We start from the raw sequence: 57,648 nt of genomic DNA, 5'->3' as shown, positions 1-57,648 counted from the left end.
ACAGCAGGGATTGAGAACCGAGTTCTCACTGAACAAAAGACAGAGAAAGAGGTCCTATCTTGTCGCACGGTTTTTTCGGTTATCATAATACATATATTTATTATGTAATATATATAAAATTTTATTATAAAAAAAATATAAAAGTAATAATAAATTTTATTATTACCTTTGACAATCAAAAATAGTTTCTGTTAAGAGCAATATCCTGGAGATATATTTTTTGAAGTCAATAGCTATTCTTCTTTATCCATTTGGTCGAGTTCTTTTTGAAGATCTGCAATCTGCATTTCTTTGTAGAATCTTTCGAACCTTCCGGTTTCAATGAGAAAAGCTGAAACTTCAAGAGCATCTCTATAGGTATAATTGGACTCTTTGATAATTTGCTTTTTATCTTCATCCATGTAGGATGATGTATTATTTATATTGGCCATAGCTATTACAACCTGTATATAATAATTAATATAATATTTTATTATTTTAATTATATAAAATTATCCTGTGCTATGTTTCCAACATGATATTGATGATAAACTGAATTTATTTGAATAGTTAAAATAAAAATAACTATTAATTAGTTGCTATAAATGATATTTTAAGTGATAGTATGGGAGCATTTGAAGATTATAAAAAACGAATAAGAAAAGAGATTCCTGACTCTACAGAATATTTCAATTATTTTTTTAATAATGATTATGACAATGCCATTAAAGTTGTTAAAAGAGATATGGACAAATACAATCAAAAATATGGTGTCATCCCATTGGAATTAGAAAGAAGATTGGAAGACGCAAAAATGATGAAATATAGTAATATTTATTATAAAAATAACGAAAAAGCTGAAGAATTAGAAAAAGAAGGAAAAATTGATGAAGCAATTGAAGTTTTAGAATCAAATATTCTTATTCATACGGACACACCATTCACATATTACCATCTATCCTCAATATATCAAGATAGAAATGAAATTGACAATAGTATCAGAGTATTGAAGCACGGAATTAAAAACTGTAGGAAGATACCTAATAAATCTCATGTTAATAGTCTTAAACGAGATTTAGAAAAAGCAAAAAAAATTAAAAAGGAAACAAAATCTCAAAGATTGCCTTCTGCAAATGAAGAACATAAACAACGTGATAAAGAAGCAGATAACTTATTAAAACAAGGAAAACAAGATGAAGCTATTAAATTATATGAAATAAATCTAAATGAAATGACAATCAGTAATAATTCCTATTCTAAACTGTTTAAAATATACTTTGATTCAGAGAAATATGATGATGCCCAACGAGTTTGTGAACAAGCTATTGAAATTTATAAACCAATAAATGCGGCAAAAGTAAGTCAATATCGACAAAACCTATCAAAAGTTTACAATAAAAAAGAAGATTTGTAATTGTTATAAAATCATACATGACTATTAAAAAAGAAAAAGAGTTAACATTAACGTTAACTGCTATATAAATCTGTGAATATCCAGGATGGATCATATGCTATAATGTTTCCATCTTCACACCAGATGGATCTAACATTTCCTGAAGTTGTATCTGCTACTGCTGCAGGGTCACGGTTGATCCAGTTTCCGGATGTATGTTTGGAATGTCTCAGCCTTAATCTGATATGGCCTGTTCCACTTACACGACATTTAACATGGACAAACTGTACATCATAGCCTAATGATTTTGCTATGCGGTAATATACTTGTCCCCAGTCCACGCAGTTGGAACCCTTGCCGGCTTTAGCGTCTGTTATTGTTTTCTTGTCAGTCTTTTGTGAATCGAAATATTTCAGGTATAACTTTACCTTGGAGATAATAGCTAAAGCCTCATCGATGGTGTTTCCCTTGAAGTTGAATGTTTTCACAAACAGCTTCATTGTGGAATCCTTATAGTCCGGCAGTGTTGATTTCCTGTAGACAATAGCTGGAAGCCTTCCGTTTGCCCTGATGTATGCCTCCACTCTTATGGCCATGTCCACATATTCTGCCTTATCTATTTTAGTTCCGTTCTTTAACATCACATAATTGGGAATGAAATCCAATGATGTATTGTCTTTGATTGCTGCCATTGTATACATTGCAACCAGCTTGTCTGAACCTAATTTCTTTGCTTTCTTTTCTACATCTGCACAGCTACCTTTCAATGTTAGTATCTGGTAGTAGTCACGCTTCTTATACTTCTTTTTATTCTGAACCAGCCAGTACGCAATTGAATTCATGGCCTGGCAAAAACTTGTCCAGCTAATATTATCTTCTATCATATATTATAATTTGTATTATCCTATTTATTATATTTTTTATATATTTTAGATAATAAAATAATGTGTTGCTAAAGTATTGGAATAACTCATGTTTTCCAAAAAGATTGTGTCGATAAAAATCAATAACTACTTTTTAGATTTAATATAATAGACTCACTTTGACATTAACGTTGAGGGTTGTGGATACAGGACTGGTTTTTAAACCCCGATATATATCAAAGCATTTTAAAAAATAAGTTTTCAGCAGGCAATAGTGGCCGTTAATGTTTGATGTTTCTGTTATGAATCCACTCACGGTGCTTTCCAATAGCTACTCTGACAATAACATCAATCAAACCAGTTTCATCTTCCTTTTTGAAATAGTAATAGGCTGGTCCTTCCAGCATCTGCCTTAAGTCATAGAATGGTCTTGGTTTGACTGCATCCAGATGCATCAGTCCGTAATTCTTGAGTAGCTTGACGTTTTCTGTTTCATATTTCTCCAGTTTGGATTTCTGGACTTTACCTGCTACTGTCTTTTCCTTTTTGTCAAAAATCTTGGCTATCTGGGATGAATCAATCAGTATACTGGATTCAATCAACAGCAATGTTATTTCCTTTCCTTTGACTGTTATTGTTGTCGGATGTGAATTTTCACTATCTAGAATCAATTTCATTTTTATAGCCTCTATTATATAATATGGCGATTATTCAATATAAAAAATATGAGCAGAAGAAATTAGTGAAGCTATTGAAACTTCACTAATTTCGGAGATAAAATATGGCTTTTATGCTCTGAAATTACCTTTGATTATCCTGTTAGGTGCATTCATTAATACTCCAACGCTTGACAGGATGAAGAGTTTGGTATACATTGGCAACTCATCCCTGATGTCCTTTCTCATGAATTCGATTAACGGATAAAAATCATACATCTCACCGTCAGGTCCTAACGGAGCAACGGTAGTTCCGGTAGTTCTGGAGTATAATAATTTCATTCCTGGGTTGATGTAGTCCATGCCGACATAGGTCTTGTCACCCATCTCGGAACCGCCATCGCATACTGCTGTTCCTAAAATATCGATGTTGTCAACACCGTAATAGCTTTTGATAAGTTCTACCGGTTCGACCTGTCTGTTGCTTGAAAAGATATCTGATTTCAGGGTTGTGAGTGACTTGTAGCTTACGGCCATACTGTTTAAGTTAGCATAGCTTCCTGCGGATTCCTTGAACTTTTCCTGAGCTTTTAAGATGGTCATTCCAGTATCATCACCACTTTCAAAGTTGTAGGTAGCTACTTTGGATGAATTCATTATCATGTCAATAGCTGCCTTTTCAATGCTTCTGCCGATGAGGATTCCTACATCCTGCAGCATGTCATTAACGGAGATTAAATTGGAATCAAGCATTTGAGCGGAAACGTTTAGGACTCCGCCTATAGTGTCAATAGAGATGGTTTCGCTGATTGGTTTTCTGACGTTTAATTCCTGAAGTGTTGCGCCAGGAGCAATATCTTTTGCCTCACCAAGAACGCCTGACTGAATGGCTTCCTCGATATTGACCCTTTGAGACATGTAAGTGTAATACTGTGAGTTCTCTTCAATTTCCTGCTTTGGCAATAATCTTGTGAATTTCATCCACTTTGCAGAAGTATCGGCCACAATCTGTGCCATCACTTCATTTTGTACTTTCGCATCATTTCCTTTGGTTAACATTAACAATCCTCCTTATGGCCTGCAAGTACCTTTCAGGGCAAGTCCCGGTTTATTTAACAATATTCCGACTTTACTTTGTATGAACAATTTTGTATATTGCGGTAACTCATCGTAAATGTCTTTACGCATGATTTCAATGATAGGATAGAAATCTGCAATGTTTTCATCTGATGTAATAGGTGCAACGGTAGTTCCGGAACTTTTGGAGTATAGGACGGTTAATGGAGCGTTTCTTAAATCGAAACCGATGTACTGTTTTTCACCTATTAATGATCCGCCGTCAGCTTGTGTAGTTCCTAACAAGTCAATGTTATCAATACCGTAGTATTCCTTAATGTCCTCTACAGGTTGAACTAACTTGTTAGATGAGTAAGCCAACTGTTTAACGTATGATAATGTTTTGTAAGACTCTGTCATTATTGTCAAGTCTGCTCCGGCTCCGGCATTGCCTTTGAATGCTTCCTGCGCTTTGATGACAAAGTTACCGAAGGCATCCATGGTATCATCGGTTTGGGTTGTGTTATATTGCGGAACGTTCGGTGAGCTTATCAAAGTATCGTAGATGTTGTATTCAATGCGGTTAGCAATAACGGTAGCTACATCACCTAATAAATCTTCAAATGAAACGATATCTGAGTCAAAAACATCCTTATTGACGTTGAGTACTCCACCAACAGTATCAATGCTGATGGTGTCGGTTACCGGTTTTCTGATGTTCAATTCCTGTAAAGAGGCACCAGGAGCAATGTCTTTAGCTTCTCCAAGCAAACCTTTTTTGATAGCTTCATCGAGATTGATGTTCTGTCTGAAATATGTGTAGTAATCGGAGTTCTCTTTGATTTCTTGTTTAGGAAACAATCTGGCTAACTTTAATCTTTTTGCAGTTTCATCAGTAATGGTTTGAGCTATTACCTCGTTTTGAACTTTGGTATCATTTCCTTTTGTAATCATTGATTATCACCTTAAGTTGAACCTGTGGTTCCGATGTCGTATGGTCTGAACACTTCGATGTATTTGTAATCGTCTGAGCTGGTTACCGGATGCATTGCAATATATTCTCCTTCGTCTGATTTGATGGCTCCGGTGCTTGTTAAAGCTATTCTGTTGTTAACAGCAATGTTTGATATTCCACTAGCTAATTTTAATCTGAACAAATGACCCAATACGAGAATAGCTGTTTTTCTTTTACCGCCGGTCATTGTAACTGGATCGTTAACTGCAATGCCTAAAATGATTTCTCCTTCCGCTCCGGTGAATTTCTTGACTGTTGGTTTTCCGATGTCTGAGTTGGCTGATAAAGTAACAGCATCATCGACTTTTATTTTTGTTCCTGCATATTCGTAACCTGGAGTTTCACCTGTAGGGGTTGTGACTGTGGTTGCGGTGATTGTACCTTCATCCAGAAGGAAGGTTGTGACTTCTTTTCTTTCTTCAAGTAATATAATTGAATCTGCCATAAATGTCCTCCACTTAATTTATTATATAATTTATTATTTTTAATATATAAATATTTATATATTATAGCTACTTTTTTTAAAATTTAGCAAAGATTGACATTAACGATTAATAATCCAAAATAAGGGATAGAATAGAAATAAGCCAAAATAGAGTTGTAATGGAATGTCCTTAAAATAAAGATGACTTACTTCTATTTTGAAAACAAATATAGGAGTGAAATTAATTGTCTTCAATATAATATTTGTTATTATATTATATAATATTGAAAGTAAAAATTAAGATTCACTTACAGTTTCTTCAACAATATTAATTTCATCATCTGATAATTCATATAACTCATAAACTAATTTGTCTATTATTTCATCAGTTTTATTTAATTGTGTTTCCAATATTCTTTTTTCTTTAGGAGTTTTACAAGCAGATAATTTTTTGTTTAATTCAATCATTTTATCCGCCAAATCAACAAATACTTTTTGTTCTTCAATTGGGATTACAGGAATTGGTAATTTGGAAATTCCATTAGGGAAATATTCATAAATACCATTTCCAGTTTGTTTACCTAAAGATCTATATCTAAATGTTAATAATTTTGAGTTTAATAATGCTAGAATATATTTTAAATCAAAATTTTCATTTGTATCGAAGATAACAGTCATATTTGAGAAACTCAGATATTTAAATTCACCATCATATGAAAATTCATTAATTGAATTTCTTCTACTACAAAATAGCTTAGGCTTATTATAAAATTCTTTATGCATAGGCCTACTATATTTCCACCAAGGCCTTCCTTCATTTTTAACTGTAGCACGCTTATTTAATGCAGCTCTATTAGATTTAAGATATTCTTTTATTTCATTAGGCAATTCTTTAAAATCATTAATAAATTCATAATATAACAATAAATCAGTATTTTCATTAATAAAATATCTTCCAGAATTTTTTCCAGTGACTCTTAATTTAATAAATTCTGGAGGGAATTGTTTCGGATATTCTTTAAATGAAAAAATTTTATCTGCTGCAGTTTCCATTCCTTTACCAACTAAACAGATATCACCTAATTTTTCATGAGTACTATCTATCTTGGAATTGAATTTTTTTATCTTATCATTAATCAATGGAAATATTTTATTTTTATCAAATTTTACTTTAAAAAATAATTCATCATCATTAATTATATTAATTAACTCTTTTTTATCTAAATCTTTTTCAGGTATAGTTAAAGCTTTAGTGGAAGAATATTTTTTGGTTTTGTCAAATATTGTTATAGCAGTTGTAATTCCAGCATTAAATACTAAATATTTTTCAAAATTAACAATCTTGACCAGAGGGACATCATCTAAGATATAATTTCTTAATTTTTTTGCTTTATCTGAAAACAGAAATGCATTGGATATGATAAATCCAATTTTACCTTTTGAAATTTTACTAGATTTAGAAATGAAATAAAATAATATGTCACTTTTATCCATATAGATCTCATAATTATTTTTCAAATAATTAAAGTAATTTGAATTGGCGCCCAGAGTTTGTATGTTGAAATATGGTGGATTTCCAATAACAGCATCAAATCCTCCAGTTTCAAATATATCAGAAAACTCTATTTCCCAATCAAAAGGATTAAGTTCAAATACTTCATCATCAGTTAAATCCTGTTGTTCTAAAATATCAGTGCCTATTAAACTATTTCCACAACGGATATTATCTCCAAGATAAGGCAATGCTCTTTCTTGTATTAATTTCTGCTGAGCTTCTAACACATCTTTGTTTTCATCTTCAAGTACTTTTAAAAGTAAACTTAATTTAGTTACTTCAACAGCTTGAGAATCAATATCCACACCATAAATATTGTTTAATAAAATTCTTTTCTTTTCCTGAATAGTTAATTTAGGAATTCCATCTTTACCTATGTAGATTACATTTTTTGGAGGTTGATCTAGATTAGAATAATAATCTACATGCCAATCCAATAGCTTTTGATAGGCACCCAATAAGAAACTACCTGAACCACATGCCGGATCAACAATTCTTAACTCAGAAACTTTATTTGGTGTTTTTCCTTTCAGAAGTTCACCGACAGTATTTTCAACAATGTAATTAACAATGTATTGCGGAGTATAGAATACTCCTCCTGCTTTTTTAACTTCAGGTTTATCTTCAACTTTAGCCTGATGGCCATCAGTTAATCTAATTACTTTTCCAAGGAACTGTTCATAAATATTTCCTAAAATTTCAGTTGAAATCATACTAAATTCATAAGGACAATCGGGATAGTATAATCCGTCAATAATCTTTTTTAATTTACCATCATCAACTTTTAGACTGGGAGTCAGTGTATCTGCACTTAAGCTAATGTCTTTTTCTTCTGTGAAATGAAACAATCCAGAATTATATTTAGCATCAGCTTTCCTACACAATTCTATGAAAGCTTCATAAACCGGATAGTTATCTTTTTCATATCTTGCTAGTTCAGTTAATTTCTTTAGCTGACCATATTTTTCTATTCCTCTGTCTTCAGCTATTCTTAAAAATATTATACGGTCGATTATTAGTTGAACTGCAAAGTTTAATTCATCCACTGTTAATTCTTTATTTCTGAGCGCAATATTTTTTGCAAGTTCCAATCTCCACTCTTCAATAGTCTTTAAGAATTCTGAATCTACAGTAGATGTTCCTTTTTTATCACCATGAATGTTTTTAACATATTGATCAAATTTACCAGTTAGTACAGCTTCTTTAGAGAAGATATTATATATCTCTTCCCAGTTGTCAACGTATTCACTGTAATGGTAATATTTGATTCTGTCAACGCTAGTGTTGTGAGTTTTTTTAGGTGCTGTTTTAGGTTCGTATATTGCAAGCTCTTCAAAGTCTGTGAGTAATCCTAAAGGCAAATGTGCACTCCAAGTATATCTTTTAAGCTGAAATGCATAGCGTCTGTCATGTTCAATATCTACACTAGGCTTTTTGGCCTCTACAAAAAATATTCTTGCCCCACCAATTCTAAAGCAGTAATCAGGAGCTTTAGGTTTTCCACCAACAATAACAGTATCTTCAAATTCAACATCCTTGAATTGTGGTGCAACACCTGCTTCATTTGTTACATCCCAACCTAGAGCTTGAAAGAATTTGTTGATGAAATTAATTTTTGTATTCTCCTCATCAAAAGCTACAGTTTTATAGATATGTTCGTTTGTCTTAAACTCTTCAACAAGACTTGTGATTTGTTTTTTACTGGTTTCAAAATCAATCATTAAAAACACCTTACTCACATATATATTAAATTATGTCCATCATGATTAATAAAAATAGATATTATATTATGGGAAATAAAGTATGAAAATTTTCTAAAAAAAAGTTTAAACAAATAATATACCCTATATATTCTTTATAACGATTATATACTATCATAAATTTTTAATTATGAAAATCTAATTAAAATGTATTATGAATAAAATTAGAAAAAATTTTGTCATTAACATTGATGACGAAGAAAAAATAGGTACAATTGAAAATAAAATTTCTGAATATGGAACTATAAATTTTAGGCATACTGGAGATTGGTACTCTGGTAAATATGAGTTAAAGATAGAAGATTGTATTTTTGATATAATTGGATTTAAATTTGAAGCAGATAGCCAAGATAAACTTGATGAAATGTTATCTAACTTTAGTAGAGATCTTGATGAATTAAATGTTAATTATAAATTAAAGGATTTTGATACTAATGAACTTATAGAATCTGTTTATTTTGAATGTAGAGAAGAAATAATAATTCATTTTACATCAACAAATGTATTTAATGAAAAAATACTACATAAAATCCATATAATCAAAAATCTTCCAAAAAATTATGAATTCATTGGTGCAAATAGAGAGTACGAAAAAATTACTATCAAAAATTCCACTGATAGTTCCAGAGGATTTATTTCAATAACTGTTAAACTATATAGCTTATTAGATGATGATTTGAAGAATTTAGAAAAACAAGTTATTAATGAGCTTGAAAAATTAAATGAAGATTTTGAGTTAGAGATTAATCATTTAGATTAATCTTTTTTTATTTTTCTAGATATGATACTCCACCATCTAGTTATATATCATATTAATAAAAAAACATAATTTATATTATGAAAACAATATTGTAATCGTTTAATAATATTTATCTCAACATATAATATTGTACTCACCAAATTAAGTAATTTAATTGATTAATATTACAAATAAAGAAAATATTTAAATACTTCATTAATTAAATTATAATCATGGAAGATTCTCTGAGAAACTTGTTGGATAAACTTGAATTAAATAAAGATAATGGATTATTTTTAAAAGGAGATGATTTAAAAATAAATTCACGTATCAAAAATTCTTTAAGATATATTGACTATGATGCAATCTATATCTTAGATGAAAATCCATTAATTATCTTCAAAGAATACGACGATACCTTTTCTACGGATGATATTAAAAAGTTTCGTAAAGGAATTTGGAATCTCAATGATGTTCCAATAATATTTATTATCCTTCCAGAGGAAATTCAAGTTTACAATTCCAATATTTTCGATGATGAGGATTCATTTTTAGGTAAATTTTCAAAAGATGATGATTTAGAAATTTTTAATATTTACAACTTAGCTAATGGAACTTTTTTTGATAAATACCACAATTCATTTAATAATTCAAAAAGAGTTCAAAATTACTTATTGGAAAATATTAAAATAACAATCAAATTATTAAAGAAAGACAAATTAGATTTAGAAATCATACATAGTTTAATTGGGAAATTAATCTTTTCAAAATATCTCATTGACAGAGGCATTTGTAAAGATGAATTTTTTATTAATAATTATGGTTGTAACTTTAATAATGTTATCCTAAAAAAAGAATGTTTATTTAAGTTTTTCAACACTCTTGAAGAAAAATTTAATCCAGATTTGTTTAAATTAACTGAAAATCAAAAAAATAAAATCACAGATAAACATTTAAAAAATTTACATAAATTATTCAGTGGTTTTGACATGAAAAATCCTGAGCAAACTGTTCTTGATTGCCCATATGATTTTGAAATAATTCCTATTGAGTTAATAAGCAATATCTATGAAGCATTTCTCCAGGATAATAATTCTAAAAAGGATCAAAAAGCCATATATACACCATTATTCTTAGTAGATTATATACTAAATAATACATTAGATAAAAAATTAAAAAATAATACTAGTTGTAAAATTTTAGACCCCTCATGCGGTTCTGGAGTATTTTTAGTTGAATCATTGAGAAGAATAATTGATAAAAATATAGAATTAAAATCTAAACTAACTCCTAACGAATTAAAAGATATTTTAACATCAAATATCTATGGAATTGATATTGATAATGATGCAATTCAAATGACTCTCCTTTCAATCCAGTTAACATTATTTGATTATTTGAATGTTGAAGAAATTAAACATTTTAAGATGCCAGAATTAATAAATAAAAACTTTTTTAATGATGACTTCTTCAATTTAAAGGGTTTATTTAACACTTTAGAGGGTTTTGATTTAATTGTAGGTAATCCTCCATGGGGATCAAAACAACAAAAAACCCATAGTGAATATTGTAAAGAAAAAAATTTACCTAATTCCAATAAACAGATAGCCAAATCATTTTTACTTAGAGTTAATGATTTTATGAATGAAACAACTAATGTTGCATTAATTGTTACAAGTAAAATTTTATATAACTTTAATGATTTACCATTTAGAAAATACTTCTTAAAAAATTTTAATTTAACTGAAGTATTGGAGTTTTCATCCCTAAGAAGAGAAATATTTAACAATGCAATTGGTCCGGGATCAATATTATTCTATAATTCCAATATGGTAAATTGTGGAAACATAAAACATATTTCCCTTAAACCAAATAAGTTATTTTATTTATTATCATCAGTTGTAATACAAAAATCAGATATTAAATATATATCGCAAAAAGATTTATACAATCATGATTGGGTTTGGAAAGTTTTAGTTTATGGAAATACTTTAGATTTTCAATTAATTAATAGATTACACTCTAAAAAGAATATAGGTTATTATATTAACAAATATGATTTAAATAGTTCATTTGGAATTATGGTTGGTAATAAAACTAAAGATGCGACTAAATATTTTGAATACGACTTTTTGGATGTAACCCATCAAATGCTTCAGAGATATCATATTGATGAAAGTCATGTTGAGAAATGGAGTATAGAAAAAGTCGAACGTCCTAGAAAAGAAGAAGTATTTACACCACCTTATGTTTTATTTAAACAGATACTTACACAGAATTTAGAGTGTGTTGCTACATACTCTGAAAAACAATGGGTGTTTACCAATAGTGTAATTTCAATTTATGGAAAAAATGCTGATGAAAAATTATTAAAGTCAATACTTGGATTTTTAAATTCAAAATTATTTTCATATTTATCTCTTTTAACTTTTTCAACAATAGGTATTGAAAGAGAAATAATGTTATTAAAAGAAATTGAAGAAATACCATTAGTTATTAATGATACTTTAGTTGAATATGTTGATAAAATGCTAAATTGTAATAATCCAGAATATTTAGAGATTATTCAACATGAAATCGATGAATTAATTTTCGATTTATTATCCTTTAATGAACTAGAAAAAGATTTAGTTAATTATTTCACTGATGTTACATTACCAATGCGTAAAAAAGAAAATGTATACCATAATGTTTCAAATGAAATTTTAGAAGATTATATCATGGTTTTTGTTAAATATTTCAAAAATTATTTCAAAGAAGAGAATAATGAATATTTCCATGCTGAATGCTATAAATCAGACCAATTTATTGGAATTAGATTTATTATAAGCGAAGAACCTCCAAAACATTTAATTGAATACAAAGACAAACCTGAAATATTAAATTTCTTTGGGGACATAAGTATTGAAGATAAACAAAACTTATTCGTTCAAAAAGACATTAAAGGTTTTGAAGAAACTTCTTTTTATGTAATTAAATCCAATGAATTTAAAAATTGGCACAGAGCTATTGCTAGAAGAGATTTGATAGAATTTACAAACTCATTAATGGGCGTGGAGGATGAATAATGTTAGATCCTTCCAATTTTAAATATTTTGAACGCTTTGATAATTTTGATAGTGAAGAATATTTTAATAAACTTATTAATTTAGCAATCCATACTTATTTTAAAATTTTAAATACTAAAACCTATTTCAAATCAGAAATGATTAGAAAACGAGAAAATGAATACAGAGATGATTTTGTAGACACAATGACTGCCCTTCAAGAGGATTATGGGTTTAATAATTTAATAATAAATAGTGAACCTCAAGAAAGAAGAGAAAATGTTAAGGAAAGAGGTTTATTAGATATTAAAATTCAATATCGCAATTTACGAGATATTAAAATTGTTAACAAATATTACCACACCATTGAATGTAAACGATTTGGTGATGATTTAGACATTAATAAGAATTATTATGAAAATGGTATTTTAGAATTTTTAGAGGGTAAATATTCAAGTAAGGCTAATTTTGCAGGCATGATATGTTTTATCGAAGAATACAAGAATAACTGGAGCATGGAAGATATCATATTAAAAATTAATGAAAAATTAAACGAAAATGATTTATCTTCCCTTAACAACACTCCACATGAAGATTATGAACAGGTTTATAAATTAACAGCATTACGAAATTACAATAACAAAAATATCCAAATAATTCATTTAATGCTTGATTATACATCAATATTCTCAAATAATTGATATTATAATTTCATTCCCTAATGTCATTTAAATCTTATTTTTATTTTATCTTTTTCAATTACAAACTTCTTACAAAATAAATTGTATCACTATCATAGCTACTTAATGCATCATATGCTGCTTGTGTCATAAATCTAAACTTGCCAAAGACCCCATATTCAACACCCATATAGACCGGACCTGTTGATTTTGCAAGATACATCTGTATACCTCCGGAATGCTTTAAAGGTATTACACTATATGCATCAAGAGATTCCGTATCCCAGGAACTTCCATTATACTCTTTAATGGCCATAACAGAACTGGTTACAATAGCTACACGATAACCTTTACTAACACCTGTCGGTAATGTTGTTGTAGTTAATATTTCATCGACTGGAAGTTTCCATCCAGCTTCCTCATCACTGCCCTGACCCGTTGCACCAGTAGCTCCGGTATCTCCCTTAACTCCTTGAGGTCCGGTATCACCAGTGTCACCTTTAACGCCCTGTGAACCAGTATCGCCCTTTTCACCTTTTATGCTTCCAACGTTTTCCCAGGCATTTGTGTTCCAGACATAAAGAGATCCGTTTACAAGATAGCAGTCACCAACATTACCTGTCGGATAATCATGCACTAATTCTTCATAAGTATCATATGAACCTTTAATAGTAATGCCAGTACCAGTAGCTCCAGTGTCCCCCTTTGCCCCGGCCGGTCCAGTATCACCAGTAGCTCCTGTATCTCCAGTATCTCCTTTAGGTCCTTGTTGTCCTTTTTCACCAGTTGCTCCAGTATCGCCTTTGTCTCCTTTACTACCTGTCGCACCAGTATCTCCCTTATCACCTTTATCACCTGTATCCCCTTTAGGCCCTGCAGGTCCGGTTTCACCTTTTATGCTTCCTGCGTTTTCCCATTGACTGCCGTTCCAGAAATAAAAGTTACCGTCCACTAAATACGCATCTGTATCACTACCTGTTGGATGTTCCTGAATCAGTTCCTCCAATGAGGTATAGCTTCCCTTGATTGTTGTTCCAACTCCAGTATCTCCTTTAGGTCCGGTATCTCCTGTTACTCTTCCGATTTCTATCCATTCTGTTTCTGCCATTCTTTTATTCCTCCTCATGTGTCCATGGCTCTACGTCCATGCTTTCCCACTGAATGTGTCCTCCTGCATCGTAAATCATTACTGCCGGATAGAATGTATCAAATGTTATCTTATCTGAGATATCTGCCTCATATGTGAAATCATTTGTAGTTCCATGTCTTATTGTAGCTTTAACATATCCGTTATCATAATACAAATCAAAATAATACAGCTGTGAGTCTAAAGTCAATTGTCCGGATGAAACATTAACATCCCTTACTACATGGTCGGATGTGGAATATTTAAGTCCTTTCTTAGCGGGATAAGCACCCAGTTCCAGAATTTTTGTATCTCTGTAATGGCTTAATGATTTTGAATTGACTAAAGCTATTGCATCTCCCCATCCCTGGTTGCTGTCCTTTTTCTGGCGCAAGGCCAGCTCGATATGAATTCCGTTTGTCCCGCCAATACCGTTTGAATATACTTTTGGTATTGCCATTACCACGCTTGCGGCTGTTGTCTGTTTTGATAAGTCATAATTTCCAGTATAACTTACTTCTACAATTTCAAATGAATGTGTAATGTCTGATGGATATTTTACTATATCATATAATCCTGTATCTCCGTAATCGGCGTAATCTGAAAATTCTGCAAATGCCGGAACTTCATAGCTCCAATCATCACTTCTTTTTCCTGCATATACTATGCCTGAAAATGTTGAACCTACTTCGCCAACTGTCAATGTTACTGAGGCTTCACCGTTACTGTCTGTTAGTATAGTATAGGTTTGGCCTCCTGAAATTACAGTTACTGGCATTCCTGAAATTGGATCGTCAGTTGATGAGTCGGTTACTGTTGCTCCCACTCTAATTTCTGCTCCTGCATAAATCTCACTTGAGTAAGGAGTGTTGAAACTGACATCAGCATATTTCAGGTTCCATCTTCTCACAAGCTGGAATATACTGTCCTGGTTGTTATAGTAAATTCCGTTGGCTGCAAGTTTCTCTCTCATTAATGTTCTGGCTGTTCCAAGTCTTGTATTTTCATCTATAACATTACTGGCTATGCTCATTATATCACTCCCATACCGTAGAATCTTAAACTTCTATAACAACTGCTGGCTGATTTGTTGAATATGATTGCAGGATAAGCTGTGCCTGAAGGCAGATTATCCGGATTAAAAGACCATGCACCGTGTCTGGTATAGCTGGAGGGATATTGAACTGTCGGGTCGTCAGCATATTCATCTACCACAGTTGCATAAGCATAACCACTTTCGATATTGGTATCATAGAATTTTTTGCCTGCACTTTCCGGAGATCCGTCGTCCTGTGAAGACATATATGATATATTGACATATTCCTGTCTGTATCCTGCACTTCCTGTTCCGTCACCATACCAATATTTGGCACCTGCACAGATTCCTAAATTAGCCCATGAATCAATATTGAAAGCTAATCCGAAAGCCATGAAATCTGTTTTTGTTCCATTTCCACGGTCTGACAATATGGCAATGAACCTGTGGTCTTTAACTGTTGTTTTATCGAAGCTGCCTAAATCTGTGAATTTGATTCCAAAGTAATTTCCACTGTATCCTGCATGAGAAGAAGTTACGACATCAACAAATCCCTCTCCCCAATTTTCAGCTTCCATTACTTCCACATCCCCTCCTGCACTTGTATCATAGAATATTGAAAATGTTGAATATGATGTGTCATCGGCATTTAGTGCGGTAGTGCAATATGCTCCAATATCTTTACCAATAATGTTTCCGGCTCTTGCCTGAACTGTGAAATATCCCTTATCATTCGGCATAGGAACACTAACAGTAGCAGTACCATCATTACCGGTTGTTACTGTTCCTAAAGAGGTTACTGCCACATCACCATATGAGCCTTCATCTATTCTATATACATTAACATTAACGTTTGCCATTTCATTTCCGTCAGTGTCTTTGGCAGTGATAACAGCAGGAAGATTTGCACCTGTTGAAAATTTATTATACATATTAACGCCGAGGCTTGCCAATTGTGGAACCGGCAGCTTACGGATTAATGGAATAACTCCATCTCCCTGAGTGTAACCTATTTCCTCTTTTGTCAATATACTTCTTAAATTGGTTTGACAGGTTGTCAGTCTTGAATTCATTGCCTGTTCTTTTGTTAGAACTTCTGAAAGGTCTGGCGGTGTAAAAGTCATTTTAATCTAGCTCCCCAATAAATTCAAATTTGCTGTTTGTGTGGATGTAATTGTTCCGATGGCAGTTTGTATATTCTCAATAGCTGTAGCTACCGGTGCGTTCTTAATGGCGTTGGTATTGTCTGTAGTGTCTAAAGAGCTTGCAAGATTAACTGGTCCTGCAGGTCCCGTATCACCAGTATCACCTTTAACACCACTGGCACCAGTATCTCCCTTATCTCCTTTAGATCCGGTATCACCAGTATCACCTTTAACACCACTAGCTCCAGTATCTCCTTTTGGCCCAGATATTTCATCAAATCCAATAACGGCAGCTGATTCACTTCCTGTGAAAGTTATTTGCCTATGTACAGAATCCTTATAAACCTCGATGCTTTCACCGTCTGCACCTGTATCTCCAGTATCGCCTTTAGGTCCTGCAGGTCCAGTATCTCCAGTATCTCCAGTATCTCCTTTTGAACCTGAACCCCCTGCACCTGCTAATTTAAAACAGTTAATGTAATTGTATTCATCAGAATCTTCCACAGGATGGAGTGCGAGAAATTCACCTGAGGAGTCTTTAACGGCTCCGTTCTCACCCAGCTTGATTTTATCTGCCGGCGAAATGTCAGTAACTCCGCTTGCCAGCTTGAGTCTGTATAGCTGACCTAACACTAACACACTGGCTTTGCGTTGTCCGTTGGTCATTACAACAGGGTCATTAACGATTATTCCAATTGGTGTTTCATCTGAGCCTGCAACATATTTTTTAACCATTTCTTTTCCGATTTCGGATTTGTCTGAAATGGTTACAGTATCTTCAGGGAAAAGCTTGTTTGTATATTCATAGCCGATGTTCTGGCCGGTTGTGGTAATTACTTCCTTTGATGATACATCTCCATCATCCAGTAAAAAAGTAGTGACCTCTTTACTTGATTCCAGTAAAACGATTTGGTCTGTCATTAAATACTCACCTCATATATGTGGTTTCCTTTAACATTAGGATTACATTTGATATATATCCCATTTTTTCTGGCCTCTGTGCAGAAATATAAATCTTCAGAAAGTACAGTGTCATCATCGTAGATTACATATCTGAAATACGGATATTCCATCTTCCTGAAGACATTAACATTAACGAGAGCTATTCCCAGTCCTCCGCCTTTAATGTCAAATGGATCAATAGCTTCCAGTAATGTTTTCCCATGGATCATGTTTTCATCGGTGTAATCTTTTCCGAAATTGAAAATAACCGTCTGATCATTAACGGTTCTTTTCTTGTAGTACCATCCAAGAGCAATATCTGCCTCACATTCCAATAGCTTAATTAATGTATCTTTTGGAACTTTAACGTCTGAGTCTATCATCAGCACGTAGTCAAAGTTATAGTTAAGTGATAGCTTTGCTATTTCGTTTCTTGCACGTGCACAGTCATAGCCCTTAACATAATCGAAATACAGATTGTAACCTGCAGGATTTGTTAAATCGAATATTGCCTTAAAGCATTCAGGTTTAATATTTTCGAATGTTGGAACTGCAATCAAGATTTTACCTTTCATCATCGGTATTGTCCTCCAACTTTCTGAGTCTTTCTTCTAAATCATCAATAGTTACCTTATCTGATTTCTCACATCTATACTGATACAAGTCAATTAATGCTACAATGATGATGGCTAAAGCAAATGGTAAAAGTCCTTCCATTAAAGCATACTTTGTTGCATTATCCATTATGATGTTGATAGCTATCGCTGTTAAAACTGCACTTGAAATTGTTTTGGTAAAGTTACAGATAACAATTTTCTTTTTTAAATCTCTCATACTTATCAGCTTAATATTATTCTCCATAAGAGTTTATTTTTCCTCAGGGTATCCCAATACTCTTTTAGCTTGTTTTTTTGCGTATTCAACATCACCTTCGCCTCTTACACGGCTTGCATAATGACTAGCTACACCTAACACAATCATGCAAATGCAGTATGGTATGGTATTTTCAGTAATTCCTAAAGCTTCAGAATATAACATTACGACAGGAATGACAGTGACCAGAAATGAGGTCAGTATGTCAATGTCCTTTCTGTTTCTTTCAATCCATTCATATATCATTTTTAGATTTCCTCCCTGTATGTGTGGCTGAGGATTACTCCGTCAACACAAATCTTTTCTTCTGAGTTGTAAACTTCTTCAGCATTTTCCTTGATGTTTATCCAGGATTCGTATTCTTCGAACGTTTCAAAGTATCTGATGTATTTCATTGTGCCTCCCAACTGATTGAATAGTACAGTATTCCGTCTTCGATTTTAAATTGAATAACTGGTTTTATGGCATAAGGATAACCGCTGTCAACGTATTTGGTTCCGTTCCAGTAGAACCAGTGGCCTGTTGACTGGTCAATGTATGGTCCTTTGTTTTCCAATGTTCCGACAAGTTTCCTTATAGTCATGTTAGCAACCTCATTATAATATTATCTTTTTTATTATATATTTTATTATATAATTTATTATTTATTTTATATAAAGTATACATTCTCGCCATCGTCGCATCCTTCCCATTCCATGTAGAGCTTGTTGTCTTCCCATATGAATCTGACGTTGTTGACAATAGCTACATCCGGAAGTTCACAATATGTAACGCCGTCTTTATCTTTAACATAGTTGGCCTGTGCCATAATGTTAGATTCATTTGGTACGATCATGTTTACCACGTGAGTTATCTCATCCTGTTCGAAGCTGCAGTCGGCAAGATCAATACAGTTCTGAGATTCAGGATACATTTCCACCTCAGACATCTGGCGGTAAACTCTAATGTATTCAGTATCTTCGTTTTGTGTTAGGTTAACGATTGAAAGAAGTCTTAAGTCGTGGCCTTCATGAGGATTGCACTCACCATCGCTGTCAATGTAGATTCTGGTGTTCGGCAATATATCTTCGGGAACTGGTCTTTTGAGTTTGAGCCTGAAGACATCACCCAGCACTGCCACAGTAACTAAAGTATGTCCTGATGATTTAACCTGAACCTTACCTAAAAGATATCCGAAAGCTAATTCGCCCTGTTTGGCTTTTCTGACTACGGTATGCTCCATTGTGGAGGAATTGTCCAAGGTTACCATTTCACCTACTGAACACTGGTCAGAACAAATCCAAGCAGTATGTTCATCATTAACATATGTCCTTTCGCCCTCATCCAATAGGCAAGCTATAACGTCCATTTTTTCTGAATGTTCTAGTCCTGTTGGATATCCACGTCCATGTCCTATTGTTGAATCTAAATCATAATCTATAATCATTTAAAACACCCAATCCCAATTGTGGTTTTTAATTTTATCTGGAATGTGAAGTCCGGTATCGCTCATTGTACTGTCATCAGCGTCCCACATTAACGTTGAGCCTTTGTAAGCTTTGGTATACTCATGACTTCCTTTATATAATCTGATACCTGTTTTGCTATCTTTTTCCGTTACTGTTATTTGTGGAATTCCATTAGCTGCAAATAGTGGTGACGGGAATATCAATAGCCATTTCAGGTCAACATAGTTGTAGTCATCAAGAGAACTTGTTGCAAACCATTCTGGAGCAATTTCGACTTCAGCATAATTCTGCTGATATATTTTTGTTGGATTGTTGCGTGAGAATCCTTCAATATAATCTGAAGAATTGGATGTTCCTGTACTGACACGGCCATGTAAATGGTATTGTTTGTAATCTCCCTCCTCATCACTTCCTGATGAATATGCATCCCATGAACTGGCCAGCACTAACGTTTTTGAACCTGTAAACATACAATATGATTTTTCACTTCCACTCCAGTTCAGCGATGTTGATTTGACATCAACCTGGTCAATGGTGAGATTGTAATCAAGCTGCATCATGACACTTCCACTGGTTGTTCCAGAATATGTTGCATTATCATTAACCGTAACGTTACCGTTAATGTATTTGAATCTGGCCACAACAACACGGCCGTTGCTTAAAGACTGACCAGAGGCAAATGTAGTGAACAATGATGTTGGGGAGTTGCCGGAGATGTTTGGAACGAATCTTGCGCGGAGATATCTTCCGTTATCTGTTGAGTCATTGTTGATGCTTAAACCTGAGTAGTTCATGAAAAAGTTTGAGTATGTATCAGAGTTTGCATCAAACATCAGCACATCATTACCTGTTGTTAAAGTGCTTGTGAATGTTGTGGAAGTATCATAAACTTCAAGGATCAGCTTTGTAGTTTCGGAAATTTTACTGACTGGAATTCTTGCAAGTATAGCTGCACTTTGAGATCCATAACCTGGAAGATAAAGTAGCTGACAGGATGTTCCATCAACAGTTTTGATCTTCAGGTTTTTCAAATCACTTCTGAATAAACTGGCATAGGAACTGCTGGCTAGTGAATCCAAATATATATAATCATAGTTGGATGAATAGCTACCGCTCCTTTGGTTGTAATTACTCATTGTGATATTAATCTGCAATTCTTTAACTAATGTCATGATTAATATTTTATTATCTTTTTTATATAAATAATATAATAAAAAAAGTAATAATTTACTTTAACATTAACATTTTGGAATTTGGAATTTGATTTTGAAATGGCTTTGATATATATGCACAGGTTGGAATTAACTTTAACATTAACAAACCCCTCCGTTAAAGTGAAAAGCTATTAAGAATATCAAAGATGGAGATTTACTTTTGATTTAATTAACTTTAACGTTAACAATAACAATAGCTGTACCAGTTCCGTTTTAACTTTAACATTAACGATTGCAATTTCTAAAGTGAAACCCATACACACTTTGATATATATGCAAGTGTTCAAAGAGAATCAGCATCTCCAATACCTACCGTTAAAGTAAAACCTGCACCACCAGAATGAAAGAAAATAAGAAGTATTGATTTAATCAACACTCCCCGTTAAAATAGTTAATGTAAAATATATAAATGAATATATAACATTATAAGAAGGTGTTTAAAATGAGATTTAAAAAATGGATAATATTGGGGTTATTACTTTTATTAACTGTTACAGCAGTTAATGCAGCAGAGACATTGAATGTACAAGATACAGATACCAATGAAAGTTTTTATTGGAGATTCACAGGTATGGAATCTGAAGCTTATAGCCATTTATATGATTATTGCTTAATCAGTACAACTGATGGAAATACATATTATTTAAACGCTGACCATGCAACTAGTATGTGGGAATCTGAACCAGCATTTTATGCCATTGATAAAGCAGTAATGGATGCAGAAGACAGTGGAAAATATTATATATACTCTACTCAAGGTATTGGTGTTATTGATACAGGTAATGACAATACTTCGCCCGATTTAAAATACGGATTTAGTTTTAAAAACACCAACAATATGACCATTGAATGGCAAAAAGGTAAAGACGTTGGAATGGACCATGACACAAGAGAAATAACTTCCATAACAATAGATGGTAAAAAAATATTTTAAGAATAAAATTTTCTTAAAATTCTTTTTCTTTTTTTATTCAATTATTTAATTTGTGTACCACATTCAGTACAAAATTTGGAATCCTGTGAAACTTCTGCTCCACAATTTCCACAATATTTATTAGATGACCTAACTTGAGTACCAATTAATTTTTGTTTCAATGAATTGAACTCCTCTTCTGTTAAAAGCCCCTTTTCATATAATTCAGCATATTTTAACAGTTCATCAGCATTACTCATAGAAGTTTCTATATTTTGAGCATTAGTTTCTTCTTGAATATTTTGAGACATATTTGGGTTTTGAATTTTATTCTGATTTTCTTTGTAATTTCTCCATTTCCCATTAAGTAAATTGAATTGTGGTTCATCAGCATATATTAATGTTACAGGCTCTCCACCCCTTAATATAATAGTTATAGAACTTGTTACATGCAATAATCCTGCTTTATCAAAATCAATACTACTTATATCAGAAAAATAGATTATTCGATTACCTAAATCACTTTTAATGACAACACCAGTTTTTTGAATTATTAATTTATCTTCTAAAACTCGAACATGACATTTTCTTCTATCAGTAATTTTTTCTCCAGACCATTTAGTTCTTATTTCATCAATACTACATGAAAAATCATAATCTTCTGAATCGTTTGAAATAAAAGAACCATCATTTTGTTTTAACAAATTTTCTTTCATTTCATCTAAATTATTATTAGCAGTTAATAGTTCGTGAGCCCGATCTTCAATATTCTCAACCAATAATTGATCATTATGACATTCTAATTCTAAAATTTTTTTTATTTTGTCTTTGTTATCTTCATCAAAATTCAGATATGCCATTTTATATTTAAAATAAAATCCATCAACAACTCTTCTGATTTCTTGATTAAAATCATTTTTAGAGATATTGGTATTTTTTTTATTATTTTGAAATTCTTTAAATTTTAATTGGGATTCTTTTATTTTATTCTGGTTTTCTAAAAATTTATCATAATTATAATCATTAAAATTATTTATTATATCTTCTTGTGTATGAAAAACACTAGTATCAAAACCATCATTGGATATTCTTCGTAGTTGTTCATAATCTAATTGAATCAGTTCAATTATTCTATTTTCAATGTTATCTTCAGTTAATTTATAATTAATCAATTCTTTTTTCAGAATATTTTTTACAGTATCAAATGGAGTGCCACAATATCCACTTTCTCCAATATTTGCATAGGGAAATACAATATACGAAAAAATAGGGCTTGTACTTAACCTTTTCCCACAAATAGTGTCAAGTAATTTATTAATTTCTGACTCTCTTTGTTCTTCTTCAGTTTTTGGTTTATTTCTTCCAAACAATCCCATAATATCCCAGTTCCATAATTACTAATTCAAGTTATTATAATGTATGTTTAAATTATTATTAATATTTTTATAATCTTTAATTACATTCAAAATAAAAGCCAAACAATGATATTTTGAATTGACACTAATCTTTGCCATGTTATAAGCGAGCCAATTCGCCAGGCCGGAACCACGCCGACCAGCGGGAGGCGTGTGTGTAGGCCTGGTGAATAGAATTGGCGAGCAGTACTATAGTAAGGAACCGGCCCTTGCCGGTCGGTTCCGTATATCCAATGAAGATATGAATGACTTTACATTACTTCCCAATGGCTGAAGTGCAGTCCGAGCAAAGCGAGGACTGGACGCCTTGAGCGTAAGCGAAAGGCAATACTATAGAACCCCACCATACTGGCAAGGTCAGATTCGAGGAACAGGGGCTTGTCCCCCTGTTCCGAGTTCATGGTTTTGGCATAGATGAATTTTGTCAAATTTAAGAACCGACCATTTATCGGTCGGTTCGGGGTTAAGTTTTGTAAACATTATTTTTTAGGAGAAGTGAGAAGAGATAAGACACTTCTCCTGTTCAAATAAATAACGAGCGACTAAATGAAAATCGTAGCTCCAGTGTATAAAGCAACTAAAAAACACCTTCATAGCTAGATTCTAGTTCGGTTGAATCCCATATCCTTTAGAATCTTATTATATTCCTCACGAGTAGTAAATGAAGGAGCATTCTCATCTTCACTACCTCCAGTTGATCCGGTATCTCCTGCTTCACCAGAGTTTTCAGGATTTCTCCCTCCAGGTGCTGAACCGTCACTTGCAGCTTCAATTTTAATTCTTCTCTCAGCAAGCTTTTCCATAAGTTCCATATCAACATCACCAGTCAATAGCTTATCTATTATTTCCTTATCCTGAGCATTCTCATTATAGTTGAAATTGTATTTAGCTTCGTATTCTTTTATTTTTCTTTCATTTTCAGCTTTTCTAAGTTCAGACAATTCTTTTAGGATATCATCTTTACTGTCAATGAATTCCTTATTTTCTTCAATAGCTTTTTTAATTTCATCGTATTTTTTGGATTCTTCTTTAAGATTGTTTATTTCATCCTGAAGCTTTCCAATCTCTGCATCCTTACCTTGCAATTTCTCTAGCAATAATGAAGTAGCTACATTAGTTTCTTTTGAAGGTGCAGGTTGTGGCTGTGGTTGAGGTTGAGGTGCAGGTTCCGGATTTCCAGCTGCACCAGTTTCGCCAGTTATTTCAGAATTCAACAGTCTAATCTTTCTTGGGTGTTTAGTAACTCCTACGTCTATTAAACTCATAGTATCAATTCCAAATGAATCTCCTTTATCCTTTAACAAGACATCAACTTTAGGAGATAGGCCTTTTCCTTCCATGTCCAGTTCATCCGGAATTTCAATGAATAGCTTACCTTCTTCGTATTCAATATTGTTTCCAATACCAACATAGATATTGTCATGTTCGGAAGTAAGTGGAATTCCTCCACGGTAGTTTTCAGCTATTAGTTTTAGATCATCTTCAGTCCAGTTCACCGGTTTGTCAAGTCTCACGTCCAGGTCGGAGTAGTCATATGATCCGACTTCAAAAAGTTCATGTCTCATCATTATCACTTTTTATTATATTAATTATTATATATTTTATTATTTATTTTATATAAACTTTTATTATACTTCGACACCGCTATCACTAATAATCCTTTCACCAACTGGCTGTTCCTCTTCAAAGTTACTGAGATAGTTTTTATAAATCTCATCACCCTCAGAAGACAATTCCATGATGTATCTTAAAACATCATCTCTTGAATAGCTGAAGTAAACATCCAAAGTTTCACTGATGCCCATTAACTCCAACTGCATATTCAATAATTGATTACAATACTTTAACACCCACTTCTGGTCATTGGCTACATTAACAATAAAACCGGTAATGGCTGAATCGTTAATGTATTCAGCAACGTTTTGGTTTGATTTCTCATTACCTGCCTGGGACTGAGGAGTAACAAAAGTTCTTAAAATATTATTCCTAAAGATTTCAGTCTGCCGAGTATAGTCTGACTGGTAGTTGTTACCCCCAAGTATTTTACTTTCAATTCCTGGAGGTACAATAGCTACGTTTGAGTTTGCAGTGGTTCCGTAATCTGCATAAAGATTTTCTTTTGCAGTAGATGAAAGTTCAGTAACAATAGGCTGGCCGTTAGAGTCAAGTGATGGTTTTACTTCAATGATATTATCTTTATTAATTCTCTCTACCTGATTTCTTTCAAGATTGCACTTGTGGTATATATCATCAAGACAATTCAAGATAATGCTTTGAGCTTCGCAATATATTTCATTGTACATGAAGTTAATGACCTCATCCGGTTCGTACTTTACCGTTAAGGTTCCTTCTTCCACACTAACATAATTGTTGAACTCTTCAGGAGATCCGTTTACAATATCTTTTGGCATCTCATGTAAGTATAGTTGAACTTCATTGTCATCGTTGAATTCTTTTTTAAGGCCGTAACCGTGAGCACCTATTTCTAAAAAGATTGGTTTAATATATTTGCCAATACTTTTATCCCAGCGTTGTACTGGTTTGATTAATCCTTCTCCGTCAACCATTCCTCCCTGAAGGATGTTTTTAGCAACCTGAGATATGTCAATCTTTCTTGCCCATAAGATTAAAGTTAGTTTCTGTTCAGCAGATAATTTATTTTCCTTATCCACAAGAACAATATTAACATTAGCTTTATCAATTCTGTTTTTCAAAACACCTGCAGTATAACCATCAAGCTTAACAGCATAACGTGCATTAGCTATTGTCTTATTGATTACTGGTGGAAGTGCATCAACAAGATCAAGACCTGTATTTATTCCGTCAGTACGAGGCTGTCTTTCATCCTCACCCCAATAGCTACGTTTAGTGTTATACTGTTCTACACGATTATTCAATAATCTAGTTTTAATAAAAGAAGTAATTCCCATATTAACCATTCCAAAATCTAATTTGATATATTATATAATTTATTATCTTATCTATTATATTATTTATATAAATATAATAATAAGCATTAGTGATTTTGGAAAAGTATAAATTGTTTTAAAATTAATATAGTAAACTGTAGAAGAGAGTATATAGTTTGTGATATTTTTAATAATATATGTTAAATATTTTGATTAATTTAACATTTTAAAAAAATGCGAACCGAAAAATTACTTTTCACTTGCTGACAACCCTGCAAGATAACCAGTTGAAAATGCAATTTTTAAGTTATATCCTCCGGTAGGACCATGCAAATCCATAACTTCACCAGCAAAATACAGGTTAGGTGTTAATGTGGATTCCATAGTTTTGGGATTTATATTGGCTAAATCAACACCACCAACAGTAACTTTTGAAAGTTTCCCATTAAAACCGGTTATTTCAAATGTAAATCTTTTGAGATTTTCAATTAAACGATTTTTGCTCTTTTTGTTGATGCGTGAGAGCTGAGTTTCACCGTCAAGATTAATCTCATCCAAAAAGAAATCTATAAAACTGTTAGTCAGATACATTTTGAGGTAATTTTTAATCATAGTTTTTCCTTTAGATTGAAAATCGCTGTTGAATTTCTCTAAAAGATCTTCACGAGAAAAATCAGGACAAAGGTCAATAGCTATATCAACATCAACATCAGGATTATCCTCTAATAAGTTATAACTTATACCTTCTGATATCTCATTGCTCAGGTTAATAATTCCAGGACCAGTCAATCCGACATGCGAAAAAAGAACGTTGCCATTTACCTTTGATTTCTTATAACTTATAACAACATCATAAAGAGTCACACCAGCAATGTCAGACAAATCTTTTTTGGTAATCAATGGACTCAAACCATATTTAATGTCTGTTACTGGCTGAGAAGTTAAGGCATAGTTTTTAGGACTGCATCCGGTTTGAGGATAGGTAACGCCTCCGGTTGCGATTATTATCTTTTTGGCTTTTAACTTATCATTTATAACAAAATCATCTGTTATTGTTTTAACTTCAAAGTTATAACTTATAATAACATCATCCAAATAATCAGTTAAAACTTCTAAGATATCACTTGCCTTTTCAGTTTCAGGAAAAATTCTATTGTCATCCTCTTCAATGAAATCCAATCCCTTATCCTGAAAAAGTGACAGCAGCATTTCATTTGTAAATGTAAAAAAAGAGTGTTTTAAAAAGTTTTTTTGAGGATAGAAATTCAATAGCTTTTTTATTGGCTTGAGGTTTGTGATATTGCATCTTCCTCCACCTGTCAACAATAATTTGCGACCCAGTGAGGAGTTCTTTTCAAGCAGTATTACACTGGAGGAACTTTGACTTGCAGCAATTGCAGCCATTATTCCGGCAGGTCCTCCGCCAACAATAGCTATATCATATTCTTCCATATTATCTTAAAAAAAAGAAAAAAGATTAAGGAGTTAATCTGTGTCTGTCTCTTGGGAAGAGTACACATTCACGGATGTTTTCAGCGCCTGTAAGTACCATGGTTAACCTGTCAGCACCTACACCCCAACCTGCATGAGGAGGCATACCGTATTCGAACGCTTTAAGATAGCTTCCAAATCCGTCTGGGTTTAAGCCTCTTTCTTCGATTTGTTTTACTAAAAGATCATGCTGGTGTACACGGGTAGCACCTGAAGATAACTCCAAGTTATTGTACATTAAATCGAATGCATGGGAGTATTTTTCGTCTCCTTCTTTAGGCATTACATAGAACGGTTTGATTTCAGATGGCCATTCTGTCAAGAAGTAGAATCCGCCCATAGCATCTCCCAATACTTTTTCAGCTTCACGGGATAAGTCTTCTCCCCATTGCATTTCGACATCTCCTGCATTAACAATTTCAAGAGCTTCATCGTAAGTTACAACTGGGAATCTTTTATCAGGAACTGGAATTTCATGGTCTAGGATTTCCAATTCGTTAGCACAGTTATCATTAACATCGGTAATGACTTTAACAAGCATGTCGTTTAAGATGTTCATTACATCGACATCATCCATGAAAGAAGCTTCTGCATCGATGGAAACTGCTTCGTTAAGGTGTCTTAAGGTATCGTGCTCTTCTGCTCTGAAAATCTGACCGATTTCAAATACCTTATCCATTCCACTGGCCATCATCATCTGTTTGTACAATTGTGGAGATTGGCCTAAAAATGCTTCTTTTTCAAAGTAAATAATCGGGAATAATTCTGTTCCTCCTTCAGTAGCGGATGCTACAAGTTTAGGAGTGTTGATTTCGTAAAATCCGTTGTCATAGAAGAAGTCCCTAATTGAATGGAACATTTGACCTTTGATTTTGAAGATAGCTGAAACGTTTTCTTTTCTGATATCCAGGAATCTTGAGTCTAATCTTGTATCGATTCCAGCTTTTACTTTTTCTGTCGGATCCATTGGTAAAGGTTGGTTGGCCAGGTTTAGGATTTTAACTTCTTTTGGTAAGATTTCAACACCGTTTGGTGCTTTAGGAGCTTCCTGAGCTAAACCTTTGATTGCAACAACTGATTCTTTTCTTAAACTTCTTAATTCTTCTAAAATTTCTGCTTCTACTTTTTTACTTGGAGCGGTTACTTGAACCCTTCCGGTTACATCACGTAAAATTACGAACATGATTCCACCGAAGTCACGGATTTCATGTACCCAACCCATGACGGTAACGTCATTACCTGCAATTTCGGCAGTGCATTCGTTAGCGTAATTTGTTCTTCTCCAATCATTTAATAAACCTTGCAAAATATTCACCTCGGTTATAAAAATAAAAATAATGATAAATTTTCATTATAATTTTAGTTTATATTTAATATTTAATAAAGATATGCAAAATTACAAAAAATATCTTAATCTGTAAAAAATAATTCAAAAATAGTGTTGTCTAAGTTTATAGGACAAAACCTATAAACTACCGTCAGATTAGACAATGTTTAATCAGTAGTTTTCTTTCTATTAATGAAAGTGCGAATATGAAAAATCATATTCTGTTAAATTATTAAATATATAAACTTAACTAAACTTAATAATTAATGCATATTTAAAAAACAATAATAAGGAAGCGAATTTAGAAAATTAAAGTAAATTTATTAAATTGTTTTAAAAAAAGAAAATTGTAAGGATTTAAAATTTATCCTTATCCAAAGTTTTTACAACTTTTGCAGGAACACCGACAGCAACCTCATAGTCGCCGACATCTTTAGTGACAATAGCTCCGGCACCGACAATTGCATATTTTCCAATGGTTACGCCCGGCAAAATACTTGCACCGGCACCAATCCACGCTCCTTTTTTGATGTGGATAGGTTTGCAGGTTAAAACCTGTCTGTCATATTCATCATGGTTGTTTGAGAGCAGCTGAACATTGGCAGCCATCATTACATCATCTTCGACAGTTATTCCGCCACGGGCCATTAAAAGTGAATTGGAATTAATGAAAACATTTTTACCAATTTTGATATGGTCAAATGCAGCACCGGCAATAGGAGCCATAACCATTGAATCTTCCCCTAAATTCTCACAAAACAACTCTTTTAAAACTTCATTGTACTCATCAGTCATTGGCATTGTATGATTAAGCTTAAAAACTAATTGAGCCTGTTTTGCACCAGTTTTTTGATCTTCCAAAGACATTTCCCTCATGTCAACTCTTTCAAAATCCATAATATCACTATAAAAAAATATTTAAAAAAAGCATTAAGTGTTGTCCAAGCTTATAAGCAATTAAAAAATACTTATAAGCTACTACCCGATTAGACAACTGTTTTTCCATTAAACTTGGTACGATTACATCATAATCAGAATATGAAAAAATCATATTCAATAATATTTTAAAAAAACTAATATATAAAAATAACTAAAATACCTAATTTAATTTAAAATAAGGAGATATTTTGAAATTAAAAAAGAATGGGGAGAGTTACGCAAAACTTCCAGCGGGTAGACCTTGAAAAATCACGAACCATTCTTTTCAAAATTCGACTGTCCTACTTAATTAAAATTCAATCATCTAACCTGTAAGAATAAGTCAATAATTGCAATAATAACTAAGACTATTGTGAGAAGAAGCATCATCTTCTCATACATTCTCTCCCCCCAATAATTATACTGGGAGGCGTATTTAACTACTTCAATAACCATCACCAAGTATAATGGATTAAGTTATTAATTTATCTATTGCTTTTTAATTAGATTTAAAAAATATATAAATAGCTTAGAAAGTCATTTCATAAAATTGTAATGAGAATATACAATTGTTTTTATTTTAAAAAAAATAAGAAAGGTTTATAAGAAAAATAAACTTATAAACATTATTTTAATCTTGTTTTAAAGGAATTTGCATGAGCAAAAAATCCTTCATATTCGGCTATAGGAACTGAAGTTTTTGAAAGCTCTTCAAGACCTTCCCTGGTCAATCTTTGAACAGTAGGCTTTTTGATAAATGCTTCAGTTGAAAGGCCTGAATACATTTTAGCTCCTCCTCCTGTAGGCAGCACATGGTTTGTTCCGGATCCGTAATCTCCCGCTGCTACAGGTGAGTATGAACCTAAGAATATAGATCCTGCATTGTTAATGTGTGATAATGTTTCATCATCATCTTTTGTGGTTATGATTAAATGTTCAGGAGCATATTCATTTGTAACATGAATAGCTTCCTCAAATGTGTCAGTGATAATGATTTTTCCACTTTTTGACAATGATTCTTCAATAATTTCACGCCTTGGTGCAATCTCAGTCAATTGGGTTACAAACTCATCTGTTTTAACTGCCAAGTCTTCACAATCAGTGACCAAAAAGCATGACGCATTAGGATCATGTTCTGCCTGTGCCAAAATGTCAGTTGCTAAAAATTCAGGGTTTGCAGTTTCATCAGCTAAAATCAATACTTCTGAGGGACCTGCCGGAAACTCTATATCTACTTGACCATATACTAATTTCTTTGCTGCAGTAACAAATATATTTCCCGGACCAACAATTTTTTCTACTCGAGGTATTGATTCGGTACCATAAGCAAGTCCGGCAATTGCCTGTGCTCCACCAACCTTATATATTTCATCTGCACCTGCAATATCAGCTGCAACCAAAATAGCGTCTAGAATTTTACCATCCTTTTGAGGTGGAGTTACACAAACGACCTTTTCAACACCAGCGATTTTTGCAGGAATTACTGTCATCAGTATTGATGAAGGATAAGCTGCGCGTCCTCCTGGAATGTAACATCCAGCAGAGTTGATTGGCCTTACAATTTGACCTGCAACAATACCAGGATTTACTTCCATTTCCCATTCAGATGGAATCTGTTTTTTATGAAATTTTTCAATGTTTGATGCTGCCTGTTTTAAAGCTGCAAGCAGTTCATCATCCAAAGTATCATAGGCCTCTTTAATTTCATCTTTGGATACTTTCAAATTTTCTATTGTAACGCCGTCAAACTTTTCAGTATATTCTCTAATAGCTTTATCTTTATTAACTTTAACATTGTTTAAAATATCAGATACTGTATCTAATACCTTATTTACATCTTCTTCTGATCTTTTAATGGTTTGGGCCAAATCAATTTCTGAATAATTGAGTATTTCCATTTTAACACTACCTTAAAATAGCTCCTGTATCAGCAGAGTGTACAAGTTTTTGATATAATGCCAGCCAACCGGATACATCGCTTTCAGGGTGTTTAACTTCTTTTAATCTGGTTTCGATTTCCTCATCACTCAACTCAACATTGATTAATCTGTTGTTAATGTCAATTTCGATAATGTCTCCATTCTGGATTGCTGCAATAGGACCGTTTTCCCTTGCTTCAGGAGATACATGGCCTATGCATGGTCCACGTGTTCCCCCGGAAAATCTTCCGTCTGTTATTAATCCTACATCCTTGATGTTCATTCCTGCAAGTGCAGATGTCGGATTCAACATTTCACGCATTCCAGGGCCTCCTTTTGGTCCTTCATATCTGATGACAACTATGTCGCCCTCTTCAATTTCATGGTCAAATATCGCTTTTGTGACATCCTCTTCTGAGTCATATACTTTTGCAGGCCCTTTAAGATGCATCAGGTTATCTGCAACAGCACCTTTCTTAACTACACTTCCGTTAGGGGCGAGGTTTCCTTTAAGAATAGCAATTCCACCATCTTCATGTACAGGATTGTCCAAAGTGTGGATGACATCTGTATTTTTGTTCTCGACTGTTTCAAGGTTTTCCTTAATTGTTTTTCCGGTTACTGTCAGCTGGTCAGTGTTAATCTTGTCGCCCAATGTTTTTAAAACAGCCTGTATTCCTCCGGCCAGGTGGAGATCCATCATTGAGTCTTCACCAGCAGGAGAGATGAGTGCAATATGTGGAACTTCCCTTGAAATCTTATCAAATAGTTCCAAATCAACTTCAACACCTTCAACCTCGCTTGCAATTGCAGGAATATGAAGGGCAGTGTTGGATGATCCTCCCAGTGCCATGTCAACAGCAATAGCATTGTTGAATGATTCCTGTGTCATGATATCTGACGGTTTTATATCCTCTTCAACAAGTTTAATGATTTGACGGCCGGACTCGTATGCAATCTGATTGTTTTCTTCAGTCCTTGCGTGAGTGGTTGCACATGTTGGAAGAGATAAACCAAATGTTTCGGTTATGCATGCCATTGTATTTGCAGTAAAGAGACCTGAACAGCTTCCTGCACCTGGACATGCACATTTTTCAAGTTCATAAACTTCTTCTTCAGACATTTTTCCGGCAGAATATGCACCGACTGCTTCAAACACAGTGATTAAGTCTGCAGGTTTTCCATTATATTCACCGGATGCCATTGGTCCACCTGTAACAACAATGGATGGAACGTCAACTCTTGCAGCACCCATAATCATTCCCGGAACTACCTTATCACAGCTTGGAATTAATACCAGTCCGTCAAATGCATGTCCCTTGGTCATGCTTTCAACTGTTGCTGCAATGATTTCACGTGAAGGGAGTGAATATTTCATTCCTTCATGGTTCATACTTATTCCGTCACAAACTGCCATTGTGTCAAATTCGAATGGAATACCGCCGGCGGCGATAATACCTTCTTTTACAAATTCAACCAATTCTTTCAAGTGGATATGACCTGGAACAATGTCAGTGAAACTGTTGGCAATACCGATGAATGGTTTTTTAAAATCATCGTCGTCCAGTCCACATGCTCTTAAAAGAGACCTGTGGGGAGCTCTTTGGATTCCTTTTTTAACATTATCACTTTTCATTTAATCACACAATTTAATTTAATCATTAATATATTTCTCACTAATATCTTTTATAATGTTTGAAAATGTTAAAAATCAGAACTTGTGTGAAGTGATGTAGATTAAGCAATTTATTTTAAAAAAATAGTTTTGATAAATTAAAATAGTTAAAGACAACCTTAATTAAAATAGTTGTTTAGCAAAAAATATGCTGAATTTTTATAGATAACTTTGATTAAAATGAAGTTATAATTAATTCAAAAAATAAAAATAATGGGAAAAATCAATTTCCCATCGTGTTTAAAATTTTCTTCGTAATGTAGTACCAACAATTGCGAGCAATGCTAAAAGAACCATTACTATTGGGTTACCTGTAGCATGCATTGTAGCATGAACCCGTGGAACATCTTTATTAGGATGTTTTACATCAGGTTCGGAAACAATTACATCAATTCCTTTACCATCAGAGTTTTTGGAATAGTCTGTTTCGTTTCCATCACATTCAGCGCGTGCTGTAATCATGAAGTTTCCGGATTTTAATGCAACTGTATCAATTAAAAGTGTTGCTACTTCACCAGGAGCCAAGTCTCCAACATCCCATCTTCCTGTATCTGGATCGTAAGTACCTTTAGATGGTTTAAATCCTAAAGGTTTCAATTCATCAGGAATTGTAACAAATACACGGGTGTTTTCTGCAGTATCCGGTCCATGATTGATTACAGTGACTTCAAATATGGCTTCATCTCCCACATTCACTGTTTCAACTTTAGGAACTACATTAACTTCCAAGTCAACCTCTGAATGAGCATTAGTTGAATTATCTCCCTTATTATTTTCCTTATTAGGATCATAAGTATCAGAGACCGCATCCGCTACGTTAATAATTGTTTTATTTGTAACACTCACTAAAGTTTTAATGCTTAATGTTGCAGATTCTCCATTAGCCAAATCACCCACGGTCCAAATTCCGGTAGCATGGTTATAAGCGCCATTTGAATCATCTGAAACATAAACTAAACCGGAAGGCAGTTTATCTTTTACAACTGTATTTACAGCAGTATCCCTACCATTGTTAACAACAATTATAGTCCAGGTGATTGTGTCACCTTTGTAAGGAGCATTATCAGAAACTAGTTTAATAACTTCTAAATCTGCTTCAGGGATGACATCAACAGAGCTTTTATCCTTATTATTGCTTAAATTTGGATCGTAAGTATCTGAACTGACAGATACATCTTTAGTTATTGTAGCATTTGAAGTGTTTACTTTAGTTTTGATAGTTAAAGTAACGGTATCTCCAACAGGCAAGTCACCGATGGTCCAAACAGCGCTTTCATTATCGTAAGTGCCTTGTGAATCATCAGATACATATATTAATCCATCAGGTAGAATATCTTTTAGAACTGTGTTTATAGCACCGTCAGGACCGTGATTAGTCACAACAATAGTCCAGACAACCTCATCACCATTATGACAAGGTTCAGTTTCATGGTCATTTGTAATTGTAACCTCAAGGTCAGCTTCAGGCAATACAGTAACGGAACTGCTGTCCTTGTTATTGCCCCTGTTAGGATCATAGACATCAGATGAAACGTTTTCATCCCTTGTGATTGTAGTATTGGACGCATCTGCTTTAGTAACAATAGTCAAAGTAACAGTATCATCAACAGGTAAATAACCAATAGTCCATCTGCCAGTCTCATTGTTGTAAGCTCCATTAGAATCATCACTAACATAAATCAGACCTTCAGGAATGACATCATCCAAAATAGTGTTAATAGCATCATCAGAACCATGATTAGTCACAACAACAGTCCAAACAATCTCATCACCTTTATGACAAGGAGTTGTTTCATGATCATTGGTAATTGTAACTTCCAAATCGGCCTCAGGAGGAATCTCAGTACTATTAGAAGCATTATTATTGGATTCGTCAGGGTCATAAATATCAGAAGTAACGTTTACAACATTAGGAATGGTAACATTGGAAGCGTCTACAATAGTTCTGATAACTAAAACCACATTATCTCCGCTAGCAATTTCATCTATTGTCCATACATTGTTTTCAAAGATACCTGCATGGCCAAGATTAATAACTTCCAGGATTAATCAATTCCTTAGGCAATACATCAGTAACAATTACATTAACAGCAGCATCAGTACCATGATTAACAACAGTAATAGTCCAATCACAGCATCACCTTTATGAGCACTAGCATCAGAAACACCTTTAATGACTTCCAAATCAGCCTCAGGCAATACAGTAACAGAACTGCTGTCCTTGTTGTTGCTCATATTAGGGTCATAAACATCAGATGAAACATTTTCATCTCTAGTGATTGTAGTATTGGATACATCTGCTTTAGTAACAATAGTCAAAGTAACTGTTTCATTGACCTAAAAAATTAAAATTATTTCGTATAATATCGAAGGATTTTAAATATCGAATGTTTAAAAAAGCAATTCCATAAAAATTAGTCCGATTCTTATAATAATATCCAATTTTTTTTAAATAAAATATAAATTTTTTAGAATAATTTAAATAAATTATAATAACATTAAATTAATTAGTTTAATGGACATGGACAATCCCAAGCATAGACATAATATATTATAAAATGTATAATATATTCTATGTCTACATTAGAGAAGATGAAAGTCCTAACCGATTCTGCACAGTATGATCTATGCGATTACGTCAGCCACAATAAAAGTTCACAGATTAACTTGCCTGGCATTTATGAAGCGATAGGTCATAACGGATGCAAAATTCCACTTTTTAAAACTCTATTGTCCAACAAATGTAAAAATGACTGTAAGTACTGCATCAACCAATCAAAAAGAAATTTCACAAGACTTGAACTATCTCCTGAAGAACTTGCAAAGGCTTTTTTAGGATACTACAATAGAGGTCTTGTAAACGGACTTTTTTTAAGTTCAGGAATTTCAAGTGATGCAGAATCTACAATGGAAAAACAAATAGAAACCGTTCATCTCCTGAGAAACAAATATGGGTATGACGATTATATTCACCTTAAAGTTGTACCCGGAGCAAGCAAGGATTCCATCAAAAGGGCAATGGCTCTATCAAATAGGGTCAGTATTAATATTGAAGCAGCTACACCTTCAGGTCTTGCAGAACTATCATCAACAAAGGATTACAACAAGGATATTTTAAAAAGATTGTCATGGATAAATTCTCTACAGCATAAAAGTACAACATATCCAAATTCTACCCACACTACACAATTGATTGTCGGTGCGAACAATGAAAGTGACAGGGAAATTTTGAGTAGAATGGAAAAAATATACAAAAAATCTGATTTGAAAAGAACTTATTTTTCAGCATTTACACCAATTGAAGAAACTGATTTAAGTAACAAAAGTGCTTGTTCAACTGACAGAACCGCAAAATTATACAATGCAGACAGCCTACTTAATGATTACCATTACAGTGTAAAGGAATTAGTATTTGATGAAAATGATAAGTTATCACTGACCCAGGATCCAAAAATTTTAGCAGCAAAAAATATGGATATATTCCCTGTAGAAATTAACACAGCCCCACTGATAGAATTGATACGAGTTCCAGGAATCGGTGTAAAATCTGCAAAGCAAATAATATCTATTCGAAAAAAATCACCATTCACCAATAAAGAACAGCTTAGAAAATTAGGTGTTGTAGTGGATAGGGCTGAGCCATATATCAAAATAAGCGGCCAGTACCAAACAACATTTGATTTTTAAATGTTAAAGTACTAATTTTTAAAATAAAGCAATTAAATTAAATATAATGAAAAGGATATTTGATATAATTGATATGAAAAATATATTTACAATATATTTTATTGAAACTATGTAATCTACAATTTCAAGTGTAAATAATATCAAATAAAAAAAATAGATTGATTAGTATTCATCAAATAATTTCCATATTTCAGGATATTTTTTAGAGACAGCCTCATCAATCAATGTTGAAGCTTCTTTTGAAATACTGAATTCCGGTTCAGTTTTACGCAAGTATCTGAATACTGCTGAAGACCTTGCAGACCAAAGTGTAATCCTTGGATTCTTATTTACAATCTCTTTGACTTCATCTACATGAGCTTGATTTACTTGGATTTCTTGTGATGTTTGTACAGGCTCTTCACTGCCCATATCGCCAGGTGAGTCTTCGGATGGGCTATCATCCTCTTGAGTTTCCTCTGGTTCTTCCTCTTCTGGTACCTCTTCTGGTATTTCTTCTTCTCCATCGGTAGTTGAATCATCTTCTTCAACATCACTGTCATCCTCTAACTCTTCGAATATATTCTTATCTTTACCAGATTCCTCTTCTTTTGGAGTATCCTGTTCTTCTTTTTCATTCAGCATATCTTCTAGAGACTGAGTTGAATTGCTGTCAAAATCCTCATCATAAAAATCAGGAATTAAAGAATCCAATCCTTTTCCAAGCCCTTTACGAGGCATTAGTCATCACCTTCGTCTCTTTTTAAGATTTCTTTAGCCAATTTTAAATATGCTTTTGTTCCTGTACTGTCCGGATCATAAATCAGACAAGGTTTTCCAAAACTTGGAGCTTCAGCCAGCCTAATGTTTCTTGGAATGATGGTTTTAAACAATAGATTGCTTTCACCAAAGTGACTTTTGAGTTCTTTGTGAACATCTTTGCTCAATCTGGTTCTCTTATCATATAGAGTTAGGAGAATTCCTTTAATTGGGGTTGGACTTCTGAGTCTTTTTTCAACTAATTGAATAGTATTAATTAAATCAGCTACTCCTTCAAGAGCATAATACTCAGCTTGGATAGGTATCAGAACACTATCGGAAGCTACTAATGCATTGACTGTTATGACTCCTAGGGAAGGAGGTAAATCGATGAAAACATAATCGAATAATGGAACTACATCTTTTAGAGTTTCTTTCAAAATTATATGATAATTTTCACGTCTAGAAAGCTCCATACCGGCACCACTAAGGGATATATTACTTGGGATAATAAACAAATTTTTAATAAACGTAGGAATTGTTGCTTTTTTAATACTTATATCCCCTATGATAGCATCATAGATAGTATTTTCTATTGTAGTTTTATCAATCCCGAAACTAGTTGTAGCATTAGCTTGAGGATCCATATCAACAACTAAAACAGATTTTCCCATTACCGCTAGAGATGTTGCAGTATTAACAACGGTAGTTGTCTTACCACAGCCCCCTTTTTGATTCATCACCGCAATTACTTCACTCATTAAAGAATTCTCCTATTTCTGATAAGTTTTAAGTTATCAGTTATGATTTATAACTTAAAAATTATATTTTTTAAAGAATAACTTGTAAGTTATCCAGTATAAGTTAAAAGGATTAAGTTATTACTTTTTTGTTAAAACTTAAAGGAAATAACTTCTAAGTTCTAACTTCTAAGGGATAGGAATTAAGTTTTAAGTTAAAACTTCAAAGTTATAAAAAATAAGTTTTAAGAAATAACTTATCATAACTAACTTTTAACAAATAAGTTATATTTTATAACTTCTATCTTATAAATTATTCGTTTTCACAAATAAGTTATTAGTTAACACTTGCAAGTTATAAGTTATAAGTAATTATAAAGTATAAGTTATAACTTATAAGTAAAAAAATATAAAAAAAAATAAAGAAGGATTATTTTGCGTTTTGCATTGTTCCTTCAAAATAACTTGCATAACCTTTTAAATCCAACATACCATGGCCTGAGAAATTAAGGACAATTGTTTTTTCCTCACCGGTCTGTTTGCATTTCAATGCTTCATCAATAGCTACCTTAATAGCGTGAGTGGTTTCAGGAGCTGGCAATACTCCTTCATTACGGGCAAAGGTAATTCCAGCTTCAAAGACATCTCTTTGATGAGCAGATCTAGGTTCAATATAACCTTCCTTAGTTAAAAGAGAAACTTGCGGAGACATACCGTGATATCTCAATCCTCCAGCATGAACTGATGGAGCAACAAAATCATGACCAAGGGTAAACATCTTAAGCATAGGAGTAAATCCGCTTACATCTCCAAAATCATAATCATAGGTTCCTTCTGTTAATGTAGGGCATGCACTAGGTTCGACTGCAATAAATTGAGTGTCACTTTTGCCGTCAATCTTATCCTTAATGAATGGGAAAAGAGATCCTGCAAAGTTACTGCCACCGCCAGCACAGGCTATCATGACATCCGGTGTTTCCTCAGCAATTTCCAATTGCTTTTTCAATTCCTGACCGATGATGGTCTGGTGGAGCATGACATGATTTAGAACACTTCCTAATGTATATTTAACATTGTCGTTTTCTAAAGCCTCTTCCATTGCTTCAGAAATTGCTACTCCAAGAGAACCTGGGTGGTCCGGATTTTCTGCTAAAATCTGACGGCCCACTTTGGTGTTTTCACTTGGGGAGGCGTATACTTTACCGTTATAGATGTTCATGATATTTTTCCTGTCTGGCTTTTGCATGAATGAAACTTTAACCATATATACTGTACATTCCAAATCTAAAAGATTGCATGCAAGTGATAAAGCAGTACCCCATTGGCCCGCACCGGTTTCAGTAGTCAATCTTTCAACTCCTTCCTTTTTGGCAAAGTATGCCTGAGGAATAGCTGAGTTTAACTTATGGGAGCCCGTTGGCGAGGTGTCTTCCCGCTTATAGTAAATTTTTGCAGGAGTGTTTAGATATTCTTCTAGTTTGGTAGCTCTAAACAGCGGGGAAGGTCTTCCCATCTGCATGTAAAGCTTTCTTACTTCATTAGGTATTTTGATATATCTTTCTGTTGAAAATTCCTGTTCAAGACCAGCTTTTGTAAAAGCTTTTTGAAGAGAAGAAATCTGGTCTTTTCCTTCACTGTTTTTAGGCATAGGGAGTTCAACAGGCAAATCAGCATTAATATTGTACCATTCCTTTGGCACTTCATTTGAGTTTAAGGTAATTTTGTAATCCATAATAATAGTTACTATAATGTACTATATAAAACTTTGTTGTACATTAATGTACATTTAATTATTAATAATATAAAAAACAATTTAAAATCATGAGAATTTTAGCTATAGATGTCGGAACAGGAACTCAGGATTTGATGATATACGATACCGAAAAAGAATTGGAAAACTCAATAAAATTGGTTCTGCCTTCCCCACACCTATACATCTCCCAGCAGATAAGAGAAATAGAAAACGACATCTATTTCAAGGGAGAGATAATGGGCGGAGGAAAAATAAAAAATACCATACTTGAGCATATGGAAAAGGGATACGATGTTGTCATGCATCCAACCTGTGCCAGAACCATCAGAGACAATCTAGAACAGGTAAAATCCTTCGGAATAAAAATATCTGAAAAAGAAGAGGACTACAAGAATTATACAAAAATTACATTAGGAGACATCAACATTACAAAATTATCCGAATTCCTTTTAGGCTATGATTTGGAATTTGACTTTGACAAAATAGCTATAGCAGTTCAGGATCATGGATATAATGAAAATATGGGTGACAGAGATTTCAGATTTGAAAAAATACGTGAAAAGGTATCAGAACCTATATCTCCATTGAAATTTGGTTTTAAGGAAGATTTGCCTGATTATTTCACTAGAATGCAGGCCGTCAGAAGGCAGGTTGAAAGTGAAGGAATCGAGGAAATACCTCTTGTAATGGATACAAAATTCGCATCAATAGCTGGAATGTGTTACGACGAAGTAGCTGAAAAATTAGGTAGTTATATTGTAATAGACATCGGTAACGGACATACAACCGCCGCATCCATAGAAAACGGAAAAATACAGGGAGTGTTTGAACACCACACATCCAGTCTGACCGGAGAATCACTTGAAAGATACATCAAAAGACTTGCATCCGGAGAAATTACTCATGAAGAGGTTTACAATGACCACGGACACGGTGCACATGTTCTAAATCCGATTACAAAAATCGAAAAAGTGATTGTAAGCGGACCGAAAAGAGAGTTGATAGAAAAAACAAATCTGGACTGGCATCATGCAGCTCCTGGAGGAGATGTGATGATGACAGGTACCGTAGGTTTAATAAAAACAATATTAGGTTAGAAAATGTTAAAGATGGACTCTCATATACACAGTGAATATTCACCTGACTCAAATTCAAAAATAGACGATATTCTGGAAACTGCAAGAAGCAGAAATATTGACATAATAGCTATAAGTGATCACAATACAGTAGATGGAACAAGCGAAGTTATGAAAAAAACAAGGAATACAGATATACTTGCGATTCCATCTATTGAAATTTCTTCAGCACAAGGCCATATCCTTGGTTTTGGGTGTGAGGAAAACATACCTAGAGACCTATCACCTGAAGATACTATAGACAGAATTCATGATTTAGGTGGCATTGCAATAATACCCCACCCGTTCTGTTTTTACAGGCATGGACTTCTATGCAAAAGTGACTATAAAGATTTAAAAATTGATGCAATTGAGACAAAAAATGCCAGATTCATTGTAGGATACTGCAACAATAAGGCAAAAAAATTAGCAATCAAAGAAAATATACCTACACTGGGAGCAAGCGATGCGCATTACTGGAAATTCGTAGGTGACTGTTACAGTAAAATAGATTGTGAAAAAGATATAGATAGCGTATTAAAAGAAATCATTAAAGGTAATGTAGAGGCTCATGGAAATGGTACATCAAATATATTGCTATCTAAATATCTATTTGAGAGAAATGTATTAAAGAAATTTGATTAAAAAGAGTTTATTCGCTCTTTTCAATTAAAATTTCAATAATAGAAACATTTGTTTTTTCATTGTTATAATTTTCAATTTCTTCAGTGGAAATTTGAATATCAGTAACATCTGAATTTGGAACAAACCTATTTCTAACAATTTCAGCAGCATCAACAGCTCTACTAATAGCTTTTCCTCTAGCTCTTAAAAGTACACTGTCAGACCCTTCATTAAATTGAGTTACTACTGCTAAAACATAATTCATTACAGGTTTACTTCCCACAAAAATTGTATTTTTTTCCATATTAACTCACCATGTAAATATTAGTAATTAATGTATATAAAATTTTACATTACATTTTTTAAACAATACTTTAAATTAATAAAGATAAATTAAGAATAAAAGGAAAATTGGAAAAATAAAATTAAACAAAATTTAAAAATTAAATAAAAAACTAAAATTTTTTTATAAAAAAAAGAAAAATCTAATTTAAAATTCAAAAAATAAAAATATTATAAAAAAAATAATAAAAAAATAAAATTACAGTGCCCGTTGGATTATAAGAAGTTTATTTATAGAATCAAGTACTGCCAAAATACTGGCCATCACAATGTCCTGATTGGTGGAGCGCCCAGTAGACCTGTTTCCATGAGAGTCTGAAGTGATAACAAAAACTTCCGCTAAAGCATCTGTACCGCCGTTGATAGCCTGGAGGTTATATTCTTCAAGTTCCATGTCAATATCTTCCTGTAAAAGATGACGGATAGCATTCAGGGAAGCATCTATAGGACCAACTCCTGTACTTGCTGTTTCCTTTTCAACACCATCTATTTCAAGCTTGACAGTAGCTGTAGGAGATACATTGGCACCCATGGATATGCTCATGCCTGTAATGACAACAGGAGTTTCACGGGCTGAAGAAAGTTCAGTAATAGCAATAGCTACCAAATCATCATCAGTAACGATTTTACCGCTGTCACCAAGAGACTTGATTTGTGAAAGAACATTTTCAAACTGCTTTTCATTTAAGTCAATGTGATATTCCTTTAGTTTAGACCTTAAAGAATTTGCACCGGTATGCTTTCCAAGTACGATACGGCGTGAATGACCTACCATTTCAGGAGACATCGGTTCGTATGTGAAAGAATTGTTCAAAATTCCATGAACATGAATTCCTGATTCATGGGTAAAGGCATTGTCACCGACAATAGGTTTATTGACAGGCATTTTGACACCAGTCAAACGTCCAACAAGATTGGAAAGGCTATATAGCCTGGTGGTGTCAAGTCCCAAATCTATTCCATAAGCAACTTTCAATGTCATTACGAGCTCTTCCAAAGAGCAGTTACCTGTTCTTTCTCCAAGACCGTTGACTGTTACATGGGCCTGATTTGCTCCGCATTCAATAGCTGTAAGAGTATTGGCAGTGGCCAGACCGAAATCATTATGGAAATGAACACTGATTGGAATATTGAAAGTCTTTACAACATCCCCTATCAATAGACGTGTATCCTTTGGGGTTAACACACCGACAGTATCTGGAACATCAATGAAATCAACCTTGGCATCGCTTACAGCGGAAAAAACATCAAATAAAAAATCCTTTTCAGTTCTTGTAGCATCCTCTGCAGAAAACTCAACAGTCAAACCATGGTCCTTTGCATATTCAACTGCACTGACGGCTGAATCAATTATCTGATCCTTGGATTTTTTAAGTTTATAATCACGATGCAGAGGTGAAGTACCAATGAATGTATGAATATAATCCAAATCAGAATCTATGACTGCATCAATGTCACTTTTAAGTGAGCGTGCAAGTCCAACAAGTGTTGAATCCAAATCCATAGATTTGATTTGTCTGGCTGATTCTACTTCACCATCAGAAGAAGCCGGAAAACCAACCTCTATTTTATCGACACCCATGTTATTGAGCTTCTGGGCAATCTGTATTTTATCATCTACAGTCAGTGCTACGCCTGGAGTCTGCTCACCGTCCCTTAAAGTAGTGTCAAAAATGTAAATTTTATCAGCTATATTCATATTTTCATTGTTAATTTGTTCCATTATATCCATCGTATCATATTTTAATTTAAAAATTTTTGCTTATAAACGTTAGTGTTAAAGGAAAAAATTATTTTTTACCTTTAACTTTGCGCACAACAACAACTGCAACAATTACAATTATGACAAGAACTGCAATTGAATAATACAGCTGCACTGAAGAAGGCACTTCATACTTTTCAATGTTGAGTGAATAAAGTTGACCTGAATCGTCACCAAACATTAAACTGTTACCGTTAATGACAGCTGAAGAAGTGATTGGTGAGTTGAACAGTATTGTACCCGGATTATATGTGAACTCTTCCAGTCCAGTGAATTTGTTTAGCACATAGAAGTTGCCGTTGCTTGATCCAAATGCAATTAAATTATCTTTCAATGCAGGAGTTGTCTGCACTTTAGAGCCTGTTGAGAAGCTCCATTTTGTTGTTCCATCACGAATATCCAAACATGTTAAATTGCCTTCATCAGAACCTATATAAAGGCTATTGTCATGTTCATCAATGGTCGGTGATGAAATGATTTTATTGTTCAAATCAACTTTCCAATTTAAGTCCCCATCGGAAGTATTCAGACAGTATACATTGCCGTCAGTGGAACCGAAAATTACAGTGTCGTTAACATATGCAGGTGATGATACAATCTCATCTCCTGTAGTATATTCCCAGTTCTTTTCCTTATCGGTACCTATGCTGTACAGCTTGGAATTTGTAGAGCCGATATATATTGAATCATCAACAACAATCGGTGATGATTTAAGCTCACCATCCAGCTTTTTATTCAATTCAACACTTCCGTCTTCCTTATCCAGACCGTACAGATGACCGTCATCACTTCCAAAGTAAACTATGTCATTGTAGAAAAATGGAGTTGATTCAACACTGTCGCAGTTATATTCCCAGACAATCTTATGGCTATTAATGTTTACTGCCTTAAGACCGTCTTCACATCCTATATACAATCTGTTTGAATTAATTATTGGTGAAGAGTTGGTTGGGCTTTCCAAATCCAAATCCCATTCCTCCTTACCGGATTCCATATCAATAGCTTTCAGGATTCCGTCACCTGATACTACATATATATAGTCCTTATAGATTGCAGGAGATGAGTGAATAGGAGATCCGATACTGAATACCCAAAGATTAGTTACAAAGTCTGAACCTTCATCCCTGTATCCGTTGTGGTCAGCTCCCCCTGCAAATGAATTCCAGTCTTCAGCAGCAATTGGGGACAGACACAAAATACAAATTATAAATCCAATCAATAATTTTTTATACATTTTAAACCTCCTATACGTCCCTATTAAATCTTTTTACTCCTACCAAGAAGAATAAAAGAGTAAATCCTAGTAAAACTACCAAGTCTAACCAAACATCACCTAATGTCTGACCTTTAAGCATTATTCCTCTCATTGCATCATTGAGATATGTCAATGGGAAAATGTATGCTAGCTTCTGTAAAATCCAAGGCATTGTTTCGATTGGATAAAATACACCTGATACAAACATCATCGGCATGGAAAACGGCAGGGAAATCTGAGCATAATCTTCCTGAGTGGATGTTCTTGCAGAAAGCATGATTCCGAATCCGACAAAGCACAATGCACCGATGACAAGAACTATGAATGTCTGCAGGAAACCTCCCTTAATGCTGACATTGAATAACAGTACCGCCATGAATATCAAAATTAAAGCCCTGACCAATTCTATGAGAAGCTTTGCGGCAATCTTACCGCCTATTACAGTTGCAACGGAAGTAGGTGTCATGAATAGTCTTGCAAGTTCACCTGTTTCTCTTTCACCTGCTATGGTTGCACCCATTCCCATCATACAGCTCATCATGATTGTCATTCCCAAAATTGCAGGAACCAAAAAGTCAATGTATTTTATGTTTCCGTAGATTCTGTTAATGTGAAGTGAGATGTCGTCCTTGAAATTATTCAATGAATGGCCTAAGGACGGGGTTATATTGGCGTCTTGAGTTGACACGCTGGTCTGTGATGCCACCATATTGGATAATCTATAAAATATTCCCTGTGTTGAAGATTCGAGAATTTGAGATGCCATCTGGTCTGACGAATCCAGATACAGCGTTACTGACTTCTGCTGAGACGAATTGGAATCATAATCCGCCGGCAGTATAATGGCCGCCTTTACTTCACCCGAATCAACACGGGCTTTACCTTCACTCAGACTGTCTATCACCTCGACTACATGGTATGTTTCTGTAGATTTGATGGTGTTAAGTGTCAGGTCTGTCAAATCACCATGGTCCTGAGAAACAACAACGATAGGCAGGTCTGTCATCTCTCCACCCATTCCATAACCAAAAAGCAAAATCATGATTATAGGAAATGCTAAAATAGACACTAATCTGGCAGGGTGTCTTTTAATGGAAATCAATTCCTTTTTTATCATCCACCAGAATTTTTTAGGCTCTATCATCTTCATTCACCTCTGATGTTGATTTTATGAATACATCCTCCAGGGAAGGCTCTTCTGTGTATATTGATTTTATAATTCCTCCGGAAGATATAATCTGATTCAATACATTTTGTACAGCCATATCATCAAAGCTGTCGACCCTTAAATTAATACGTCCATTACGTTCAATCTCAATGTCTTTAACATCATCTGATTGTTTTATGGATTCAATAATGCTGTCTTCCTGATTTTTCAAAAGCACAGACATCTTTTTTAAACTGAGCTTTTCCAAATCCTTATCTTGTGATATCGCATCATCATTTTCATCTGATATTTTGGATAAAGCTTCTGTGATTTCCTGTCTGTTGCTTTCCAAAAGAGCATCTTTAAGACCCTGCGGAGTATCATAAGCTACAAGATTTCCGGTGTTGATAATTCCAACATTGTCACACAGCATATCCACCTCATGCATGTCATGTGAACATAGGATAATCGTATGGCCGCTGTCGTTGAGCTCTCTAATCAAGTCCCAAAGGGTACGTTTGGTTGTTGGGTCAAGACCTATTGTAGGCTCATCCAAAAATAGGATTTCGGGCCTGTGAACCAAACTTGCAACAAGAGAGGCCTTCTGTTTTTGACCTCCTGAAAGCTGACCCACAAGTTTATCCTTTGCATATTTGATATCAACAAGCTCCATTAAATCCTCTATACGGGAATCCCTTTCATCCTGAGGAACACCATAATAGTCAGCACACAACTGTGAATTTTCCATTATTGTCAAATCCTTATACAGGCTGACCTGCTGGGGAACCATTCCCAGAAGGTTTCTAACCTCATCTGGATTTTTTTGAACATCATATCCTCCGACAGTAGCCTGACCTGAAGTAGGCTGTATAAGACATGTTAACATCTTAATTGTTGTTGTTTTGCCCGCTCCGTTGGGACCTAACATTCCAAATATTGTCTTGTCGGGAATTTCAAGATTTAGAGAATTAACAGCCTTGAATTTATTACCGTAAATCTTTGTTAGATTTTTAGTCTCTATCGCATTTTTCATTGTTAATCTCCATTCCGGTCATGTCTTTGAAAAAATTGATCCAGTGAGGATTAGACATGACTCGCTCCATGTGATTTTGAATATTTTTTAAAACAACGATTCCGTCTTCAGTAATTGAATAATACTTGACCCTTTTGTTGTTTTCATTAATGTCCCAGTCACCAATAATCAATCCTTTCTTTTCCATTTTGGATAAAATAGGATATACTTTACTGGAACTGATATTCATGTCACATTCAACATCACCATCAAAACTAAAAAACACCTCGAGCTTCTTCATTATGCCGTAGCCATGAATTTTCTCTTTGGATATAATCCATAAAATCAAATTATGGGTTATTCCATTGGAAAAATGTTTGATTAGTTTTTTTGGAGTTTCATTAACTTTATTTTCATCTGTCATTTTATCACATATGTAAAAATTTGATATATGTTAACATTTATTATATTAACCGAAGTAATATATAAATATGAAACTAGGATTTACAACACTTGCACTATTCATGGAAGACAACAACAAAATCATAGAGCTGGCCAAAAAACACGGATTTGAAATAATAGAAATACTCGGGGAAGACCCCTTTTATGAAAAGGACAACGGTGAATTTAAGGACTGCGGTCTGGACATGAGAATTCATGCAGCAACCGTGGACATTAACATTGCCAGCCTAAACAGAGGAATCAGATCCGAAAGCGTAAAGCAGATGATTCAGTGCGGCCATTATGCAGAAAGCATAAACGCGAATACAATAACTGTCCATCCAGGTATAATCGGACGTAACGAACCCCATCTTAGAAAATGGGCTTTGGAACTGGCTGTTGAAAGTGTTGGAGAAATAATTGACAACACAAATGTTGAAATTTCAGTCGAAAACATGCCTGTGAGAGGGAAATTTTTAGGAAATACTGTTGAAGAAATTGAAATGATTCAGGAAGCAACCGGCTGTAGCCTAACCATAGATACAGGCCATGGAAATACCTGCGGAAACCTTGAGGAAATGCTTTCACTTAAAAACATCAGTTACTGTCACTTGAACGATAATGATGGCGTTAAAGACCAACATATTACACTGGGTGAAGGTACACTTGACTTGAATTTACTAAAAAAGATTGATACAGCAATTATAGAGCTGAACAACTTCGACAATATCCTGAAAAGTAAAGAAGTCATAGATAACTTATAATTTATTATTTTTTTATAAGTTATTAGTTATAAGTTATAACTTATAAGTTATTAGTTATAAAAAAATTAAAGTTAAAAATCAATCATTGTAACATTGAATATATCATCAATAATGTGGTCAGTCTTATCCATCATCTTAGGAGAGACTTCTTCCTGCTGTTCAATGGTTAAAACACTGACATCTGCCTTTTTAAAGGCAAGTAAATCATTTAAACCATCACCAACCATCATGACCTTATATCCGGCATCCTGCAATATGGAAACAACTTCGCATTTACCTCTTGTGGAAACAGTGCCATAAGCATTATCTTCAGGAACATCAAGCATGTTGGCAAGCCTATTTATAGCTCCCTTCCTATCTCCTGAAGCAATATATATCTCAATGCCTCTGGATTTAAGGATTTCTATTGTTTCGAAAACCTTTGGGAAAAATTTGCCTGCAGAAGTTATTGTATAAGCGACCTGACCCAAATCCATGTCAACTATCAGGGCTGATCCGTTGCAAAGCTCCATTTGAGGAATCTTCTCGCCCAAAATATCAAAACCGTCTGTAATGTCTGAGATTTTAGTGGTTGTTTCATGGTCGAGAATCTCCTTGACTTCAGCTTTGGAAACCTGTCTTGTTGAAAAACTGATATCAAAATCAATGTTGAACTGTTTGATTACATCTGAAATCAAAATGTCCTGGTCTAATTCCAGAAGCTTATTGGTATTGAATTGAAGAACAACCAATGCCAATGAGTCTGCTGCATCAATAATGTCAAGTGAATTTATATCCGTGAAAATATTCCCGTTCAATACATCTTTAACAACCCTGTACCTTTCGATTAAAGTACCTGAGTTATCAAACACAACTGCTTTTTTCATACTATCACCTTTGATTGAACTTTAATCTGAAATTAATAATAAATAAATATATCAAAAATACTAAATATTCTAAAATTGATAATATGCATTAAATTTCTAAAATAAGACAATTTAAATATAAACAAATCAAAAAAAATTATACATGAAATACAAAAAAACCAAATTTATGCTCATTTTCATTATTTTGCTATTTTTGGTAATTGGTGTCGTATCGGCAAATGAAGGAAATTCAACCGATATCATGCAAGAAACAAATGAAAATGAAATATCAATCGACGATTCTCTTGAAAATAATGAATATATTTTAAAAGAGAATGTAGAAGCAGACATTATAGCTTCAGATGAAAACATATCTTCAAGTGAAATAAATACTTACGATTCATCAAAAGCAAATTTAACATTAACAACAACAACTAATTTTGCCAAAAGCGGAGCTACATATAAGATTGCTTTAACCGATTTGAAGGGAAAAGTCATTCCAAATAAAATGCTTAAAATTGCATATAATGGCAAAACATTAGAAAAAACCACCAATACAAATGGGGAAGTCGCAATTAAAGTAGGCAGTTCTACCTCAACCATGGATGTAACCTTTAAGGGAGATTCCCAATACAACGGATTTTTAAAAAGCATCAAGGTCTATGTTGAAAACTCAATAACCGTTACAATCGGAAATGCAAAACTGCTTACAAACGGATTTTTAAGAATTTATCTAAAAGGACCTGCAGCGGCAATAGCAGGAAAAACAGTTAAAATTCAAGTAGGAAATAAGGTTTTTACCAAAAAAACAACTGATGAAGGTTTTGCAGTCATAAAACCACAAGTAAGCAAAGGCACATATACCGTGACTTTAACATATGGAAATTATACTGTTTGCAAAAAAATCAAATGTATTGCGGGAGATGTTGTAAATCCTTTTAAAAAAGCAATAGCAATGGTAAACGGTGTTCCGGACATTGACAGGATGCCAGCGAACTATGTTATGGGCGATGATGATGCCAAATATACAGTTTTAAAAGATCAATACAAAGAGGTATTAAAAAGAGACAGCTACTGTTTATTTTTATATGGAAAACTATCAAAATACACTTTCTTTAAGACAAAATCATCTCCTAAAATCTATCATATCCTAAAACGTGAAAAATGGAATGTTATTGAAAGAACCCTTAACATTAAACTTGTAAAGAAAAATAAGTACAGTTACTGGCCAAGCTATGTTACAGCTTCACTAAAAGGAAAATCATATACCTACCCAGTAGTTCGTGATGTGCAGAATACTGAATATACCTGCGGTCCGACATCTGCAAGCTTATGTAGCCAGGCTTTAAAAAATTATTATTCTGAAAAATACTTCCAGAAAAAAGCACATGTAACAAGTGGAGTAAATTTAAATGTCCTGAAAAGAGCTGTAGACAACAGTAATTTTAAATCTTCCTATTTCTATTCAATGAAAACTGCTGTAAAACAATTGGCTAAAGGAGGATGTGCAGTAATAGCATACCTTCCAAACCATTACGTCTCTGTAATAGATGTCAGCAAGGACGGCAAGAAAATACTTGTCAGCAACTCTTATGGAAAATATGATGTTGGAGGAGACACAAGAATTCCGACAGGTTGGGTATCATTAACAAAATTTAACAAAAAATTTAGGGGCGTCGGCCTGATTGTTAAGCCTAATTATAAAATAAGCAAAACCGTTAAAACTCAAATTAATTGCTTATACAAAAGTATGGGTATAAAATATAAGCTTCAAAATACCAATGAAAGGATACCTAATGTGCCAATCTAAAAATCATATTATTTCTGGTCAATTTCTAGGAAATTTATTTGGTTAAGTTTCCTAAATGACCCTTTTTTTAAACCAACCATCAAAGATATTGATTATTTTTTAACACCTAAAAAAACAACTTATATAAACCTTGAAAAATAAAATAATAGTATTATAATTTATGATTATTTAGGTGTTTTAATGAGCGTTATTGAAAAGTTAAACTCCATTAAAAATGGAGAAATGACAGCTAAAGAAAATGTAGAAAGCTTCATTAAAGTTATCGATGAAAATAACGAAGAAATTAATGCATTTATTGAATTAAACTATGAAAATGCATTAAAACAAGCTGAAGCTATAGATGAAAAAATAGCTAATGGTGAAGAAGTAGGTGCTTTAGCTGGATTAGTATTTGGTATAAAAGCGAACATTAATGTTGAAGACATGATTATTTCAGCAGCTTCCAAAACTTTAGAAGATTATTACGGAAGCTATAATGCAACTGTCGTTGAAGAAATCTTAAAAGAAGACGGAATAATCATCGGTATTTTAAATATGGATGAATTTGCAGCAGGAAGTTCAACTGAAACTTCTTACTACGGTCCAACACAAAACCCTGCAGCCATGGGAAGGATTCCAGGAGGTTCCAGTGGCGGATGTGCTGCAGCAATTGCAGCGGAAATGTGTGACATATCCATCGGTTCAGATACAGGAGGATCCATCAGAAACCCTGCATCCCATTGTGGAGTAGTAGGATTCAAACCTACCTACGGTGCTGTTTCAAGACAAGGATTACTTGACCTTTCAATGAGTTTAGACCAAATCGGACCCCTCGCAAATGACGTAAGCGGTATTGCAGTAGCTCTAAACAACATTGCAAAATATGATGAAACCGAATGTACAACTCTAGACTGGGAAAAACCTGACTTCACAGAAGTTCTGGATGAAACCAGTTTGGAAGGCATGAAAATAGCTGTATGTAAAGAATTCATCGACGTCACTGATGATGAAATCAACAAGACCGTCAATAAAGCAATCCAAAAATTGGTAGATGCAGGCGCTGAACTTGTTGAAGTGAGCTTCGATTACATTGACCTATGTTTACCTACATACTACCTAATCAACTATGTTGAATTTTTCTCTGCAACCAGAAAATATGATGGAAGAGATTACGGTTCCAGAATTGAAGAAGTATGTGGCGATGAAGTATTAAGAAGAATTAAAATCGGTTCCCACATTGCAGAAGCTGAATTCAGCGGTAAATATTACAAACAAGCTTTAAAAGCAAGATCAGTAATTAGAGCTGAAATTACTTCAATGCTTGAAAACGTTGATTTGATTGTAGGTCCAACAGTTCCTAAACTTCCACACGAAATCGGTGAAGAACTGGAACCTATGGAAATGTATGCCTACGACATCTTAACAGTAATAGCTAACCTTGCAGGAATTCCGGCAGCAAGTATTCCGGCTGGAAAAGTAAATGATATTCCTGTTGGATTGCAAATTCAAGCTAAACCATTAGATGACTTAAAAATTATTAAAGCTATGAGTGTTTTTGAAAACACTCAATAAATTCTTTTTTTTATAAACAATTTTACACTTGAAATATACCTTTAAATTTTTACAAGAAAAAATACAATAGATTATACAGAGGTTATTTTTATGACAAAAATTGGACTTGCTTATGTTAGTGGAGCAGTACCTGGTTTTGAAGACTTTGGAAATTTACCAACTGATATTGTAAAAGAAAATGGACTTGTAAATGGTGTTGAAGCGTCAAAAGAACTGGATGCACTGATTATTCCCGGAGGTACATTAATCGAATCAAATGACATTAACATGCCACTTAACAGGGAAATCAAAAAAATGGCCCGTGACGGAAAACCAGTCATAGGAATATGTGCAGGCTTTCAACTTCTGTCAAATCAAATAGACATCGGCCGTAAATCACCTGTGCCTATTGTCAAGGAAGGTTTAGGTTTGATTGACGTTAATTTCTCTCCTTTAATAACAAGTGACCGTGTTAAAGCAAAAGTATTTGACAACTCATTTTTAGTTAAAAATCAAGTTGAAGACGTTGACGGATTTCATACCCATACATACGGTAAGGTGGAAGGAGATGCAAAGCCGTTGTTCTATTCTAAGGTTCAAAGAATGAATTATGGAGACACTAATGAAAAGGGAGACTATAATATATTTTCAGGTGCATGCAACGATGATGGAAATGTTATCGGTACAATGATACACGGAATTCTGGATGAAAATCCTATCCTTGTAGAAAACCTTAAGGAACAAATAGATATACAGGACATGGATGACATTTACAATAGAAATCTTGAGGTCAAAAAATTCCTGCAAAGTGAAGTGGGAATCAACACTAACATTGACATTCCTGAAATTAAAACCTCCGGAAAACCTAAATACCTGATGATTGGAAGTAACGGGTCCGACTCAGGAAAGACTTTCATACTGACCGGACTTGCAGGAGCACTTAGAAAAAGAGGATATAAAGTTGCTCTTTTAAAAGTAGGACCTGATGTTCGTGATATAATACCTGGATTGTACCTGACCAAAGGAAAAATGGAAGAGTTCGCATCAATAAAAATTGGACATCTCGGATGGAGGGACATTGAATCTACCGTCGCGAAACTCAACTCATCAGACTATGATATAGTTCTTATTGAAGGAGTTATGAGTGTATTTACCGGTCTTTTAAACGAAAAGGTACCATTTTCCGCTGCAGAAATTGCAATGTCATCAAATATCCCTATGATACTGGCTTCAGGTGTAAACAAAGGCGGAATTGAATCAGCGGCAATAGATTTGGTTTCACATGCAAATATGCTTGAAAAATTTGGTGTTGATGTAGAGGCAATTTTGCTGAATAAGGTATACAATGAAAATATATTCGACAATGTGGTGCCGTATATCAAAAACAATACAAATGTCAAAAAGGTATTGAAGCTTCCAAAACTAAAATCCGCAGATATGAGAGGATTCATTCCTGAAGTTGAAATCAGATATGAACTGTTTACATCACATGCGATGGACCTGATTGAAAACAATCTAGATATCGATGAAATAATCAGTATGGCTCGTGAAGTAGAGTTCAATAAAATCTATTCATTCGATGAAATCAAAAGTAAGGTGATATAATGGCACTTAATTTAAGCCCTGAAAAGGGTGTAAAGCTTACAAAAAAGGACAGGGCACATGTCTTGGCTAAAATGAAACAGGGCTGGAAGGCAACATGCCTGATTCCGGATTACGTATTTGACGAAAATGGTGATATCCAAATCGGATCTGATAAAAACCGCCGTTTAGTTAAGATTGTAAAGTTCAAGGATGATGGAATCTACATTGAAAAGGCGCTTAAAAGCAAAAATCTAAGAATTACATGGAATTTAATATCTCATATAAGCATGTCAAAAGAAGTGAAAGATGGTTTAGAAATTAAAATGCGTGACGGAAAATATGTCGCATTCAGCATTTATAATTCCTATAAAATTAAGCAAATAACAGAGTTTATTGCAAATTATATAGCTGATAAGTCCAATGAGACTCATTAGCTATTCTTCTAAATATTTATTGATAATGTCTTCACCTTTAAGTAAGACCAATCCGTTTTCTTCAGCGTATTTACGAGCATCTGCAACGGAAGTAGCTTGTCCAGTTTCACCATCCATCATTTCACAAACTACACATACAGGAGTTACACCGGCCATTTCACATAATGCAAGACCGATTTCTGTGTGTCCCCTTCTATTTTTAACAAGTCCGTCTGCTCCTCTTAAAAGACATACGTGACCTGGAGATCTAAATGTTGCTCCAAATTCATCAAATCTTTCTTCTTTCATCATCAATGCCATTTCACTAATGGTCATTGCTCTGTCGTGATCTGTTACGCCTGTGAAAGATTTTCTGTGATTGGTCCAAATTGAAAATGAAGATCTTTCATCGTATGGAATATCGTTTGGTGCTAATTCAGCTAGTTCCGGATATTTTTCAGTTGCTGCTTTCATGATGTCTACCATGAAAGGTAAATGAATAGCATCACAATAATCAGAGTGTAAACAATTACAGATTAAACCGCCTGCATCGTTTCTCATAGTTGCAATGGATTTAGGGGTTACAAATTCGGAAGCGATAATCATGTCAACTTCCCCTTCCCTATCGTCATCATCAAAAACTAGTACGAATTCACCGTTTCTTATAGATTCTAGAGCTTTATCTAAATTTGTTTCTTGATTCATAGTAATACTCCTTATATATACTAGAACCAGGGCTAAAAATAACTATTATCTTCTCTTTCATCCGGACTATCACCGTCGGTTTTGGAATCACACCAAATCAACACTTGCGTGCTCGTGGACTTATTTTATTAAAATCACCACCGGTGGAGAATTTCACTCCGCCCTGAGAACGTATTATCAAATATATTTATTATATATAAAATACTTTACGGTAAAATTTTTTAAAATCCTAAATTGTTTTCATAATGAAATATTGCTTTGAGTCTGAAAAATTGTTTTAAGCATTAAAAATTGTTTTTATTTAAAACTGAGCAATTTAAATAATATTAACAACAAAATAATATTAATTAATTAAAATAAAGTGATTTAATGGCTAAAAAACAAGAAGATTTGCTCTTCAAAGATGTTGGTGAAGAAGAAATAGACGTGCTTTTAAAGAGAATAAAAATAAAATCTAAAAAGAAAAAATTAAATCCAACAGAAATACGTTTTATAGATGCTTCAATTTTAATTGCAGACATTATTATTGAATTGGATGATATGATTTTAATTATTGAATTTCAAAGCACACCTGTTGATTTTAAAGATAAAAACAGATTTTTGGCTTATTTTTCAATGGTAAATTTCAAAAAGAAAACAAAAAAACGGGTTAAATTGATAGTAATTAGCACAGCTGAAAATACTAAAAAAATAAGTCATGTAATTAATGAAACAATCAAATTCAATTTTGATATCTACTCTTTAATGGAAGAGGATGGAGATATCATTATAAATAATATTGAAACAAAAATTAAAAATGAAGAATACATCACTGATGAAGAACTGATTGATCTAGCATTAGTGCCTGTTATGAGTAGTGTGAAAACACAGGAACAACAGATTGAAAAATCTGCTAATTTAATATTATCTATTGATTTAGAAAAAAATAAAGTTAAAAATCTTGTAAAAAGTATCGCTTATTTATTAGCTGATAAATTTTTAGAAGATGGAGATAAAAAAACAGCAATATGTGATGCATTAGGTGGAAAAATGAGTGCAATATATGATTACGGACAAAGACAAAAAGATGAAGGAATAAAAGAAGGAATAAAAGAAGGAATAAAAGAAGGAAAAGAAGAAACCTTTAAAAAAATGGCAAAATACATGATTAAAAAAGGTGAAAGTAACGAAGAAATACAAAAAGAAACACAGCTATCAATAGAAGAAATAGAAAAATTAAGAGAAAAAAACTAAAATTCCAAGGTTACTACATTACCATCTACAATATTGAGTTTATCCCTTAACTTATCTTCTGCAATGAATTCAAGGTAATTTTCTTCATGAGTTGTTTTTGCCGGAAAAACAATAGCTCCATCCACTTCATCATTCAATTTGGCTTTAATGTACTTAACAGCTCCAAAGCCTTCATCCGGCTTTATTAGATTTTCACAACTATCCTTGATTTCATTGATTTCATCCAGATGTTCATCTCCAACAATTATATTCAATGTTCCAGGATAAGGAACAAAACCTAAATTTTTCCTAAACTCATTTGTGTAGAATTCCTGAGATAGAAAGTAAGCTGCTTTTCCTAAACCTGTTGTCACTTCACCATTGATTTTCATTAAATACCCTCAAATTAAATTGCATTGATTTTACTATGCCATTAATAATATTAACTGTAACATTAATCTAATTAATCTTTAATATTTTTCATCTAAATCTTAACTATGAGATATAGATACATAACTATAATTAATTTATTTAAGTTAATAAATATTTTTGAAGAAAATAATCCCCTTTAAAAAGGCTCTTTCAAAAACTTAAGTGATTTGGATCAAACTTAATTTTTTGGAGCATAATTTTTTTCTTTTCTAATTTTCC

At 33.6% G+C, this 57,648-nt stretch carries 56 protein-coding genes and 1 riboswitch; of the genes, 14 read left to right on the top strand and 42 right to left on the bottom strand.

Features of this window, described 5'->3' with window-relative positions; translation table 11 throughout:
• Window positions 1-233: 233 nt before the first annotated feature.
• On the bottom strand, window positions 234-431 hold the full coding sequence (locus E7Z81_RS08465; protein ID WP_116592752.1) for a hypothetical protein: 198 nt from the start codon (window positions 429-431) through the stop codon (window positions 234-236).
• 173 nt (window positions 432-604) lie between these two features.
• Between E7Z81_RS08465 and E7Z81_RS08460 the strand changes: the two genes are divergently transcribed.
• A complete protein-coding gene (locus E7Z81_RS08460; protein WP_292746299.1) occupies window positions 605-1,393 on the top strand; it encodes a hypothetical protein in 789 nt (262 codons plus the stop codon).
• Between the two features lie 53 nt (window positions 1,394-1,446).
• On the opposite strand, the gene E7Z81_RS08455 is transcribed toward E7Z81_RS08460, so the two are convergent.
• The 6 genes from E7Z81_RS08455 to E7Z81_RS08430 form a co-directional block, all read right to left on the bottom strand.
• Window positions 1,447-2,256 (bottom strand): pseudomurein-binding repeat-containing protein, encoded by an 810-nt coding sequence (locus E7Z81_RS08455; protein ID WP_292746296.1) that lies wholly within the window; start codon window positions 2,254-2,256, stop codon window positions 1,447-1,449.
• A gap of 260 nt (window positions 2,257-2,516) precedes the next feature.
• A complete protein-coding gene (locus E7Z81_RS08450; protein WP_292746293.1) occupies window positions 2,517-2,912 on the bottom strand; it encodes a hypothetical protein in 396 nt (131 codons plus the stop codon).
• Window positions 2,913-3,023: 111 nt separating this feature from the next.
• The gene (locus E7Z81_RS08445; protein ID WP_292746290.1) at window positions 3,024-3,950 is read right to left on the bottom strand and encodes a hypothetical protein; all 927 of its coding nucleotides are present in this window, start codon (window positions 3,948-3,950) and stop codon (window positions 3,024-3,026) included.
• A gap of 12 nt (window positions 3,951-3,962) precedes the next feature.
• Window positions 3,963-4,901: a hypothetical protein gene (locus E7Z81_RS08440; protein ID WP_292746287.1), complete on the bottom strand. Its 939-nt coding sequence runs from the start codon at window positions 4,899-4,901 to the stop codon at window positions 3,963-3,965.
• Window positions 4,902-4,912: 11 nt separating this feature from the next.
• Entirely contained in the window at window positions 4,913-5,407 is a 495-nt protein-coding gene (locus E7Z81_RS08435) for a hypothetical protein (RefSeq protein ID WP_243409791.1), read from the bottom strand.
• A gap of 276 nt (window positions 5,408-5,683) precedes the next feature.
• Window positions 5,684-8,662 carry an N-6 DNA methylase gene (locus E7Z81_RS08430; RefSeq protein WP_292746279.1) on the bottom strand — a complete coding sequence of 993 codons (2,979 nt, stop codon included), beginning with the start codon at window positions 8,660-8,662 and terminating at the stop codon, window positions 5,684-5,686.
• Between the two features lie 193 nt (window positions 8,663-8,855).
• Here E7Z81_RS08430 and E7Z81_RS08425 point away from each other — a divergent pair, with 193 nt between their 5' ends.
• The 3 genes from E7Z81_RS08425 to E7Z81_RS08415 all read left to right on the top strand — a co-directional run bounded on the left by E7Z81_RS08425 (window position 8,856) and on the right by E7Z81_RS08415 (window position 13,188).
• Window positions 8,856-9,461: a hypothetical protein gene (locus tag E7Z81_RS08425; RefSeq protein WP_292746277.1), complete on the top strand. Its 606-nt coding sequence runs from the start codon at window positions 8,856-8,858 to the stop codon at window positions 9,459-9,461.
• A gap of 212 nt (window positions 9,462-9,673) precedes the next feature.
• Window positions 9,674-12,508: an N-6 DNA methylase gene (locus tag E7Z81_RS08420; RefSeq protein WP_292746275.1), complete on the top strand. Its 2,835-nt coding sequence runs from the start codon at window positions 9,674-9,676 to the stop codon at window positions 12,506-12,508.
• Window positions 12,508-13,188, top strand: coding sequence for a hypothetical protein (locus E7Z81_RS08415; RefSeq protein ID WP_292746273.1), 681 nt, complete (start codon window positions 12,508-12,510; stop codon window positions 13,186-13,188). The genes E7Z81_RS08420 and E7Z81_RS08415 overlap by 1 nt, the downstream gene beginning before the upstream one ends.
• Before the next feature lie 58 nt (window positions 13,189-13,246).
• On the opposite strand, the gene E7Z81_RS08410 is transcribed toward E7Z81_RS08415, so the two are convergent.
• The 11 genes from E7Z81_RS08410 to E7Z81_RS08360 all read right to left on the bottom strand — a co-directional run bounded on the left by E7Z81_RS08410 (window position 13,247) and on the right by E7Z81_RS08360 (window position 20,909).
• On the bottom strand, window positions 13,247-14,275 hold the full coding sequence (locus E7Z81_RS08410) for a hypothetical protein (protein ID WP_292746271.1): 1,029 nt from the start codon (window positions 14,273-14,275) through the stop codon (window positions 13,247-13,249).
• Window positions 14,276-14,279: 4 nt separating this feature from the next.
• On the bottom strand, window positions 14,280-15,326 hold the full coding sequence (locus E7Z81_RS08405) for an Ig-like domain-containing protein (RefSeq protein ID WP_292746270.1): 1,047 nt from the start codon (window positions 15,324-15,326) through the stop codon (window positions 14,280-14,282).
• Entirely contained in the window at window positions 15,326-16,453 is a 1,128-nt protein-coding gene (locus tag E7Z81_RS08400) for a hypothetical protein (RefSeq protein WP_292746269.1), read from the bottom strand. Before E7Z81_RS08400 ends, E7Z81_RS08405 begins: the two co-directional genes overlap by 1 nt.
• A gap of 6 nt (window positions 16,454-16,459) precedes the next feature.
• Window positions 16,460-17,395 carry a hypothetical protein gene (locus tag E7Z81_RS08395; RefSeq protein ID WP_292746267.1) on the bottom strand — a complete coding sequence of 312 codons (936 nt, stop codon included), beginning with the start codon at window positions 17,393-17,395 and terminating at the stop codon, window positions 16,460-16,462.
• Window positions 17,395-17,994 carry a hypothetical protein gene (locus E7Z81_RS08390; RefSeq protein WP_292746265.1) on the bottom strand — a complete coding sequence of 200 codons (600 nt, stop codon included), beginning with the start codon at window positions 17,992-17,994 and terminating at the stop codon, window positions 17,395-17,397. Before E7Z81_RS08390 ends, E7Z81_RS08395 begins: the two co-directional genes overlap by 1 nt.
• Window positions 17,981-18,250 carry a hypothetical protein gene (locus E7Z81_RS08385; protein WP_292746264.1) on the bottom strand — a complete coding sequence of 90 codons (270 nt, stop codon included), beginning with the start codon at window positions 18,248-18,250 and terminating at the stop codon, window positions 17,981-17,983. Before E7Z81_RS08385 ends, E7Z81_RS08390 begins: the two co-directional genes overlap by 14 nt.
• A gap of 33 nt (window positions 18,251-18,283) precedes the next feature.
• Entirely contained in the window at window positions 18,284-18,535 is a 252-nt protein-coding gene (locus E7Z81_RS08380; protein ID WP_292746263.1) for a hypothetical protein, read from the bottom strand.
• Window positions 18,536-18,537: 2 nt separating this feature from the next.
• A complete protein-coding gene (locus E7Z81_RS08375) occupies window positions 18,538-18,684 on the bottom strand; it encodes a hypothetical protein (RefSeq protein ID WP_292746261.1) in 147 nt (48 codons plus the stop codon).
• Complete coding sequence (locus E7Z81_RS08370) at window positions 18,681-18,872, bottom strand: hypothetical protein (RefSeq protein WP_292746259.1); 192 nt, start codon at window positions 18,870-18,872, stop codon at window positions 18,681-18,683. Before E7Z81_RS08370 ends, E7Z81_RS08375 begins: the two co-directional genes overlap by 4 nt.
• Window positions 18,873-18,938: 66 nt before the next feature.
• Window positions 18,939-19,715 carry a hypothetical protein gene (locus tag E7Z81_RS08365; RefSeq protein ID WP_292746257.1) on the bottom strand — a complete coding sequence of 259 codons (777 nt, stop codon included), beginning with the start codon at window positions 19,713-19,715 and terminating at the stop codon, window positions 18,939-18,941.
• The gene (locus tag E7Z81_RS08360) at window positions 19,716-20,909 is read right to left on the bottom strand and encodes a hypothetical protein (RefSeq protein ID WP_292746255.1); all 1,194 of its coding nucleotides are present in this window, start codon (window positions 20,907-20,909) and stop codon (window positions 19,716-19,718) included. It lies immediately after the preceding gene.
• 508 nt (window positions 20,910-21,417) lie between these two features.
• Here E7Z81_RS08360 and E7Z81_RS08355 point away from each other — a divergent pair.
• Window positions 21,418-21,885 carry a hypothetical protein gene (locus E7Z81_RS08355; protein WP_292746253.1) on the top strand — a complete coding sequence of 156 codons (468 nt, stop codon included), beginning with the start codon at window positions 21,418-21,420 and terminating at the stop codon, window positions 21,883-21,885.
• Window positions 21,886-21,926: 41 nt separating this feature from the next.
• Here E7Z81_RS08355 and E7Z81_RS08350 read toward each other — a convergent pair whose 3' ends face one another.
• From E7Z81_RS08350 to E7Z81_RS08300, 12 genes are all read right to left on the bottom strand, one after another.
• Window positions 21,927-23,240: a zinc-ribbon domain-containing protein gene (locus E7Z81_RS08350; RefSeq protein WP_292746251.1), complete on the bottom strand. Its 1,314-nt coding sequence runs from the start codon at window positions 23,238-23,240 to the stop codon at window positions 21,927-21,929.
• 635 nt (window positions 23,241-23,875) lie between these two features.
• Entirely contained in the window at window positions 23,876-24,847 is a 972-nt protein-coding gene (locus E7Z81_RS08345; protein WP_292746249.1) for a hypothetical protein, read from the bottom strand.
• 60 nt (window positions 24,848-24,907) lie between these two features.
• On the bottom strand, window positions 24,908-26,218 hold the full coding sequence (locus tag E7Z81_RS08340) for a hypothetical protein (RefSeq protein ID WP_292746247.1): 1,311 nt from the start codon (window positions 26,216-26,218) through the stop codon (window positions 24,908-24,910).
• A 219-nt stretch (window positions 26,219-26,437) separates the two neighbouring features.
• A complete protein-coding gene (locus E7Z81_RS08335; RefSeq protein ID WP_292746245.1) occupies window positions 26,438-27,640 on the bottom strand; it encodes an aminoacetone oxidase family FAD-binding enzyme in 1,203 nt (400 codons plus the stop codon).
• Between the two features lie 25 nt (window positions 27,641-27,665).
• Window positions 27,666-28,985: an aspartate--tRNA(Asn) ligase gene (gene aspS / locus E7Z81_RS08330; protein ID WP_292746243.1), complete on the bottom strand. Its 1,320-nt coding sequence runs from the start codon at window positions 28,983-28,985 to the stop codon at window positions 27,666-27,668.
• A gap of 378 nt (window positions 28,986-29,363) precedes the next feature.
• Window positions 29,364-29,903 (bottom strand): DapH/DapD/GlmU-related protein, encoded by a 540-nt coding sequence (locus tag E7Z81_RS08325; RefSeq protein ID WP_292746241.1) that lies wholly within the window; start codon window positions 29,901-29,903, stop codon window positions 29,364-29,366.
• A gap of 342 nt (window positions 29,904-30,245) precedes the next feature.
• On the bottom strand, window positions 30,246-30,380 hold the full coding sequence (locus tag E7Z81_RS08320; protein ID WP_292746239.1) for a hypothetical protein: 135 nt from the start codon (window positions 30,378-30,380) through the stop codon (window positions 30,246-30,248).
• 170 nt (window positions 30,381-30,550) lie between these two features.
• Window positions 30,551-31,822, bottom strand: a complete 1,272-nt coding sequence (gene hisD, locus E7Z81_RS08315) for a histidinol dehydrogenase (protein WP_292746237.1) — start codon at window positions 31,820-31,822, stop codon at window positions 30,551-30,553.
• A gap of 7 nt (window positions 31,823-31,829) precedes the next feature.
• A complete protein-coding gene (gene ilvD / locus E7Z81_RS08310) occupies window positions 31,830-33,479 on the bottom strand; it encodes a dihydroxy-acid dehydratase (protein ID WP_292746235.1) in 1,650 nt (549 codons plus the stop codon).
• Window positions 33,480-33,758: 279 nt separating this feature from the next.
• Window positions 33,759-35,531 (bottom strand): DUF11 domain-containing protein, encoded by a 1,773-nt coding sequence (locus E7Z81_RS08305; RefSeq protein ID WP_292746304.1) that lies wholly within the window; start codon window positions 35,529-35,531, stop codon window positions 33,759-33,761.
• A 16-nt stretch (window positions 35,532-35,547) separates the two neighbouring features.
• Window positions 35,548-35,640 carry a hypothetical protein gene (locus E7Z81_RS12070; RefSeq protein ID WP_367263148.1) on the bottom strand — a complete coding sequence of 31 codons (93 nt, stop codon included), beginning with the start codon at window positions 35,638-35,640 and terminating at the stop codon, window positions 35,548-35,550.
• Window positions 35,598-35,837, bottom strand: coding sequence for a hypothetical protein (locus E7Z81_RS08300; protein ID WP_292746233.1), 240 nt, complete (start codon window positions 35,835-35,837; stop codon window positions 35,598-35,600). Before E7Z81_RS08300 ends, E7Z81_RS12070 begins: the two co-directional genes overlap by 43 nt.
• A 255-nt stretch (window positions 35,838-36,092) precedes the next feature.
• Here E7Z81_RS08300 and E7Z81_RS08295 point away from each other — a divergent pair, with 255 nt between their 5' ends.
• Complete coding sequence (locus E7Z81_RS08295) at window positions 36,093-37,205, top strand: radical SAM protein (RefSeq protein ID WP_292746231.1); 1,113 nt, start codon at window positions 36,093-36,095, stop codon at window positions 37,203-37,205.
• Window positions 37,206-37,367: 162 nt separating this feature from the next.
• On the opposite strand, the gene E7Z81_RS08290 is transcribed toward E7Z81_RS08295, so the two are convergent.
• The 3 genes from E7Z81_RS08290 to E7Z81_RS08280 form a co-directional block, all read right to left on the bottom strand.
• The gene (locus E7Z81_RS08290; RefSeq protein ID WP_292746228.1) at window positions 37,368-37,925 is read right to left on the bottom strand and encodes an AAA family ATPase; all 558 of its coding nucleotides are present in this window, start codon (window positions 37,923-37,925) and stop codon (window positions 37,368-37,370) included.
• A complete protein-coding gene (locus E7Z81_RS08285; protein WP_292746226.1) occupies window positions 37,925-38,704 on the bottom strand; it encodes a ParA family protein in 780 nt (259 codons plus the stop codon). Before E7Z81_RS08285 ends, E7Z81_RS08290 begins: the two co-directional genes overlap by 1 nt.
• Before the next feature lie 409 nt (window positions 38,705-39,113).
• Window positions 39,114-40,415, bottom strand: coding sequence for a TrpB-like pyridoxal phosphate-dependent enzyme (locus E7Z81_RS08280; RefSeq protein ID WP_292746224.1), 1,302 nt, complete (start codon window positions 40,413-40,415; stop codon window positions 39,114-39,116).
• A gap of 89 nt (window positions 40,416-40,504) precedes the next feature.
• Between E7Z81_RS08280 and E7Z81_RS08275 the strand changes: the two genes are divergently transcribed.
• Together E7Z81_RS08275 and E7Z81_RS08270 are read left to right on the top strand one after the other, a co-directional pair.
• A complete protein-coding gene (locus E7Z81_RS08275) occupies window positions 40,505-41,533 on the top strand; it encodes a DUF1786 domain-containing protein (protein WP_292746222.1) in 1,029 nt (342 codons plus the stop codon).
• Window positions 41,534-41,536: 3 nt separating this feature from the next.
• Window positions 41,537-42,196 (top strand): PHP domain-containing protein, encoded by a 660-nt coding sequence (locus E7Z81_RS08270; protein WP_367263136.1) that lies wholly within the window; start codon window positions 41,537-41,539, stop codon window positions 42,194-42,196.
• 7 nt (window positions 42,197-42,203) lie between these two features.
• Here E7Z81_RS08270 and albA read toward each other — a convergent pair whose 3' ends face one another.
• The 6 genes from albA to E7Z81_RS08240 all read right to left on the bottom strand — a co-directional run bounded on the left by albA (window position 42,204) and on the right by E7Z81_RS08240 (window position 48,117).
• Window positions 42,204-42,479, bottom strand: a complete 276-nt coding sequence (gene albA / locus E7Z81_RS08265) for a DNA-binding protein Alba (RefSeq protein ID WP_292746218.1) — start codon at window positions 42,477-42,479, stop codon at window positions 42,204-42,206.
• A gap of 237 nt (window positions 42,480-42,716) precedes the next feature.
• Window positions 42,717-44,249, bottom strand: a complete 1,533-nt coding sequence (locus E7Z81_RS08260; protein WP_292746215.1) for a 2-isopropylmalate synthase — start codon at window positions 44,247-44,249, stop codon at window positions 42,717-42,719.
• A gap of 58 nt (window positions 44,250-44,307) precedes the next feature.
• Window positions 44,308-45,513 (bottom strand): PQQ-binding-like beta-propeller repeat protein, encoded by a 1,206-nt coding sequence (locus tag E7Z81_RS08255; protein WP_292746213.1) that lies wholly within the window; start codon window positions 45,511-45,513, stop codon window positions 44,308-44,310.
• Between the two features lie 10 nt (window positions 45,514-45,523).
• A complete protein-coding gene (locus E7Z81_RS08250; protein ID WP_292746211.1) occupies window positions 45,524-46,678 on the bottom strand; it encodes an ABC transporter permease in 1,155 nt (384 codons plus the stop codon).
• Entirely contained in the window at window positions 46,665-47,714 is a 1,050-nt protein-coding gene (locus E7Z81_RS08245) for an ATP-binding cassette domain-containing protein (protein ID WP_292746209.1), read from the bottom strand. Before E7Z81_RS08245 ends, E7Z81_RS08250 begins: the two co-directional genes overlap by 14 nt.
• Entirely contained in the window at window positions 47,692-48,117 is a 426-nt protein-coding gene (locus E7Z81_RS08240; protein ID WP_292746207.1) for a PadR family transcriptional regulator, read from the bottom strand. Before E7Z81_RS08240 ends, E7Z81_RS08245 begins: the two co-directional genes overlap by 23 nt.
• Before the next feature lie 67 nt (window positions 48,118-48,184).
• On the opposite strand from E7Z81_RS08240, the gene E7Z81_RS08235 reads away from it, so the two are divergent.
• Window positions 48,185-48,898, top strand: a complete 714-nt coding sequence (locus E7Z81_RS08235) for a sugar phosphate isomerase/epimerase (RefSeq protein ID WP_292746205.1) — start codon at window positions 48,185-48,187, stop codon at window positions 48,896-48,898.
• A gap of 71 nt (window positions 48,899-48,969) precedes the next feature.
• Here the strand turns inward: E7Z81_RS08235 and E7Z81_RS08230 are convergent, their stop codons facing one another.
• A complete protein-coding gene (locus tag E7Z81_RS08230; RefSeq protein WP_292746203.1) occupies window positions 48,970-49,764 on the bottom strand; it encodes an HAD family hydrolase in 795 nt (264 codons plus the stop codon).
• Between the two features lie 142 nt (window positions 49,765-49,906).
• Here E7Z81_RS08230 and E7Z81_RS08225 point away from each other — a divergent pair, with 142 nt between their 5' ends.
• The 4 genes from E7Z81_RS08225 to E7Z81_RS08210 all read left to right on the top strand — a co-directional run bounded on the left by E7Z81_RS08225 (window position 49,907) and on the right by E7Z81_RS08210 (window position 55,101).
• Window positions 49,907-51,553, top strand: a complete 1,647-nt coding sequence (locus E7Z81_RS08225; protein WP_292746201.1) for a cysteine peptidase family C39 domain-containing protein — start codon at window positions 49,907-49,909, stop codon at window positions 51,551-51,553.
• A 180-nt stretch (window positions 51,554-51,733) separates the two neighbouring features.
• Entirely contained in the window at window positions 51,734-53,104 is a 1,371-nt protein-coding gene (gatA, locus tag E7Z81_RS08220) for an Asp-tRNA(Asn)/Glu-tRNA(Gln) amidotransferase subunit GatA (RefSeq protein ID WP_292746199.1), read from the top strand.
• A 90-nt stretch (window positions 53,105-53,194) separates the two neighbouring features.
• A complete protein-coding gene (locus tag E7Z81_RS08215; protein ID WP_292746197.1) occupies window positions 53,195-54,688 on the top strand; it encodes a DJ-1/PfpI family protein in 1,494 nt (497 codons plus the stop codon).
• Window positions 54,688-55,101 (top strand): hypothetical protein, encoded by a 414-nt coding sequence (locus E7Z81_RS08210; protein WP_292746195.1) that lies wholly within the window; start codon window positions 54,688-54,690, stop codon window positions 55,099-55,101. Before E7Z81_RS08215 ends, E7Z81_RS08210 begins: the two co-directional genes overlap by 1 nt.
• Here E7Z81_RS08210 and ribB read toward each other — a convergent pair whose 3' ends face one another.
• Window positions 55,102-55,785: a 3,4-dihydroxy-2-butanone-4-phosphate synthase gene (gene ribB, locus E7Z81_RS08205; RefSeq protein WP_292746192.1), complete on the bottom strand. Its 684-nt coding sequence runs from the start codon at window positions 55,783-55,785 to the stop codon at window positions 55,102-55,104.
• A gap of 45 nt (window positions 55,786-55,830) precedes the next feature.
• Window positions 55,831-55,960: riboswitch (FMN riboswitch) on the bottom strand.
• A 194-nt stretch (window positions 55,961-56,154) separates the two neighbouring features.
• Here ribB and E7Z81_RS08200 point away from each other — a divergent pair.
• Window positions 56,155-57,018, top strand: coding sequence for a hypothetical protein (locus tag E7Z81_RS08200; RefSeq protein WP_292746190.1), 864 nt, complete (start codon window positions 56,155-56,157; stop codon window positions 57,016-57,018).
• Here the strand turns inward: E7Z81_RS08200 and E7Z81_RS08195 are convergent.
• On the bottom strand, window positions 57,015-57,389 hold the full coding sequence (locus E7Z81_RS08195) for a DUF120 domain-containing protein (RefSeq protein WP_292746188.1): 375 nt from the start codon (window positions 57,387-57,389) through the stop codon (window positions 57,015-57,017). The genes E7Z81_RS08200 and E7Z81_RS08195 overlap by 4 nt on opposite strands.
• Between the last annotated feature and the right edge of the window lie 259 nt (window positions 57,390-57,648).

It is taken from the genome of Methanobrevibacter sp., assembly GCF_015062935.1.
In the GTDB taxonomy this organism is placed as follows: domain Archaea; phylum Methanobacteriota; class Methanobacteria; order Methanobacteriales; family Methanobacteriaceae; genus Methanocatella.
This window is presented reverse-complemented; position numbering and strand designations above follow the sequence as displayed.

What these genes read in the sequence shown, in the direction of transcription:
- E7Z81_RS08465 (WP_116592752.1), bottom strand. Translation starts at nt 431, where the DNA reads ATGGCCAATATAAATAATACATCATCCTACATGGATGAAGATAAAAAG.
- E7Z81_RS08460 (WP_292746299.1), top strand. Translation starts at nt 605, where the DNA reads ATGGGAGCATTTGAAGATTATAAAAAACGAATAAGAAAAGAGATTCCT.
- E7Z81_RS08455 (WP_292746296.1), bottom strand. Translation starts at nt 2,256, where the DNA reads ATGATAGAAGATAATATTAGCTGGACAAGTTTTTGCCAGGCCATGAAT.
- E7Z81_RS08450 (WP_292746293.1), bottom strand. Translation starts at nt 2,912, where the DNA reads ATGAAATTGATTCTAGATAGTGAAAATTCACATCCGACAACAATAACA.
- E7Z81_RS08445 (WP_292746290.1), bottom strand. Translation starts at nt 3,950, where the DNA reads ATGTTAACCAAAGGAAATGATGCGAAAGTACAAAATGAAGTGATGGCA.
- E7Z81_RS08440 (WP_292746287.1), bottom strand. Translation starts at nt 4,901, where the DNA reads ATGATTACAAAAGGAAATGATACCAAAGTTCAAAACGAGGTAATAGCT.
- E7Z81_RS08435 (WP_243409791.1), bottom strand. Translation starts at nt 5,407, where the DNA reads ATGGCAGATTCAATTATATTACTTGAAGAAAGAAAAGAAGTCACAACC.
- E7Z81_RS08430 (WP_292746279.1), bottom strand. Translation starts at nt 8,662, where the DNA reads ATGATTGATTTTGAAACCAGTAAAAAACAAATCACAAGTCTTGTTGAA.
- E7Z81_RS08425 (WP_292746277.1), top strand. Translation starts at nt 8,856, where the DNA reads ATGAATAAAATTAGAAAAAATTTTGTCATTAACATTGATGACGAAGAA.
- E7Z81_RS08420 (WP_292746275.1), top strand. Translation starts at nt 9,674, where the DNA reads ATGGAAGATTCTCTGAGAAACTTGTTGGATAAACTTGAATTAAATAAA.
- E7Z81_RS08415 (WP_292746273.1), top strand. Translation starts at nt 12,508, where the DNA reads ATGTTAGATCCTTCCAATTTTAAATATTTTGAACGCTTTGATAATTTT.
- E7Z81_RS08410 (WP_292746271.1), bottom strand. Translation starts at nt 14,275, where the DNA reads ATGGCAGAAACAGAATGGATAGAAATCGGAAGAGTAACAGGAGATACC.
- E7Z81_RS08405 (WP_292746270.1), bottom strand. Translation starts at nt 15,326, where the DNA reads ATGAGCATAGCCAGTAATGTTATAGATGAAAATACAAGACTTGGAACA.
- E7Z81_RS08400 (WP_292746269.1), bottom strand. Translation starts at nt 16,453, where the DNA reads ATGACTTTTACACCGCCAGACCTTTCAGAAGTTCTAACAAAAGAACAG.
- E7Z81_RS08395 (WP_292746267.1), bottom strand. Translation starts at nt 17,395, where the DNA reads ATGACAGACCAAATCGTTTTACTGGAATCAAGTAAAGAGGTCACTACT.
- E7Z81_RS08390 (WP_292746265.1), bottom strand. Translation starts at nt 17,994, where the DNA reads ATGATGAAAGGTAAAATCTTGATTGCAGTTCCAACATTCGAAAATATT.
- E7Z81_RS08385 (WP_292746264.1), bottom strand. Translation starts at nt 18,250, where the DNA reads ATGAGAGATTTAAAAAAGAAAATTGTTATCTGTAACTTTACCAAAACA.
- E7Z81_RS08380 (WP_292746263.1), bottom strand. Translation starts at nt 18,535, where the DNA reads ATGATATATGAATGGATTGAAAGAAACAGAAAGGACATTGACATACTG.
- E7Z81_RS08375 (WP_292746261.1), bottom strand. Translation starts at nt 18,684, where the DNA reads ATGAAATACATCAGATACTTTGAAACGTTCGAAGAATACGAATCCTGG.
- E7Z81_RS08370 (WP_292746259.1), bottom strand. Translation starts at nt 18,872, where the DNA reads ATGACTATAAGGAAACTTGTCGGAACATTGGAAAACAAAGGACCATAC.
- E7Z81_RS08365 (WP_292746257.1), bottom strand. Translation starts at nt 19,715, where the DNA reads ATGATTATAGATTATGATTTAGATTCAACAATAGGACATGGACGTGGA.
- E7Z81_RS08360 (WP_292746255.1), bottom strand. Translation starts at nt 20,909, where the DNA reads ATGACATTAGTTAAAGAATTGCAGATTAATATCACAATGAGTAATTAC.
- E7Z81_RS08350 (WP_292746251.1), bottom strand. Translation starts at nt 23,240, where the DNA reads ATGGGATTGTTTGGAAGAAATAAACCAAAAACTGAAGAAGAACAAAGA.
- E7Z81_RS08345 (WP_292746249.1), bottom strand. Translation starts at nt 24,847, where the DNA reads ATGATGAGACATGAACTTTTTGAAGTCGGATCATATGACTACTCCGAC.
- E7Z81_RS08340 (WP_292746247.1), bottom strand. Translation starts at nt 26,218, where the DNA reads ATGGTTAATATGGGAATTACTTCTTTTATTAAAACTAGATTATTGAAT.
- E7Z81_RS08335 (WP_292746245.1), bottom strand. Translation starts at nt 27,640, where the DNA reads ATGGAAGAATATGATATAGCTATTGTTGGCGGAGGACCTGCCGGAATA.
- E7Z81_RS08325 (WP_292746241.1), bottom strand. Translation starts at nt 29,903, where the DNA reads ATGGATTTTGAAAGAGTTGACATGAGGGAAATGTCTTTGGAAGATCAA.
- E7Z81_RS08320 (WP_292746239.1), bottom strand. Translation starts at nt 30,380, where the DNA reads ATGGTTATTGAAGTAGTTAAATACGCCTCCCAGTATAATTATTGGGGG.
- hisD (WP_292746237.1), bottom strand. Translation starts at nt 31,822, where the DNA reads ATGGAAATACTCAATTATTCAGAAATTGATTTGGCCCAAACCATTAAA.
- ilvD (WP_292746235.1), bottom strand. Translation starts at nt 33,479, where the DNA reads ATGAAAAGTGATAATGTTAAAAAAGGAATCCAAAGAGCTCCCCACAGG.
- E7Z81_RS08295 (WP_292746231.1), top strand. Translation starts at nt 36,093, where the DNA reads ATGTCTACATTAGAGAAGATGAAAGTCCTAACCGATTCTGCACAGTAT.
- E7Z81_RS08290 (WP_292746228.1), bottom strand. Translation starts at nt 37,925, where the DNA reads ATGCCTCGTAAAGGGCTTGGAAAAGGATTGGATTCTTTAATTCCTGAT.
- E7Z81_RS08285 (WP_292746226.1), bottom strand. Translation starts at nt 38,704, where the DNA reads ATGAGTGAAGTAATTGCGGTGATGAATCAAAAAGGGGGCTGTGGTAAG.
- E7Z81_RS08280 (WP_292746224.1), bottom strand. Translation starts at nt 40,415, where the DNA reads ATGGATTACAAAATTACCTTAAACTCAAATGAAGTGCCAAAGGAATGG.
- E7Z81_RS08275 (WP_292746222.1), top strand. Translation starts at nt 40,505, where the DNA reads ATGAGAATTTTAGCTATAGATGTCGGAACAGGAACTCAGGATTTGATG.
- E7Z81_RS08270 (WP_367263136.1), top strand. Translation starts at nt 41,537, where the DNA reads ATGTTAAAGATGGACTCTCATATACACAGTGAATATTCACCTGACTCA.
- albA (WP_292746218.1), bottom strand. Translation starts at nt 42,479, where the DNA reads ATGGAAAAAAATACAATTTTTGTGGGAAGTAAACCTGTAATGAATTAT.
- E7Z81_RS08260 (WP_292746215.1), bottom strand. Translation starts at nt 44,249, where the DNA reads ATGGATATAATGGAACAAATTAACAATGAAAATATGAATATAGCTGAT.
- E7Z81_RS08255 (WP_292746213.1), bottom strand. Translation starts at nt 45,513, where the DNA reads ATGTATAAAAAATTATTGATTGGATTTATAATTTGTATTTTGTGTCTG.
- E7Z81_RS08250 (WP_292746211.1), bottom strand. Translation starts at nt 46,678, where the DNA reads ATGATAGAGCCTAAAAAATTCTGGTGGATGATAAAAAAGGAATTGATT.
- E7Z81_RS08245 (WP_292746209.1), bottom strand. Translation starts at nt 47,714, where the DNA reads ATGAAAAATGCGATAGAGACTAAAAATCTAACAAAGATTTACGGTAAT.
- E7Z81_RS08240 (WP_292746207.1), bottom strand. Translation starts at nt 48,117, where the DNA reads ATGACAGATGAAAATAAAGTTAATGAAACTCCAAAAAAACTAATCAAA.
- E7Z81_RS08235 (WP_292746205.1), top strand. Translation starts at nt 48,185, where the DNA reads ATGAAACTAGGATTTACAACACTTGCACTATTCATGGAAGACAACAAC.
- E7Z81_RS08230 (WP_292746203.1), bottom strand. Translation starts at nt 49,764, where the DNA reads ATGAAAAAAGCAGTTGTGTTTGATAACTCAGGTACTTTAATCGAAAGG.
- E7Z81_RS08225 (WP_292746201.1), top strand. Translation starts at nt 49,907, where the DNA reads ATGAAATACAAAAAAACCAAATTTATGCTCATTTTCATTATTTTGCTA.
- gatA (WP_292746199.1), top strand. Translation starts at nt 51,734, where the DNA reads ATGAGCGTTATTGAAAAGTTAAACTCCATTAAAAATGGAGAAATGACA.
- E7Z81_RS08215 (WP_292746197.1), top strand. Translation starts at nt 53,195, where the DNA reads ATGACAAAAATTGGACTTGCTTATGTTAGTGGAGCAGTACCTGGTTTT.
- E7Z81_RS08210 (WP_292746195.1), top strand. Translation starts at nt 54,688, where the DNA reads ATGGCACTTAATTTAAGCCCTGAAAAGGGTGTAAAGCTTACAAAAAAG.
- ribB (WP_292746192.1), bottom strand. Translation starts at nt 55,785, where the DNA reads ATGAATCAAGAAACAAATTTAGATAAAGCTCTAGAATCTATAAGAAAC.
- E7Z81_RS08200 (WP_292746190.1), top strand. Translation starts at nt 56,155, where the DNA reads ATGGCTAAAAAACAAGAAGATTTGCTCTTCAAAGATGTTGGTGAAGAA.
- E7Z81_RS08195 (WP_292746188.1), bottom strand. Translation starts at nt 57,389, where the DNA reads ATGAAAATCAATGGTGAAGTGACAACAGGTTTAGGAAAAGCAGCTTAC.